The organism is Gilliamella sp. B3022 (assembly GCF_028751545.1).
Classification (GTDB): domain Bacteria; phylum Pseudomonadota; class Gammaproteobacteria; order Enterobacterales; family Orbaceae; genus Gilliamella.
The window spans coordinates 1,153,429-1,211,099 of record NZ_CP071867.1; the positions used below are offsets into that span (position 1 = coordinate 1,153,429).

Consider the following 57,671-nt stretch of genomic DNA (forward strand, 5'->3'; position numbering starts at 1 on the left):
GTGCAGGTGACTTTTTGGGCTAAGTCCAGTCCGGATAATCCTTTAAAATCGATCGCTATTTGTTTAGCGGTATCGGCTTTTTCAAGTAAAGTTTCTCTATCGTTTGCGGTGATAATCACGCCATGCTGAGCCCCTTTTTCACGCAAGATTCGAGTTAAACGACGAGTATCAATATCAGCAATGGCAATAACATTATGCTGTTTTAAATAGCTCGATAGATCGAGCTCATTGCGATAATTGCTGGCTAATAGTGGTAAATCACGAATAATCAGCCCTTTTGCATAAACTTGATTAGATTCAGCATCGGCATTGTTAGTGCCGACATTACCTATATGGGGGTAAGTTAACGTGACCAATTGCTCGCAATAGGAAGGGTCGGTGAGTATTTCTTGATAACCGGTCATTGAGGTATTAAAAACAACCTCACCAACAGTTTCTCCATCAGCACCGATTGATTTACCGATAAATTGTGAACCGTCTTGTAATATAAGGAGGGCATAAGTTTGCATGATTAAAAAGACCTTTTGAATAAGTCGTCATTATTTATGAATAAAAATTCAATTTTACTTGTTTGTGAAGATACAGTAATTGGCATTTTATTACACTTTTTTATACAAAAAAAGCAATATTATAAAAATAATTTTAATGATTAAGTCTAATTTTTGAGATTTTCATAAAGAGAAGATAAAATGTGAGGGTTATTTTAATACTTAACTTGTATTTGCATAATTATTCAAATAGAATCGTGTAAATATTTACGATACTAGGAGCCATATTATGTACGGTTTTTATCAACGTCACTTTTTACGCTTACTTGATTTTACTCCTGATGAAATCAATCAATTAATAAATTTGGCTATTGAACTAAAACAAGCAAAGCAGCAAGGAAATGAAGAAAAATATTTAACGGGTAAAAATATTGTGCTTATTTTTGAAAAAGACTCCACCCGTACTCGCTGTGCATTCGAAGTTGGTGCTTTTGATCAAGGCGCACAAGTCACCTATTTAGGGCCAAGTGGTAGCCAAATTGGACATAAAGAGTCGATTGCCGACACAGCAAGAGTACTGGGTCGCATGTATGACGGGATTGAGTATCGAGGTTATGGGCAAAATATTGTTGAAACTTTAGCAAAATATGCCGGTGTGCCGGTTTGGAATGGTTTAACGACTGAAGCGCATCCAACGCAAATTTTAGCAGATTTTATGACCATGAAAGAGCATATCGGTGAGCGCCCACTTAATAGCGTTAAATTTGCTTATTTAGGCGATGCCCGTAATAACATGGGCAATTCGTTAATGGAAGGCGCAGCCTTGATGGGTATGGAGATCCGACTCGTGGCGCCCAAAGCGTGCCAACCTGAATCAGAGCTTGTTCAAAAGTGCCAAGAGATAGCTAAAACAACAGGCGCTAAAATCGTTTTAACTGAAGATGTCACTGAAGGTGTGAAAGGTGTTGATTTTCTTTATACCGATGTATGGGTTTCCATGGGCGAACCGAAAGAAGTGTGGGATGAGCGAGTGAAATTATTAACCCCATACCAAGTCAATCAAAATGTAGTCAAATTAACAGAGAATCCAAATGTTAAATTTATGCATTGCTTACCGGCTTTCCATGATATGAATACCACAGTAGGTCAACAAATGGCTGCCCAGTACGGTTTGAAAAATGGCTTAGAAGTGACAAATGAAGTCTTTGAATCTAAACATAGCATCGTTTTTGATGAAGCCGAAAACCGCCTGCACACGATCAAAGCAGTAATGGTTGCAACCTTAGCTAAAGACTAATAATATAGCTAAATATTATTAGTGCTAGCTAGAGTTAGCTAAGCAAACTTTTTGCCGACCTCAAGTCGACATAATTTTATCAACCGATTATCATCAGAATGACGAAACAAGCACGCAATAAAGATTTTAAAAAATACCTAAAACTCACAAATCCAATTCATTTTTTAGCGGTCGGATTGGGCAGTGGGCTATCACCCATTATGCCTGGTACTATGGGATCATTAATGGCGATACCACTGTGGCTTTTATTTTGGGGTTTACAACCGGTTTTATATTGGGTTTTTATTTTAGTGACGTTTGTGTTTGGTTGTTATCTTTGCCAAAAAACGTCGGATGATACCCATACTCATGATTCGGGTCATATTGTTTGGGATGAATTTGTCGGTATGTGGATAACGCTGTATTTCATTCCTCAATTTTCAATACTATGGGTGACGATTGCTTTTGTCGCATTTAGATTGTTTGATATGGCAAAACCTTGGCCTATTCGTTGGTTTGATAAGTGTGTGCCGGGCGGTTTTGGTATTATGGTCGATGATGTAATAGCAGCTATCTTTTCATCCATGACAGTTCACGTGATGGCATTGTTAATAAAAATATGATTTGTGGTGCCAATTTTAAAAACTTCTCTAAATAGGATCGCTTTTATATCCTACTTGAGTAGTGAGTGAAAACATTAATTAAAACATTTTTTGTGACCAGCCCAATTTAGTCGAAAGATTATTAAAATAGTCGTAATCTTTAGAGTGAATTAAATTAAATTCATATAAAGAACGGCGGATAATGACATCTTGCGAAGGCTTTACTGGTAAAATAATTTGGCTATCACAAGCAACATTTAAATCCAGAGCAGTAGTTGGAAATTTTAAATGAATAGGATTGTCTCCTTTTATCACTAATGGTCGGACCGCTAATGAATGTGGAAACATCGGCGTAATTATTAAGGCGTCTAGATGTGGTGCTAAAATAGGTCCTCCTGCTGATAGAGAATAAGCAGTAGAGCCCGTAGGTGTTGCTATAATTAACCCATCAGCGCGCTGTGAAAAAGCATTGCGCTCATTAATATATACATCATAATCAATCATATGGGCGACAGTATTAGGGGTGATGACAATCTCATTTACAGCAAAACCCGAGTTAATCATTTTGCCATTATCATAGATAGAGACTTCCAGTAAAAAACGAGGATCATCGTCATACTCACCGGCAATAACAGGGCTTAATTGTTCTATTACTTGTTCGTGAGAAATATCGGTTAAAAAGCCTAAATTGCCACGATTAACGCCAATTACTTTGATTTTATAGTGGGATAAATATCGTGCTGATCGTAACATATTGCCATCACCACCAACCACAATAGCCAAATCAGCTTGTTCACCAATTGTTTCTAATGAGGCATAATGACTCACTGGAAATTGGATATATTCGGCTAATCTATCTTCGACTAATACATGAATACCGAGTTTAATCAGCCAATCATAAAGCACTTGATGAGTTTCAATTGCTTCTAATTTACGTGGAAGTCCAATTAGGCCAATACATTTAAATGGTGTGTCCATAAAATATCCTTGCTTTATTTTTCATAAACACCTGTATTTTTTTCGGTAAAAAATAAAAAAATACATATCAATCTACTCATAAGCTTGTAATAATAAAAATTGTCCCCATAATAACCGTTATTCATTAAGTTTTCGACTACATTTGGAGTACCTTATGACAGAACAAGATAAAAATATGTCAGAAAATGATGCTAACATTGACACACAAACAGAAGAAATAACAGAACAACAAGCGTCAGATCAACCAGATTTTGAAGCGCAATTGAAAGCAAAAGATGTCCGAATTGCCGAGCTTGAACAAGCGTTACAATTAGCTAAAAAAAATGAAAGTGAAGCCATGATTCGTGCACGAGCTGAAATTGATAATGTCCGAAAACGTGTTGAGCAAGATGTCGATAAAGCTCGTAAGTTTGCTTTGGAAAAGTTTTCAAATGAACTATTGCCAGTTATCGATAATTTAGAACGTGCATTATTATCTACAGATAAAAATAATCCGGAACATCAAGCAACAGTTGAAGGATTAGAACTGACATTAAAATCATTCTTAGATACGGTCAAAAAATTCGGTATTGAAGTAGTCAGCACTGAAGATTCGCAATTAAATCCTGATGTTCACCAAGCCATTAGTATGGTTGAATCACCGGAACATCAATCAGGACAAATCGTTAATACTATCCAAAAAGGTTATACTTTAAATGGTCGGTTGATTCGCCCTGCGATGGTTATTGTTGCTAAATAATATCGTTGCTATACATTTGGTAGATGGTTTAACCGCCATTTATGGCGGTTAATTTTATTTATTACGTTGTTCTTCGCGCGTCAGTTTTTTCATCTTTTGTTCAATTCGTTGACGTTTTAATGGTGAAAGGTAATCCACAAATAATTTACCTTTTAAATGATCCATTTCGTGTTGGATACAGATTGCAAGTAGTTCATCGGCATCAATCTCATAAGGATTGCCATTACGATCAAGTGCTTTGATTTTAATTTTCTCCGCTCTTGGTACAAACCCACGACAATCCGGTATTGATAGGCAACCCTCCTCAATTCCTGTTTCTCCTTCTTTACTGATTACTTCAGGATTAATAATCACATAAAGTTGGCTTTTATCTTCAGATACATCAATCACAATAATTTGCTCATGAATATCTACTTGAGTTGATGCAAGGCCAATGCCTTTTTCGGCATACATAGTTTCAATCATATTATCTATGATTGTTTGTAACTCTGGTGAAAATTCGGTGACAGGTTTAGCAACTTTGCGGAGTCGCTCATCAGGGAAACGTAATACCGGTAAAATAGCCATAAATTCTTCGATTTACTCCTCAAAAATTAGGTTTGTTCAGTTTGTTAATCATTGTAAACATTTATCATGTCGTTGAATAGCCCTTGTTGGCTATTAGTAGTATTTATCTTATCGATTCAAAATATTAAATTTATCTAACAAGAGTGCAAAAAGTTATAATGAGTAAATATGAATTCTTATTGCGAATTTCAATGCTTGGACAAGGAAAGCTTGCTATATTAAAAAAAATTAGCCAGCTTTTTGAGTCAGGCTTACCTAATAAAATTAACAATCTTCCATTTTTACTTGAAAAATTAGCATTATCTGAAGCTCAACAAGCCAATTTTTTAGCGACTTCTTATTTACATTTTGAACCAATACTTGAGTGGTTAGATACATCTTATCCTAAAAAGGATTTGATTGCTTATTGTGATTTAGATTATCCAGTACTACTTAAGCAGATCAGTTCACCACCGCTATTTTTATTTGTTATGGGAAACCAGAAGCTATTACATTCCCCACAAATTGCTATGGTAGGTAGCCGTGAGTTTAGTGAATATGGCGCACAATGGGGTCGATATTTTGCTGGTGAATTAGCTATTAACGGCTTAACAGTCACTAGCGGACTAGCTCTGGGTTTGGATGCGATTTGTCATCGCGGTGCACTGGAGGTGTCAGGGCATACTATTGCAGTTTTGGGAAGTGGGCTTGCTCAGATTGCGCCGCGCTCAAATTTAAATTTAGCAAATGATATATTGGCTCAAGATGGTGCAATTGTGTCTGAATTTTTACCGTTTGAAAAAGCAAGAGCAGAATATTTTCCTCGACGTAACCGAATTATTAGTGGACTAAGTTTGGGTACTTTTGTCGTTGAAGCTTCAGAAAAAAGTGGCTCACTAATTACTGCCCGTTATGCACTTGAGCAAAATCGTGATGTATTTGCTTTGCCTGGTGATATTGATAATCAAAACTGTAGTGGAACGCATTATTTAATAAAGCAAGGAGCTTATTTAGTAACTGAGCCAATTGATATTTTAGAGCATTATAGTCGTTATTTATCAACAATTCATCGACAAGAACATAATCATGATGAGCACGATAACAGTATTTTATATCCTGAAATTTTTTCTGTAATTCATCATCAACCTATTGCTGTTGATACGATTGCAGCTTTGGTTGATTTAACGATTCCTGAACTTACTAGTAAATTATTAGATATGGAAATAGCAGGATTGATTATGACTGTAACTGGGGGATATATTCGCAAGCGAACGATCAAATAATGTATAAATTATTGTCAAAAAGTTTGAGGTAATGGGTGCGTTTGAGTATAAAGCCGCCGATATTTATCGGCGGTAAGAATAAATAATTATTCTTCAATTTCTAGTGCAATTTCAGACAAAATAATGCCAGTATTATCGGCATAAATAAAATCACCCGAAAAGAAGGTTACGCCACCAAAGTTAACCCGAATATCCACTTCGCCAATCCCTTGATTTTCAGCACCTACAGGAATTGCGGTAAGCGCTTGAATACCAATTTCAGCTTCTGCCAGATAATCAACTTGACGGACGGCACCATAGACAATAATTCCTTCCCATTGATTTTGTATAGCAATGTCAATTAATTCCGCATCAATTAACGCACGACGTACTGAACCACCGCCATCTATTACCAGAATTTTACCCGTACCGTCAGATTGTAGCGTTTCAAAGAGTAAACCGTTATCCTCAAAACATTTGACTGTCACAATTTGACCAGAAAAAGATGTCACGCCACCAAAATTACTAAATATAGGTTCCACTACGTTAACATCTTCTGGGTAGTAATCGCAAAGAATTGAAGTATCAAACTCCATTGTCAAGTCTCCTTTTGCTGTCGTATTTTAATACTATTAGTATAACGCTAACATCGAGTAAAACGATATTAAATTTAAATAAACGTGAACTAACTCATAATTATTCCCAAACAATAAAGTAAATTAATCAATAAAGCAAGTTTGACCATCTGTAATAGTAAAGGGAAGGCATCTTTTGCTGTTTTAAATTGAAAAACAGCATAAATATGTCTAATCAACCAAGGTAGACTGAACATAAATAGCCACCCCCAATAAGTTTGCAAGTAACTATAAGTGAACAAGCTAAATGAGCATATTGCGATCATCAATAGTAGCAGATGATAAAAGCGTCCAATCTCTTTACCAATTAATACTACTAGTGTTCGTTTATGATTCATTCTGTCGCTATCGATATCACGAAGATTATTGATATTTAATACAGCAACGGATAATAATCCACAGCCTAAAGCTGGTAAAATCATCGGCATTGATAATGCGTTAGTTTGTAAGTAATAGCTTCCTATTACACTAATTAGACCAAAAAAGATAAGTACAGATAGGTCTCCAAGACCTATATAACCATAAGGTTTTTTACCTACTGTATAAGTTATTGCTGCAATAATAGATAATAATCCTAATAATATAAAACAGAATAATTCATAAATATTATTACAAGCAAAAATAATTAAAATTAGTCCAAATAAAATACATAAAAAAATATTAATCCATAATGCTTTTTTTAATTGATTAAGCGTAATTAAACCTAGCTGTAAACCTCGTTTATGTCCAGCTAAATTCTGTTTATCACTGCCTTTAATGACATCGCCATAATCATTGGCTAGATTCGATAAAATTTGCAGTAACGATGCGGTAATCATCGATAATAACATAACCAATGGATCAAAAGATCCTTGCCAATATGCAAGTGCATTGCCCATCAAAATAGCGCAAAGTGATAAAACTAATGTTTTTGGGCGTAAACTAATAATCCATGGATAATATTTATTGGGCATACGACATATTACTTATTTTAAAAATTAAGCATTTATCATATCAGTAATCGATAATATATTCACGTTTTAGCATTAACTAATTGACAGTTTATTATTAACTTTTTAGTTTTTGTGGCGTAAAAAATTCTTCAGCTTTTTTAAATATCCTCTGACTTTTCCTTCTCGTAGTGCCGCAATAAAAAAGCCAAGTGAACCATACATTACACCGAGAAAGAGAATCATAAATATATTAGATACATTATCTAGCAGACCTAAACCCATCTGATTTACACCTGCAATCATATTCGTTGCCCATGTTGATGGTAGCATTCTCGATACTGTTTGAACCCATAAAGGCATAGCATCAAGTGGCCATATGGTACCAGATAAGTAAAATACTGGTGTTGTTAAAAATGCTAAAGTTAAATAGATCATCTCAGTTCGACGCAAACATTCAGTGAGCAATTTGCTTAAACCCAAAATTCCTAATAATAGAGGAAATGTCATGATAATGATTTCAGGTATGCTTGCTAATTGTCGATAGCCAAGTAGCCATGGCCATAATCCAAATAAGACGATAGACAAAAATAACCATATTGGAATAATCCCACATAAACTTCCGAATATAACAATCCTTGGTGGCTTGCCTTGTGGCAAGGAGTGTAAAGTGATATTGGTTCTCGTTGAGGCAATTAAAAAGGAGTGTTGCAGCAACATGACTAATAGTCCAGGAAAGGTTATCGCCGCAAAACTGATACCTGCATTATAAAGCGGCATCGTTTGCCCTTTTATTGGCGATAAAATGATATTAATCTGCGGATCAGAAAAACCACCATTACGCATTACCCGAGTATTATATTCGGTTAATATTTGTTGATATATTCCCTTAATATCGACTTGTATCAGACCATTAGCTAAACGGCTAGAGGCATCACCATAAGCAGGAATTGTTACCTCTTCACCGTTTAAAAGACGTTTTTCAAAATTTCTTGGAATGGTAAATACCGCAAATAATTTACGACTGTTAATATCATCATAAGCTTCTAATGAATTTTCATAAGTAACTACATCGATTTTAGAACTGGTATTCAAAGAACGAATTAAACTTCGACTCGTAGCAGTATGATCTTGATCGACTATGGCAACGGGTAAATTAGTGATAGTACCATTAAGATAAACTAAACTCATTAACGAGACAGACAATAACATCAATAACCACATTGGTCGCATTAGCATATAGAAAAACATTTTTACAGCTGAAGAAAAAAATAGCTTAAGCATCCAAATATTGCCTCTTACTGTGAATGTAAACGCTTGACTAAACGTTTCCTAACTAACACTGTAATTATTATTGGATAGATCATCAAAATACTACAGGTTTTTAATACGGATAGATAACTTGAATGCCGTAAAAAGAGATCAAACAATTTATTGAGTGCATAGGTTAAAGGCTCAAGTGACGAAATAAATCTTGCTATCCAAGGCATCGACAATTCAGGCACCACGACACCTGAATAAGTTAATGCAAGTCCCACCAATACCCCAATATAGGTATAGGCATCTAATACTGTTTTGGTAAATGTATAAAGTAAAATACCAATACTTTGTGCTGCAATCACATAAAAGAAAACCACCATCATCATAGCGAATGGCGAACCAGATACGCGCGCATCAGAAAATAAAACCAGCATTGCTATTTCAAACATCAATAACATGGTATACCAGATGGTATAAGGAGCGAGTTTACCTAATACAAATGGATAATTAGGTCGAGTTCGTTTAGGTAATTGCGATAGAATATGAATTGTTGTAGTAACCACAAATAATTGTAATAGATGCACTACCGCAGAGAACTGCTGGAAGTACATAGAGTTACCACTGGCATTAAATAACCCATCATAATTGAAATTAACTTGTGCAAGTTTGGGCACAGGCAAACCAATACTGGTTGCCATGGTGGTTCGATATTGGGTATTTAATGATGCAATTAATCCCGAATAATCCATTATTGAATATAAACCTGCACTATAATATAGTGCATTATAATAAAGCATTGGTGTTGGTTGGCGACCAGCTAACACATCGGCTTCAAAATTAGGTGGTATATAAAGAACGGCATAAATCTTGGCTTTCTCTAAATCATGCTCAGCCATTTTTAGCTGATTATCATAATTAATCAGATTTGCATGTGCACCAGCGTTCAGATCCCGTACTATTTCACGAGATAAAGTACTTTTATCTTGATCAACATAGCCTACAGGTAGATCAAATAGTACACCTTTATGAAAGATACTACTAATTAAAACAAAAATAATTAGCGGTAAAATCCACATTAACCAATGGAAAGTAAATCGCTTAAATATAACTGGTATTTCATCGTTAAAAGCATTTTTAAAGCGATGCCAGAAGTCTAAAATTAGTTGTCTATTTTCCATAATGTACTCATACCTGCGCGTAAGCCTTCTACAGGTTTAGTTGGATAAAGTCTAATTTCAAACGTTTTTAAATCAAAATCACCTGTCGCACGAGTTGCACGTTTTGTTGCATAATCACCCATTGGTGAAATAAAACGAACTTCCGCTTCCACTTCTTTATTACCAAGAGCTGGAACTTCCAACTTAATATGATCACCCTTGTGAATATTAGGCATAATATTTTCACGAATATTAAACACAAAATAAGCTTGTGGTAATCGAATAACGGTTAATAGTGGGCTATTAGCATTGAATAATTCTCCCACTTCAGCTGGAATCGAACCTATCTCTCCATCTACTGGAGCTTTAACTTGTAAGTCATCAAATTGGATCTGTAATTGCTTAAGTTGTTCTTCAGCTTCTTTCAATTTGGCATCATAGATTTGTCGTTGTTCAACACGGTCACCATTTCGAGCTTGATCTAAATTGGCTTGGGCTGACAAAACTTGTTGATAAGCTGCATCACGAGTTTTCAGCGCACTATCTAATATTGATTGTGATACAAAACCTTTTGCCGAAATGGCTTTATTACGATTGTACTCTTTTGAAGCATTGTCATAAGCTACTTTAGCTTGTTCCAATAACGCTTCATAATATCGGATACTTTCTTCACGTGTACCATGCTCAGATAGTGCTACTTGTGCTTGTGCTTGATCTCGTGCTGCTTCTGCCGCTCGAACTTGTGCTAAAAGCTCCGGACTATCAAGCGTAATTAAGACATCATTTTGTTTGACATCATCGCCACGATTGACATGAATAACTTGCACTCGCCCCTTTGCTTTTGAGGAAATGCTGACATTAGGCGCATCAACTTCGCCTTGCAAAAGAAGCTCTCTATTATGAGCACGGATTAAGATCGTCATCGAAATTAATATAACAATCAATGCTATAACAATAAAAATTTTTTTATTCATAAATTTGTTTTGAGTGACAATTGTAAGATAAGGCCTAAAGAACTAGGATAATTGTATGCAATAAAGAATTAACATACGTCATCAATGATATACTATATCATACGATATAGTATTTTATTCAAACAATCAAAGCTAAATTTTTATTCCAAAATAAAGATTACATGGAATAATTTACAACTATATTGGTCTACATTCTATTTCACCCTTAAATAAATTTCAATAATTCTAAACCACCATTTTAATAGATTTTATTTATGAATGTTATCAGTCAAAAGAAATAGATAAAAACCTACTTATTTAGTATGATATTATGTAATTGAAATAATAAGGCTTGATATATGCAAAAAATAATTATTATTGGTGGTGGTGCCGGCGGTTTAGAACTCGCTACTGACCTAGGTGATAAGTTAGGCAAAACGGACAAAGCTCAAATTACCTTAATTGATAAAAACAGTTATCATTTATGGAAACCATTATTACATGAAGTAGCAACGGGTGTACTTGATGAGCAAGTTGATAATATTTATTATGCATCTCAAGGACAACAGCATAATTTTGAATTTATCCAAGGTACCTTTACTGACCTTAATCGGGACCAAAAACAAATCACGATTATCAATCATCTAGATGAATCATTAGCTATTGATTATGACATTTTAGTGATTGCCATTGGTAGTACTTCTAACGATTTTGGTACACCTGGTGTTAAAGAACACTGTATCTTCTTAGACGATCAAAATGCAGCGATTCGCTTGCGAGAAACCTTAATTAATAAATTTACCAGTTTTTGTTCAATCATCGATAATGATCAAAGCACGGATGAAGACAAAATTCGGATTGCTATCGTTGGTGGTGGTGCAACTGGCGTTGAGTTAGCTTCTGAACTACCACATATGGTGCAAGCCTTTGGTGCCTGCGGTCGTAATAAGATGTGTTCCGATCTTCTAGATGTATCGGTTATTGAAGCAACAGATCGTATTTTACCAGCCCTCCCAGAAAAGACCGCGGCAAGTATTACTAAAACACTTGAAAAACAAGGTATCCATGTATTAACCAAGACCATGATTACTAAGGCTGAAAGTGATGGATTTTATCCAAAAGAAGGTGATACTATCAAAGCCGATATTATGATCTGGACTGCGGGTGTAAAAGCACCTGATTATTTGAAAGAAATTGCTGGGTTAGAGTCAAGTCGTTCAAATCAATTGGTGGTAAAACCAACATTGCAAACCTCTCGTGATGACAATATTTTTGTTATCGGCGATTGTGCTTACGCTATGCAAGACAATGGTCATGCTTCACCACCTACTGCTCAAGCCGCACATCAAATGGCAAAAATTTGTTACGAGAACATTATCAACATGCTCGATAATACACCATTAAAATCATTTAAATATACCGATAATGGCACAATCATTTCTTTACATGATACCGCGCAAGGTGTAGTTAAAATAGCCGGAAAAAGTGAAATGAGTGTTAAAGGATGGTTTGCGCTAATTATTCATCGAATGTTATATCGAATGCATCAAGCAAGTTTGTTAGGTATTTTCAAAACGATTCGTTTTGCTCGAGCCAGTAAATTTATGTACAAAACAAAATCGACATCCATTTTCTGCAATCGGGATTAGTTATTCAAAATACGATTTACAGCCTCTAAAACTTTTTAAGTGGCTGTTTTAGATTATATTAATATCGTAATCGATTAAATTTTATAGGTAGCAATTGAAGCGTTTTATTTTTGGTTTATCATTCGCTACCTACACTTCTTTAACAAATGATCAATCACCAAATTGGTTATATTATTTTTCAATTATCTCAATCAAACCAAACCAAAGCCTGAGCAAGCAACCAACTCACCTTATAACTATATGGAGATCATTTTTATTAAAAATGGTAAACTTCATGTTTTAAAGCAGCAAGTAAAGTTATTTAGATACAAGTTAGATAATTGGATAAATCTTTTAAAAAATCATACTTCATCACAGTAAGAGATCATTAATTTAAAAACGACTCACCCAAAAATTTGAAAACAAACCATACAATATTTGATTTGATGGGACTATAGTTATATTTACTTTTCAGAATTAGTTTAGAAAATTTATAATAAAGTATTTAAATTTAAAATTGTTTAAGTATAAACAATTAAAAATTTTTAACTTTTTATCACTATTTTAAAAAAATTAAAAGAGTACTATGGTAATAAAGAACCTATCAAGAATCGTAATTTCACTCTTAATTCACCATTATTAATCACTGTTGATAAGCGATAAGCACTAATAATTGATTTTAGCATTGCAGTAATTTTTTTATTGGTGCAAAGCTTTTACGATATAAATGGTTAACGCCATATTGTTCAATTGCGCTTAAATGGTCTTTTGTTGGATAACCCTTATGCTTGGCTAAACCATACTGCGGGTATAATCTATCAAGTTCGACCATTTCACGATCCCGAGTAACTTTAGCTAAAATTGATGCAGCACTGATTTCAGCAACTAATAGATCACCTTTAACGACTGATTGAGTTTGAATACCAAATTTAGGGCAACGATTACCATCGACTAAAACATAATTGGGTTTGATTTTTAAGCCAGACACCGCTCGCTGCATAGCCAGCATAGTGGCATGTAAAATATTTAATTGATCGATTTCAGCCACAGATGCTCTGGCAACACACCAAGCTAATGCATTGTCTTTTATTACTTCAAATAACTGTTCACGTTTTTTTTCAGTAAGTTTTTTTGAGTCTGTTAAACCAACGATAGGTTTAGTTGGATCTAAAATAACTGCTGCAGTAACAACATCGCCACATAACGGTCCTCTTCCAACTTCATCGACACCAGCTATTAACGTGGTATCAGGGTAAGTAAATTCCAATAACAATATAAATCCTCTAGCAGAGTTATTTTCAAACATTAATTCTTTAAAACATCTAATACTGCTTGTGCAGCTTGTTCATCAGCATTACAACGAATTTGTTTATGCAATGTGAGAAATGCATTTTTAACTTCTGTATTATCCCCTTCTAAAAAAGGGATAATATGATTGGCGATATTTTCTGGTGTGCAGTTATGCTGTAATAATTCAGGTACAAGCTCTTTACCCGCTAAAATATTAGGTAAAGAAACATAAGGCGTTTTGATTATTTTGTTAGCTAACCAAAAAGTGAAAGCTTTCATTTTATAACCTACCACCATTGGGCATTTGGCTAACATACATTCTAATGCTGCTGTTCCTGATGCCAATATAGCGGCATTACTTGAAATCATTGCTTCACGCGCTTGACCGTCTAATAGTTGTACTTTAAGATTGGGGGCGATTTTGGCTTTGATTTCTTCAAACTCTTTACGCCTTTTGGCATTTACTAAAGGTACCACAATGTGCAAATTAGGATAACGCTGGCGTAATAATTGTGCCGCTTTTAGAAATGGTTCTGAAAGCAAAGAGACCTCAGCATGACGACTTCCTGGCAATAAAGCTAAACAAAGACAATCGAGAGGAATGCCTAATTGCTGACGCATTATTTTTTGATCTGGATTTAGTGGGATATCATCAGCCATTTTATGACCAATAAAACGGCACGGAACATCAAACTTATCATAAAACGCTTTTTCAAACGGCAAGAAAGCTAAGATAAGGTTAGTATTACGTTTTATTTTAAAAACTCGTTTTTGCTTCCACGCCCAAACCGAAGGACTTACATAATGAATGGTTTTAATGCCAGCTTGTTTAAGTTTTCCTTCTAATGAAAGATTAAAATCAGGGGCATCAATACCGATAAAAATATCAGGTTTTAGCTCAATAAGTCGTTTAGTGATATCGCGACGAATAGCTAAAATACGACGTAGTCGACCTAATACTTCAATGACCCCCATAACCGAGAGTTCATCCATTTCGTACCAAGCTTTACATCCTTCAGCCTGCATTTGTGGTCCAGCAATTCCAATAAATTCAATATTGGGATAGTATTTTTTGAGTGCACGAATTAAACCAGCACCCAGAATGTCGCCAGAGGTTTCCCCAGCGACTAATGCAATTGTTAATGGTTTATTTATCATTAACGGATAATGCCACGAGTTGAACGTGAAAAGAAATCAATAAATAATTGAGCTTCAGGATTTTGTTTCGCTATGGTTTCAATTTCTACTTTGGCATCGTCTAATGTTAAGCCATTTCGATAAAGAACTTTATAACTATTACGAATCGCTTGCAAAGCCTCTTTACTAAATCCTCGGCGTTTTAAACCTTCATAATTTACGCCGTGTGGGCTTGCATGATTACCTTGGGCAATAATATAAGGTGGCACATCTTGAGCAACACCAGAGCATCCACCAACCATAACATGTGAACCAATAACACAAAATTGATGTACAGCAGTCATACCACCTATAATTACATAATCATCTAATTGGACATGCCCACCAAGCGTTGCATTATTGGCTAAAATACAATTATTACCAATAACACAATCATGAGCAACATGTGCATTAATCATAAATAAATTATCATTGCCAATACGCGTTAATTCACCACCTTGTAAAGTGCCACGGTGAATGGTTACACTTTCGCGAATCATGTTGCGATCACCAATTTCAGTGCGCGTTGGTTCACCACGATATTTTAAATCTTGGTTAACTTCGCCTATTGAAGTAAATTGATAAATTTGATTTTCTTTACCAATTTTAGTGTGACCATTGATGACTACATGTGATTTTAAAAAAGTCCCATCACCAATTTCAACATTCTCACCAACAAAGCAAAAAGGCCCAATTTTAACATTATTGCCAATATTAGCCCCTTTTTCTATTACTGAACTTGGATGTATTTCCGTTGCCATAGCCTTTCCTTAATACTGTTTCTGGGATATTTAAAATCAATATTATTTACGAGCACACATCATTTCGGCTTCGCAAACTAAATTACCATCAACAGTGGCAACACCATGGAATAAAGCAATGCCTCGACGTTCTTTGATATATTCAACGTCTAATACGAGTTGATCGCCTGGCACAACAGGGCGTTTAAAACGCGCTTTATCAATTGAAGCAAAGTAATAAAGCTGTCCGGGAGACAGTTCTTCAATACTTTTGAAGGCCAAAATACCAGTTGCTTGCGCCATCGCTTCTAAAATTAATACACCGGGTAAAATAGGTTTAGTGGGAAAATGACCCTGAAAAAATGGTTCATTTACAGTAACATTTTTTATCGCTTTTAATGTTTTACCTTTTTCATAATTGATTACACGGTCAACCATTAAAAATGGATAACGATGAGGTAATAAACTGATAATTTCTTCAATATCAAGGGTATTAAGTTCGGTAGTCAAAATAGCTATCCTTTTACATTATTTGCTATAAATTGTACTCATTATAACTGAGGATGCGGCTTTCACTCAAGAATGATTTGAATAGTGCTTTTCTTTTATACGAATCTGCTTATGCTATGTTATTATAATTTATTTACATAAATGATTTGTAAATACTATATTATCTTACATTAAATCATTTATAATAATTTGAATAATAAATTGAGATATAAAAGTTTCTAACTCGGAGAAGTAGTATGAAATCATTGATTAAAATGACATTAGTAAGTAGTGCAATCGTATTAGCATTGGTTGGGTGTGATGATAAAAAAAATACAACTGATAACAATGCTAGCACCAATAAAGTGACCATTTCAACTGATGCACAAAAAGAGGCTTATGCATTAGGTTCTTCATTTGCTTCATACATGGCGACAAATTTAGAGCAAAATGAAATTAATCCAGATAAAGAATATTTAATTAGTGGTTTTAATGAAACTTTCCGCGGTGCTTCTCAACTTTCAAAAGATGAAGTTAAAGATGTTTTAGAAGCATTTGGTAAACGTATTCAAGAAGAAAGCAAAGCTCGTTTTGAAAAAGAAAAAACGGAAAACACCGCTGCTGGTGATAAATTCCGTGAAGAATTTGCTAAACAAAAAGATGTTAAACAAACTAAATCAGGATTACTTTATCAAGTTATTAAAGAAGGTTCGAATCGCCATCCAAAAGCTGATGATACTGTTATTGTTCATTATACCGGTACTTTGACAGATGGTCGTAAATTCGATAGTTCTTATGACCGAGGTGAAACTGCAACTTTCCCTCTTAATGCCGTAATTAAAGGTTGGACTGAAGGAATTCAATTAATTGGTGTTGGTGGTAAAATCAAACTTGTTGTACCACCAGATTTAGCTTATGGAGATCAAAGCTTTCCGGGTCAAGATGATAAAGTTGGGATTCAACCAGCATCAACATTAGTGTTTGAAGTTGAATTACTTGGTATTGACGGCGATAACAATGATAAAGCTGAACAATCAAAACCCGATCAAAATAAAGTCAATGATAACGCAAAATAAAATTTAACTGATTGATTTTGAAAGATTCATTAAGTTATACACTTGTTATTATGGGTCCTGCATATGGGACCCAATCTGCTTATTGTGCCTATCAATTTGCACAAACTTTGCTATCTAGAACTTCCCATACGATTAAAAATATCTTTTTTTATGCAGATGGTATTTATAATGGTAATCGGTTTACCGATCCTGCTAGTGATGAATTTGATTTAGTTACGGCATGGCAAACGCTAGCCAAAGAATATTCTTTAACGTTAACTATTTGTGTTGCCGCCGCTCAAAGACGAGGAATTATTGAAAAAAATCTTGCGGATAATTTCCAGTTAACAGGTCTTGGTGAATTAAGTGTATCTATTGCCGAAACAGATCGAACTATTCAATTTTAGTACTAAGGCTATCAAATGAAAAAAGTTGCAATTATTATTAGTTCTCCACCTCATGGTAATGCTAAAGGTCGAGAAGCGTTGGATATTGCGTTGGCTGCATCGGCAATTAATCATATTTCTGTCTTTTTTGTTGATGATGGTGTATTTCATCTGTTACCTAACCAATCTCCAGAACAAATTTTAATGCGTGATTATATTGCGACATTAAATATGCTTGAACTTTATGATATTGAAGATGTGTATGTCTGCAAATCTTCACTTAATGCGAGAAACCTTGCTAAGGTAACACATAATATTGCTTGTAAAGTTATTAATAACCAATCATTAAACCAATTATTAACTATTCAAGAAGTAATTTTAACATTCTAATTTTTATACTTAAACATATACATAACCTGAAATTTTTTTACATATAAGATTTATAAATAGTGATATTCAATGGATTAGGGTTAATGTTATTTTTATGAGATTGAAAAGGAATGAAATAAAAAATCCACGTATTTTTGACTATATAAAAACGTGGATTTTTTTATCAATATAATTTTATTAATTTTTTACTATACTAATTTTTTCATATGATCGGCGATGTTTTCAGCTTGCTGACCAACTACAATTTGTACACCTGTTTTCCCTAATTTAATTACTGCCATAGCACCAAGGGCTTTTGCTGATTCTTCATCAACGAGATCTGTGTCTTTCACACTTAAACGTAATCGTGTAATACAAGAATCAATATTCGTTAGGTTTTCTTTACCACCAACAATGACTAAATATTGTTCTGCAAGTGCCGATACATCACCAACCGCTTCTTTAGGTGAGGTGTTTTCAGTTGATGGATTAGTTTCCACATCGTCTTCACGACCCGGTGTTTTTAAATTGAATTTGACAATCACAAAACGGAAAACTACATAGTAAACAACAAAGAACACTAGACCTTGAAGAATTAGCATATACCAATGTACAGCTAATGGATTACGTGATTGCAGTAACATATCAAGTAAACCTGCGCTAAATGCAAAACCTGAAATCCATTGTAAACTAGCAGCAATAAACAAAGAAATACCCGTTAAAATAGCATGTATTACATAAAGTACTGGAGCTACAAACATAAAGGCAAATTCTAACGGTTCAGTAATACCTGTAAAAAAAGCTGCGAAAGAAGCAGCTAACATAATCGAAGCCGTTTTTTCTTTATTTCCTTTTTTTGCTGTATGGTACATAGCTAATGCTGCTCCTGGTAAACCAAACATCATAATTGGGAAGAAGCCAGCTTGATAACGACCAGTAATGCCTGCAATTGCTTTACCGCTATCAATGGCATTTTGTCCAGCTAAGAAGTTAGGGATATCATTAATATCAGCAACGTTAAACCAGAATACTGAATTAAGTGCATGATGCAAACCAATAGGAATAAGTAGACGATTAAAAAAGCCATAGATACCTGCACCAATTGCTCCTAATCCTTTAATTTCATTACCAAATGCAACTAAGGCTTGATAAATATTTGGCCAAATGTAAAGCATTACAAAAGCAACAAATAGCATTACAAATGAAACAAGGATAGGTACCAGACGTTTACCACTAAAAAATGCAAGCGCTCTATGTAACTCAATATTACTAAAACGGTTATATATTTCAGAAGAAATTACACCGACTAAAATACCAATAAATTGGTTTTGATTAATTTTATTAAAAGCTTTAGAAACGTTATCAATTGGTGTGTTAGTTAATAATGATACTGAATCTGGAGATAGTAATGTTGTGATGACTAAAAAACCAACTAAGCCACTTAGTGCAGCAGCGCCATCTTTATCTTTAGACATGCCATATGCGATACCAATGGCAAATAGTATCGCCATATTATCGATAATTGCACCACCAGATTTAATTAAAAAAGCAGCAACAATACTATTTTGTCCCCATCCTTGAGGATCAATCCAGTATCCAATGCCGAGTAGTATTGCAGCCGCAGGTAAAACTGCTACAGGCACCATAAGCGAGCGCCCGATACGTTGCAAATAAGCTAAAATTCCCATAAGTTTACCTCATATAATTTTGGGGGAAATCTTAAAGATGATATTATCATCTTTAAGTGAATATAAATGATTCAGTACTATTTCACTCTATATTATTTTACTTCGCAAATTAATTATGTGTTTAATGTGACTTATGTCACGATTTTTTTTGATTAATTTAGTTAATATAGTAAAATACTATTAACATATTTTACTTATAAAAAAAAGAAGTTATTTTATTATATCAAAAGAGGTATTATCTCATGAGGCTTATTCCTTTACAAAATGCACAAGAAGTTGGTGCTTGGGTGGCACAGCGCATTGTGAACAAAATTAATGATTTCAAACCGACAGCGGATCGTCCGTTTGTTTTAGGATTACCAACAGGAAGCTCACCGTTGGTCATGTATCAACAACTTATTAAACAATATAAAGCAGGTAAGGTAAGTTTTAAACATGTGGTTACGTTTAATATGGATGAATACGTAGGACTTCCTGAAGATCATCCAGAAAGTTATCACACATTTATGTATGAAAATTTCTTTAACCATATTGATATTGATAAAAACAACATCCATATATTAAATGGTAATGCAGTAGATATTGACGAAGAATGCCGTCAGTATGAAGAGAAAATTAAAACTTATGGTAAAATCAATGTGTTCGTTGGTGGCGTTGGTCAAGATGGACATATTGCTTTTAACGAACCAGGTTCTTCACTTTGCTCTCGTACTCGAATTAAAACATTAACCGAAGATACACGAATTGCTAACTCTCGTTTTTTTGATAATGATGTTAATCAAGTGCCAAAACATGCACTGACTATTGGCGTTGCAACGTTAATGGATGCACAAGAAGTGATTTTATTAGTTTGTGGTCATAACAAGAGTTTAGCACTGCAGGCTGGAGTTGAAGGATCAGTTAATCACCTTTGGACTGTCACTGCGTTACAAATGCATCCAGCATCCCTTATTGTTTGTGATGAGCCAAGTACTGATGATCTTAAAGTAAAAACCTTAAAATATTTTAAACAAATGGAAGCTGATAATCTAAAAGTGACCGTTTTATAAAGGATAAATCAATGTACGCATTAACAAATTGTCGTATCTATACAGGTTATGAAATTCTTGAAAATCACGCCGTTATTATCGACGGCGATAAGATTACCAAAATCTGTAAACAAGACGAACTATCTGCAAGTATCACTATTGAAGATTTACAAAATGCTATTGTTGCGCCTGGGTTTATTGATATTCAAGTCAATGGTTGTGGTGGCGTGCAATTTAATGAAACACTCGATGCATTAAGTATTGAAACATTAGAAAAAATGCAAGCGACTAATCTTGCTTATGGATGTACGAGCTATTTACCGACTTTAATTACATCGACGGATGAATTCATGATAAAAGCGGTAAATGTGATGCGTGAATATTTAATTAAACACCCTAATCAAGCACTTGGTTTACATCTTGAAGGACCCTATATTAATCCTGAAAAGAAAGGTATCCATGATGAAAATATCATCCGTCAACCATCGCAAGAAATGATCGACTTTCTTTGTGATAATGCTGATGTTATTAAAATTATTACTCTAGCACCAGAAAAAGTTGAAAATAATTTTATTAAACAACTGGTTAACGCAGGAATTCATGTATCGGTAGGTCATTCCAATGGTCATTATGATGATTGTCGACGAGGTTTTAATGCTGGTATTCGTCTAGGCACGCATTTATTCAATGCTATGCCTTATATCACTGGGCGAGAACCCGGTGTAGTGGGTGCAATTTATGATGAATCTGATGTTTATGTTGGCATTATTGCCGATGGGCAACATGTTAGCTGGGCAAATATTCGAAATAGTCATAAAATCAAACAAGATCACTTGATTTTAATTACTGATGCTATGTTATTAGCTGGTTCGAATTTATCCTCAGGAGTATTTGCAGGCAAAACCATTTATTATAAAGACGGTCGTTGTGTTGATGAAAAAGGTACATTAGGGGGATCAGCTTTAACGATGATTGATGCAGTGAAAAATGCAGTCGAACATGTTGGTATTGCATTGGATGAGGCATTAAGAATGGCAACGCTTTATCCTGCTAAAGCAATCGGTGTTGATAAAACTCTTGGTAGCGTTAGCGAAGGTAAAATAGCCAACTTAGTTGTTTTTGACCGTAACTTTACTATTATTAAAACGGTTGTTAATGGAGAGATCAACAGCTAAAATATAAGATAATTAATGAAATATTGAGATATCATATGACCTTTAATTATCTAAACTTAGTTGGAAATGCTGATCTTATCAAACAGCTAAATTATGCCATGATTTATCGTTTGATTGTTCAGCATGCTCCTATTTCTCGTATTCAATTGGCTGAAATTAGCCATTTAGCGCCAGCCAGCATTACTAAAATTACTCGCCAATTGATTAAGAAAAAACTGATTAGAGAGGTTGATGCACAACAATCAACGGGAGGTCGTCCTGCCGTTTCAATTGAAGCTAAATTCAACTATTATCAGACTATTGCTGTTCAGCTCAGCCGTTCACATGTAACAATTGAGCTTTATGATATTGGTGGTAATTGTTTAGCATCGAGTGTATGTCCATTAACGCACTTCACTCAGGAATTTACGCAAAAATATTTGATTGGATTAATTGAGCAATTTATCCAAGATAACAGTAAAAGAATTAAAAATCTTATAGCAATATCCGTAGTTCTTCCTGGATTGATTGATTCTGTACATGGTATTGTTCGTTATACTCCTCATATTCAAGTTAAAGAATGGTCATTAGCTGAAGAACTACAAAAACAATTCAATGTTTCAATCTTTTTAGGGAATGATATTCAAAGTTTAGCTTTAGCTGAAAGTTATTTTGGTACGACACAAAATGTGGATGATTCTATTCTCATTCGTGTCCATCGGGGGGTCGGATCAGGTGTTATTGTTAATCAACAATTACTGACAAATCATAATCAAAGTGGTTGTGAAGTTGGTCATATTCAAGTTGATGCGTTAGGTGATCGATGCCACTGTGGTAATTTTGGTTGCTTAGAAAATCGTGTAGTCAATGATGCTATTGAACATCGTGCAAAACAGATGATTGAACAAGGCTACCCAACCAGATTATCTCGGGACGAATGTAATATAGCTAATATTTGTCATTATGCAAATCAAGGTGATGAACTGGCAATAAAGTTAGTCAAAGATGCTGGTGAGAATCTTGGTCGTGCGGTTGCAATGATGGTAAATATTTTTAATCCGCAACGAATTGTGTTAGCGGGTGAATTAACTAAATCACCAGAAGTATTGTTAAATGCGGTAAACAGCGCATTAAATGCACAAAGTTTAGAGGAATTAAGAAAAAATCTTACTATCAATTGTTCATCACTTGATGACCGATCCGCAATTGGTGCATTTGCATTAGTACAACAAGCATTATTCAACGGTTCGCTCCTGATGTTGTTGTTAGAAAACACTGTGACAATCTAGTACATGTTTAATATAAAAAAGCCCATTAATTGGGCTTTTTTGTTAATTAAGCTAAAATACGAAGCATTCTTCTTAATGGTTCAGCCGCACCCCATAATAATTGATCACCAACAGTAAAGGCTGATAAATAATCTTTACCCATATTAAGTTTACGTAAACGCCCAACAGGTGTAGTTAATGTACCTGTAACAGCAGCAGGAGTCAGCTCACGCATTGAAAGATCTCGATCGTTTGGAATAACTTTAACCCAATCATTATGCGCAGCAAGTAATTTTTCAACTTCTGGAACACTGATGTCTTTTTTAAGCTTAATCGTAAACGATTGACTATGACAACGTAATGCACCAATACGAACACAAAGACCGTCAACTGGAATAATCTGGCTAGTATTTAAAATTTTATTGGTTTCAGCTTGGCCTTTCCATTCTTCTTTACTTTGACCATTGTCTAAAGCTTTATCAATCCAAGGAATTAAACTACCGGCTAATGGGACCCCAAAATTATCGGTTGGTAGGCTGCCATCTCGCATTTTTTGGGTAACTTTGCGTTCAATATCTAAAATAGATGAGCGAGGATCTTGAAGCTCTTTAGCTACTTCAGCATTAAGCATTCCCATTTGTGTTAATAACTCCCGCATATGGCGAGCTCCACCGCCAGAAGCGGCTTGGTAAGTCGAAACGGATATCCAATCAACTAAATTTTCAGCAAACAGCCCACCTAATGACATTAACATCAAACTTACCGTACAGTTCCCACCAACAAAGGTTTTGATACCTCTATCTAACGCTTTATGAATATTAGCTTTATTGACTGGATCAAGAACAATAATAGCCTCATCTTCCATTCGTAGAGTTGAAGCTGCATCAATCCAATAACCTTGCCAGCCCGTTGCACGCAATTTTTTATAAATTTCAGAAGTATAATCACCACCTTGGCAAGTCACAATCATATCTAATGATTTTAATGCATCAATATTATCTGCGCTTTGTAATGTTCCTGTTTTACCGTTAAAAGTAGGTGCAGCTTGACCAGCTTGTGATGTAGAAAAGAAAACAGGATTGATATAATCAAAATCATGTTCTTCAACCATACGTTGCATAAGAACAGAACCAACCATTCCACGCCAACCAACAAAACCAACATTTTTCATAGTTTATTTCCAATAAGTAGATGTTATATAGGTAAAGATTATCTACTATTAAAACAAAATATTGCCATAAAACAAGTAAGATAAGAATTATTTTTATAGGCACTGATAGGATAACGTGGTGTTATATACGTTAAGTTTAATTTAAATTGATTTATTCATGAATAAAGGCAAATCATATTTTTATTGCTTATAAAAAATTGATCTGCCTTTTCACAACAAGTTTTATGCTTTACTGTCAAATAGAATGTTTAAAAGTCCTCATCTTGGATATTATTGTTCATTATTGAAGCAATATTATACCGCTCAATGCCTTGTACCGATGCTTCAATGATTTCTGATAATAAGTCATTTAGACTAATTTCATCAGTTCTTAGCATAAAAGTTGTTAACAACATTGGTATATTAACACCAGTTATTACCTCTAAATTTTGGTGATCAGCCATTTGCTTAACCAATGTATTAAATGGTGTGCCACCTTTTAAATCAACTAAGCATAAAATTTGTGGACATTGCTGCGATAACAGCTTAATTTGATGCTCAATTTGCTGTTGAAAGTCATCTAATGATTGTCCCATTGAGAACGATACAGCTTCACATAGAGTTTGTTTACCACAGATCATTTCTGCTGATTCAACTAGGCTTTTAGCTGATGAACCATGGGTACTTACTAATACAGCAATCATTGTTAAGGTACTCCTTTAGTAATCAAGGCAACGATAATAACGACGAATCGTCATAGGATGACGATTTAAATATTCAACATAAGCATCAATACGATTATTAATGGTACGGAAGACAAACGGTGAAAGATTTCCACGATATTTTTCTGATATACCAGGTAATTCATAGTCTTTAGTATCGATTATGGTGTAATTACCACAGATTTGAGGTAGGAATTTAGCTACTCTTTCACTTAATGAGCGCTGTGTATCTTCACCAACATAAACAGTGACTGCTGTATCACGATCAATGACTTCTAACGTACCATGGAAAAATTCTGCTGATTCAATGGATTTTGAGCGTAACCAATGTTGTTCCTCCCAATAACACATAGCATGAGAATACGTTGCTCCCCATTGATTACCCGCACCAACAAAATAGTGCATAGTGTCGTTATGGTGTTTTTCAGCAACTTCTCGCCCAAATTTATCGGCTTTTTTGGCAACAGCAACAATATTTTTAGCAAAATGTTGATCCATTTCTTGATAAAACTCATCATAGTCAGGGAACTCACCGGCTAAATACATTAAACGATCAGCTGTCATAAAGAATTTTAATTGTTCATTCATTGGGTAAGTAATAACATGATGTGCCATTTTCCCTAATGGGGTATCGGCTTTATCCATAAAAGCTAATACGGTTGACCCAACTTCTTTTTGAATTTTTTCAATAGCTGCAACGACTTCCTGTGTGGTACCCGTGACAGATGAAATAATGATCAATGTGTCTTTAGTGATACGTTTGTTTCCTGTTACTAGATATTCAGCCGCATGTTGAACAAACGTTTCAATGGCTGTTTTTTCTTTCATATGAACAACTGCTTGCATTGATGATGCATACGTACCACCAATACCTAACCAGCAAACATTACTATAACCACGATCGTGGATTTTATCAATAAATTCATTAATTTGTGGTCTTAATGCTAAAGCACCATTCATGCTGTCTAATTCTTTCTTTTCGTCATATTTTCTCATTTTTAAATCCTCTTAATTTTAGAACTAGTTATTTCATCAAATTCTGGATAGGCCGATTTTTCAAGATTATGACCTTTTAATCTTGAAACTTGGTAACTTAATAGATGAATAGGAACAGTCATAAATAATGATGCGTATAGTTCATCTATATCAACATTAAGGCACAAGTCCTCTTCTTTAAGATTGTTACTACTATTGGCGTAAATGGTTGAAATATTTTTAACATGTTTATTTAAAAAGACTTTTAATAATTTCGCTCTCTGATCTAACTGACCATGGGGTTCAAGAAACACAATATGATCATCTTCATGTAATCCTAAATATGGACCATGCATGTATTCTTCGAGTTCTTTACCAAAAGCTGTATTGCGTACTGTTTCCGTAAATTTTGTTTCCGCTTCTCTAGCAACTCCATAAGTTGCACCATAACCAATAAATATCACTCTTTTAGCATGATAAAATTGATGTTGGCATTGATTAACCCATACTTGGGATTGTTCAATGACTTTAGGAAGTAAATGAGTAACTTTCTGAAATTGCTCTATATAGTGGTTAAATTGAACATCACTAACACTGTCATTTTTTTGAGCAATTACTAGAGAGATCAATATTAAATCTAGAATGGTTACGCTATAACCAGCACTGACATAAGGCATCTCCTCAACTGGAATTCCCATAGATAAGACATGATGACTAATTTTATACAGTGGGCTATTGGAATTGCTGGTAAGCGTATAGATGGTTTGGTTGTTTTTTATAAATTGTTCTACTAAATGAATGATTGAATAACTTTCTCCACCTTGCGAAACAGCAATATACAAAGTATTAGGATCACGGTAATGTAAATAATTAGCAGCGATAGAAGGATCTTCAATATAAACAGGTATCTTTAAGATTTTACTCATTAAAGGTCTTGCACCATAAGCTGCGTTGGAACTTGAACCTGTTGCAAATATAACAATTGAGCTAAGTTGTTTAATTTTACTCAGGTCAATATTTTGGGTGAATAGTGCTTGATAATTATCTAAAATGTTCTGATAATATTCAGGCTCTAAGGCAACATAATCAGCGATACTTTTCATTTTTTCTCCTTATTATCCTAATAATCCACTCCAAGCTCCAAAAATACCGATACTCGCTATAAGTAATAAAATCCAATGCGCTTTAAGCCCTTTTTTGTCTAATAAAAAGATGAATAAGGTAAATAACAGAGGTAATATTTGTGGCACAATACCATTAAAAATATCCTGTAATGATGTTGCATCGTCGCCTGATCCTATTGTTAGTGGCATATTTAATGTCACCATCGTTGCTACCATGGCACCAACAACAGATAGCCCCAAGATAGAAGCACCATACGATAATTTATCCATTAAACCAGTCTTTTGAACCTTTTCAATAAAAGAGGCACCAATGTTATAACCAATGAATAGACCAAAATAGCGAGCTAAAACAGCAGGAATATTGAAAATTAATAGAAACAAAAGTGGACCTAAAATATTACCTTGTATTGCTAATGAAGTACCAATACCAGTGGCTATAACCCGTAAGGTTCCCCAGAAAAATGAATCGCCCAAACCACTTAGTGGTCCCATTAATGCAACTTTAACATCATTAATTGAACTTTCATCAAAATCGTTATTCAAGGCATTTTGCTCTTCCATTGCAATAGAAATACCTAACGGAAAGGTAACTAACCAAGGTGTAACGTTATAAAACTCTAGATGTCTTTGATAAGCTTTGGTTAATTGTTCTGGTTTTTGACTATAGATTTTTTCTAAAGCAGGGCGGATTGCAAAAGAATAACCTAAATTCATTTGTCGCTCATAATTCCATGACCATTCGGCGGTAAAAGAACGCCAAAAGGTTCGCATTAAATCGTTTCTAGTTAATCGTTTAGAATTCTTCATTTTCATAGTTGATCTCCTGTCCTACTAAAGCACTGCCTGAAAGATTATTAACTTCTTGATTGTCTGAGGTTATTGATTTTTTGCCGGTAAAGGAAGAATAACCAGTAAGAATCAATGCCATACACGCACCAAAAATGGCAACACCAGTAACAGGTACTTTCATATATACTGCTACAGCAAAACCAAGAATAAAGAATGTTGCATTGGTTTTTTTTATCATAATTTTCATTAGCATAGCAAAACCAAATGCAGGTAATAAGCCAGTTGCGATGCCTAAACCATTAATAACAAACTCAGGAATAACTTCAAGCAAGTTTTTAATTGCTTCACTACCAAATAGATAAGAAAGCCCGACCACTAATCCAATTGGTAGGTTAATGGAAAAGAAACCACCCAAGATATTCATCCGATCAACGCCTTTACCATTTCCTTCACTAGCATACTTATCTGCTTTATGAACAAAGTAAGGTAAAATAAACAAGAAACATAAATTCTTAACTACTAGTACCAGAGAAGCAATTGGAATTCCCAAAGTTAGGGCAACAGCCGTACTTTTACCTGCACCAATAGCGAAAGCTGTTCCTAGAACACTACCTGATATAATTTCTGGCGGGATAGATGCCCCAATGGAAAATGAACCAACAAAGGCTAATTCTAACGTTGCTCCTATAATAATACCTTGGGTGATATCTCCCATTACTAGTCCCGCTAAAGTACAGGTAACTAAAGGTCTCGATAACATTGATGAACCTAAAAAGTATTCACCATTAGCTAACATAGCAATCAAGGCCAAAATAATTGCTGTAATAACAATACTCATTTTGTATTCCTTTTTGTCTATTTTTCGAATTTCTGCTTAGATTCATTTGGTATTTGTTGTATATATACTTCAACACCATCTCGTTGTAATTTAGCTAATAGATCTGCTTCTAAATTGGTTAAATTTATTGTTTTAGAGTAATTCTTCGTTCCGTCACGGGGTTTAGTTCCTCCTAAATTAAGACTAGTTATTTTTCCTTGAATGCCTCGGATTAATTTTTCAGCATCAGCCACGGACTCAACTACAATTAACATTTGATATTTATCCGTTACGCCAGAGTTAATCGCCTCAATACTGTCATCAACAGACTTCATTACTAATTTTGCGTTGTCAGGCTTAGCTAAACGAATTGCTGATTTACGCAGTTCATCACCCGCAACAGCATCATTGGCAACTAAAATTGTATTAGCGCCAACATTTTCAAACCATGAAACAACGACCTGACCGTGAACTAAACGGTGATCAACACGTAATAATTTAATCATTGGGTTACCTCCTAAGTGAAATCGACCACATATTTAGTATTACTAGCAAACTTATATTCAATAGCTATCGGTTCTCTATTAATATCAAAATAGTGATTAGAAATTTTAAATAATGGATCGTTAATGTTGCATCGTAACTGTTTTGCCAATTCAGCATTTGCCGCAATAAGCTGCAAATCCTGCTCTAATTTATCGACCTTTTTTTTGCCAGAATTAGTGATTTCGAGGGCTGATAAAACTTTGATGATAGATATTTGGAAATCGGGAAAATTATTAAGAGGTAAGAGAAAAATTTCTTTAACTGCACTGTTTTTTGCAATTTCTAAAAAACTAACGTAATAGATGAGCTCGGAGGGTTTTATTTTTAATAACAGACTATAGTAACTTCCTGCTTGTCTTAAATAGGTATCTTTAATAATTTTTTTATGATTTTGGTAAACAAAGGGTTTAATAATTCCAGTCATTTCTAAAATATTTTGGGTAGATAAGGTTGGTGCAACAAATAAACCAACTCCTTTTTTCCTAACCACCATATTTTTATCAACCAGCAGATCAATTGCTTTTCGAACAGTTGTTCTACTGACATTATAATCCTTTTGCAATTGCCCTTCAGGGGGTAATTTAGATCCAACTCTATAATGTCCAGTATTTATCTTATCCATAAAATGAGTGGCTATTTTTTCAAATAACTTCATTGATGCGTTACCTCATAATTGAAGATATTTTTAGCCGATAAATGATACCGAAATCGATTGCCAACTAAATACTGATCGGTGTGTTCAAATGGTTCGAAATGATTATCAAAACTATAGCTTGATACTTTATAAATTGGTGTACCTTCAGCAACTTGTAAATGTTTTGCTTTATCATCAGTTGCTGCTTCATAAGTAATCTCTTCTCTACCGTGGTTTGGGGTAAAATGGTAATGTTCTTTTAAAAATTGATAAAGAGAAATACCATTTAAATCTATCTGATTTAAATCTTTAAATTTTAGCGATGATAAATATGTAATTTCATAAGAAAGGGGATCTTGGTTTAAAAAGCGTTGTCGAATAATTCTAATTAACGGATCATTTGAACCAAAGAATGCTCTTAATTCAGCAGGCATTTTAATTATTTGGTTGGAAAGTACTTTTATTTTGATTTGTATATCATCATGTTTTTGGACCTCTTCACTAAATGAAGACATCTTCAGCATATTAATTTCAAAAATTTTATGGCATGGTAAGTTTTTATCATTTTGAAAAACATATCCTTCTATCGCTAAATCATTCAATGCGTTGCGTACAGTAGTTCGACTGACACCAAAGTATTTGGCAAGTCCTCTTTCTGTCGATTGATCGCTAATTATGTTGAGATTGGCTCGAATTTTTTCTTCAACATCTGTTTTTGCCGCAATATCACGATATTCCAAAGGTCACACTCCATTTGTGGGCTTTTTTATCCATCAGATATATCTTAATCCATATAAGATTGTTTAAAAAATATTAAAAAAAATACATGTTGTCAATTTTGAGTACCAAAATTGATATAGAGATCACATTTTTTATCGTAATCTAATAAAATTATTCAGATAAAGTGAATTGCGCTAATTAATCTATTTAATTCAGAGGATTAATTTTAATTAATGAAAAGCGATTATGTATAAATGAGGGAATAAAACGATAAACAGATAATAAAAAAGCCTACTCAATTGAGCAGGCTTTTTTTTAAATTGGTCGGCGAGAGAGGATTCGAACCTCCGACCCACTGGTCCCAAACCAGTTGCGCTACCAAGCTGCGCTACTCGCCGTTAGATTTTTTCTATAAAATGGGGTGGCTAATGGGATTCGAACCCACGACAACTGGAATCACAATCCAGGGCTCTACCAACTGAGCTATAGCCACCATAGAAGTAGGACGAGATATTACGCATAAAAAATAACATTGTCCAGTATAATTTTTCAAAAATGTTCTGACTGCTTATATTAAAAGCGTTAAAAGCTTAATATTTTATCATTACTGATGTAATTAAGCTTTATGTGACATAATATTAATGATTTGTGTGTCGGTTGCTTTCATACTATTGCTAACAATGGCTCCAAGATTATCAATTGAAGCCTCGACGCTATCACAAACTATCCCTTCTTTACCTGTCACTCGAATACGATTTAATGCCATTAAAACAGCTTTAAAACTCGAAGATACCGAAGTTGACACTTTCATTGCACAACTATTGGAGGCTCCATCACAAATAATACCAGATAAATCACCAATCATACTACAAATAGCCATATCTACTGGTTCATATTGTCCTTTACCAAGTAACCATGCCATACCAGCGGCAGAGCCCATTGCTGCGGTTGATGCAGCACAAAGTGCCGATAAAGGCGGGAATTTACTATGAATATAAATTGCAATGGTATGAGATAAAATGAGTGCTCTAGCCAATTGTTCTGTTGTTGCTTTTAAATAATCGGCAACCACCACCACGGGCATAGTTGCGGTAATACCTTGATTTCCAGAACCAGAATTGCTCATCGCAGGTAAAGTTGCACCACCCATTCGAGCATCGGATGCTGCAGTTGTGCGAATAATCACTTTAGATAACAGGTCATCAGCCAACAAGCCAGTTTTTGTTTGTTCATTTAGTGTAGCGGCAATACTTAAGCCATAATCTCGCCTTAATCCTTCTTGAGATAATGCATCGTTTAATTCAGCAGAATGTAAAATAAATTCGATATCATCAAAATTACAGCGTGTTGCAAATTCATATATCTGTTTGACTGACATCTGAGTTATGATTGAATCTTTTTTAGACTCGTCTTGTGTTTTATTCTCTGCTTTGAAAATGATTTCACCATTTTTTTCTATTAACACTATGTTTGTGTGTGATTTTTCGATACATACTCTAACATGATCGGTCTTAGTGTAAATATTGGCTTCAGAATAAATAGCTGCATTATTATTAGCAATGTGTACAGTGACTTTTTGCTCTTTAAGTAGCGTTTTAGCTTGGTTAATTTGTTTCGGTGTAATTTTTTTTAGTACTTCAAGACCTGCTTTGGCATCACCACCTATTGCGCCAATAGCTGCTGCAATAGGTAACCCAACCATCCCTGTACCAGGCACTGTCACTGCCATACCATTTTTCATTAAATTTGGTGAAACATAAGCATCAATGTGACGGATACTGTTTTTATCAATATATTTAGTAGCAACCGCTGATGCCAAAGCAAGAGATATGGGCTCTGTACAACCTAATGCAGGTAAAACTTCATGTTTCACTAATTGAATTAATTTTTTCCACACTACTTGTTGTTCCATTTTTTATCTCCATATCATTGCACTATGATAAATAGTGCTAGATGGTAAAACATTTTATAAAAGATAAATATAATAGTTAGTTTAAATTTTAATGTTAAGATTGCAAAGTAAATAATTAAATATGTTGCACTGGAATAAATAAAGTTTATTATTTAAATTATTTTTAGCAAAAAATTATGTTAATCTTTTTAAAAAAATATGTTGCAATTTTAGCATGAATCTAAACTTTTATTTGGTTAAACAGTGAATTAAATAATCAAGAATTGTTCAAAATATGTAATATTTTAGTAAAATTACCTGACTTTTTTTTTATTATTGTAATAATGTAACTACATAAAATTAAATAATAATGGCGATATATGATAAATATTTTGTTAATTGATGATGATGTCGAATTATCACAGATGCTTAGTGAATATCTAACCAATGAAGGTTTTAATATCAAAAGTGTTTATTTGGGTAAAGATGCTATTGATGAAGCATTATCGGGGAAATATCGTGCTGCAATTCTAGATGTTATGTTGCCTGATATTAATGGTATTGACGTTCTTAAAAGTATACGTCAACAGTGTAATATGCCCGTTATCATGTTAACAGCTAAAGGCGACAATATTGATCGTGTGTTAGGTTTAGAATTAGGCGCAGACGATTATATCCCTAAGCCGTGTTATCCTCGTGAACTACTAGCCAGATTACGCGCAGTATTGCGTCGTTTTGATGAACGAACAGTTGAGTTAGTGGATGATAAAAAATACCATTTTAATGGCTTGACATTAGATTTACCTCAACGATTATGTACATGGAATGGACAAGTTATTGACTTAACATCGACTGAATTTAATTTATTAGTTTTACTCGTAAAAAATAGTGAACGAGTTGTGACTAAAGAAGAATTATCTGAAGTTGGACTTGGTCGCGCTAGAGAGCTTTATGATCGTAGTGTTGATGTCCATATCAGTAATATTCGTCAAAAATTATATCAAGTTGCCCAAAATGACGTGACAATTGAAACCATCAGAGCTGTAGGTTATCGTATTCGTTAATGACAGTAGGTTTGCTATGAATCGTCGATTATTTTGGAAAATACTTGTTATATTTTGTGTGATGTTTTTTCTTACCTTTCAGTTAACATGGATTGCTTTTTCGCTCTATGTAGAAGACAAAAATAGACAAGTTCTCAATCATATGCCGACTAAAGTCGATATGATTGCGCAATTATTGCATGTGGCTGGTGAAGAAGATACACTTAATTTTATTGCACATTTACCCGAACGAGAGCGAGTATTGCTGTCAATAAAATTGGTTTCTCCTCAAAATGATCAAGTTAATATCCTAAATGATGAATTAGAATCTCCGAATTATATGTACCAACGTTCGGCCGTTGCTCCTGATGGAACACTGTATTCTGTTTCGTTTAAAAAAGAAGAAATAAATACTCAGTTCCAAAAAATACTGTTTAATATGCCAATGCCTATTACACTAACGGGAGTTTTAGTTGGACTCACGTTAAGTCTTACTTTAGCCTGGAATTTAACTAAACCAATGCGGTTATTAAGACAGGGTTTTTTTCGAGTATCACAAGGTGATCTTTCGGTTCGATTATTTGATAAATTAGAATATCGGCATGATGAGATAAGCGAAGTAGGTAAAGATTTTGATATGATGGTTGAACAACTCAATATCTTAATCTCAGATCGTCAAGCATTGTTGCATGATGTATCGCACGAACTTAGAACGCCGCTGGCGCGTTTGCAGTTAGCTATTGGGCTTGCTCAGCAGAATAAACAAAATATCGATACTTGTTTAGCAAGAATTGAGCTGGAATCCGAACGATTAGATCAGTTAATTGGCGAAATATTAAAATATTCCCGTTCCGAAATGAACAATCGTAATGATGAATATTTTGACTTGAAAGATTTATTAAGTGTAGTGATCAATGACGCTAACTATGAAGCAAATCATCAATCAATTGATGTGCATTTTATCCCTTCAACCATTAATCATTCGATAGTCAAAGGCAATTCAGAACAGATACGTCGCGCGATTGAAAATATTATTCGTAATGCGATTCGCTTTTCACAATCTGGGCAAGCTATTGAGGTCTCGTTAAAAGAAACGAACAAATATTTACAAATAGAAGTTAAAGATCGCGGACCAGGTGTTGAATGGAATAAATTATCCAGTATTTTTGAACCATTTGTTCGTATTCAGTCACCACAACTTGGTAAGGGTTATGGATTGGGATTAGCTATTGCTCGAAAAACCGTCGTTATGCACAACGGTACTATTAAAGCAGCTAATCGAGAAGGAGGTGGACTTGTTGTGACTATATATTTACCGTATTGGCGTAAATTACAAACAATTGCACCTAGTAACACTCGCTATTAACGGACAATACGTATTCTTTAATTAAGTCCCGTAATTTAATTTTATCATGCCCTGTAAAGGTCAGGGTTTGGATAATTTTATTCGGTTCACTGTCTAATATCTGTTTATACTGAGCAATATATTGACTGGCAATAGGTTGGTATGACCAATGCCACTCTTCAGGAAGATAGCCACCTTTACGACCTTCGTTAAAGGCTTGGCAAAAACCGTACTTAGGCATATTTTCTTGCAACCATTTATAGAGAATAATGCCTTTTTTATCCTGCCTAAAAAAATCGGATGACACACTAGTGATATCAATGTCTGTACCCCAATGGTGTCTCGAAGTACCAGGCATTGATGAAAATTTTAAAATTTCCGTTGCAATGTTTTGTGGATCATTGATTTTTTTTAACAATGCATCCCATTTACGTTGCCAAATGCCATTTTGATACGTGTAATTACGAGTTGCACTTACCACAATAAAAGGAATATCTGGATGTCTCTTCTTAAAATCATTATAAGCTTTGATTAGTTGCTCTGTAGGCTCTTTTTGTAGATACATTCCGTTTTTGTTAACAGGTAAAACGGTTGAATCTAATGATATAAAATCTCTGTCTTTTTTTTCGTCAAATTGCCCTGTAAGTTTATTTAATGGAATTGAATGTGCCATAGTGATTGTCAAATCTAAAAATAGAGTTAATATCAATATAATATTGAGAATTAATTTTAATTTTATTGTTTTTATTATCATTTTGAGTTTCTATAATATTCTATTAGCCAGATAAGGTGAAAACCAGTATAATCCTTTCCCTAAAAATTGAAATAGCCATAATGTGTAAAAACGAGGCCTTATGTTAAAATCTGCTACATCTAACACGTCTGTAATTAATTCAGATGCTGCTAATACAATTAATGTTCATTCAACACAAGAAAAAATAAATCTACTCAATTTTACGCGTCAGCAATTGCGTGATTTTTTTATATCGCTTGGGGAAAAGCCCTTTAGAGCTGATCAAGTGATGAAATGGATCTATCATTTTGGGATAGATGATTTTGATCTGATGACCGACATCAACAAAAAGCTCCGTGAACAACTAAAAAAATTAGCTGAAATTAAAGCGCCTAAAATTGCTCTTGAACAGCGATCATCGGATGGTACCATTAAATGGGCATTAGATGTGGGTAATAATCAGATGATTGAATCGGTTTATATCCCTGAACGTGATCGAGCAACTTTGTGCGTATCATCACAAGTGGGCTGTGCGCTGGAATGCAAATTTTGTTCAACTGCTCAGCAAGGTTTTAATCGCAATTTAACCGTTTCTGAAATTATTGGTCAGGTTTGGCGAGCATCAAATGCGATTGGTGTCACAGGCAAATTAGCCGATCGGCCGATCACGAATGTTGTTATGATGGGTATGGGTGAACCTTTACTTAATTTATCTAATGTTGCACCAGCCATGGAAATCATGTTAGATGATTTTGGTTATGGTTTATCAAAAAGACGCGTCACACTTTCAACCTCTGGTGTAGTACCGGCATTAGATAAATTGGCAGGAATGATTGATGTTGCCTTAGCGATTTCACTTCATGCACCAAATGATGAAATCCGCAGTGAAATTATGCCAATCAACCAAAAATATAATATGGCCATGCTGCGTGATTCAATTTTACGTTATCTATCAACATCAAATGCTAATCACGGTAAGGTGACAATCGAATACGTTTTACTCAATCAAATCAATGATAGTGTTGAACATGCGCATGAGCTGGCAAAGTTCTTAAAAAATGTGCCAAGTAAAATCAATTTAATTCCATGGAATCCATTCCCTGGCGCACCTTATTCTCGTTGTTCAAATACCCGAATTGATCGCTTTATGAAAACATTAATGGGGTATGGATTTACGGTTATTGTTCGCAAAACCCGCGGTGATGATATTGATGCCGCTTGCGGGCAGCTTGCTGGTGAAGTGGTTGATCGAACTAAACGAACCTTGTATAAAAAGCAAAACCTTGTTCAGAAAACAGCATAAATCTTCTAATATAAAAAAGGAAGTGTAAATGAAAAGATCGTTAATAGTGTTCAGCTGTTTTTCTATGCTAATGCTTGCAGGTTGTCAAACTAATAATAGAGAAGAGTTTGACCCAGAAACTGCTGCATTAGCAAGAATGCGATTAGGGTTAGGTTATTTAGCTAAAGCCAATGAATCCGAAGATAATATTAAGGCTGCACATTATAATCTAAAATTAGCTTCCCAGTATTCGCCCAATAATCCACAAGTGATGCTAGCAATGGCAATGTTTGATCAGCATGTTGGCGAGTATAACGAAGCAGAAATGATCTACAAACGTATTACATTAATGCAACCTGGTAATGGTTTATATCATGTTCATTATGGTTCTTTTTTATGTGGTAGAGATCGTTATCAAGAAGCCCAAAAACAATTTAAACAAAGCCTAGATCTCGACAAACATCATTGGAAAGCTGATGCCTACGAGCAGTATGGTTATTGTGCGATTCAAAATGGCGATACAAAAACAGCAGATCTTATGTTCAAGCAACTTTTTGAATATGATTCAAGTCGCCGAAGTAGTGTAATAAAAACAGCGGAAATTTATAAAAACAAAGGCGATGAAAGTGTCTCTAACTATCTGTTATTAATATCCAAAAAAATAAATTACAAGAATTAGAATAAATATCATTAGAAGCAAGAGTAACAATCATGAGTTTTTGGGCTATTTTATTACTAGCATTAGCCATGTCGACGGATGCATTTGCGGTAGCGATTTGTCGTGGCGTATCGCTCAAATCAACACCGTTTTTAGGGGCATTAAAAGTGGGGATCTTATTTGGCATTGTTGAAGCCATTACCCCAATACTAGGCTGGTTAATTGGCTATATTGCCTTGCAATATATCGAAAAATGGGATCATTGGGTAGTGTTTATTATCATGTTATTTTTAGGTATAAACATGATTTATAACAGCCTAACATCATTAGATGAAAACGATCAGGAAGAAGAACTAGTATCAGCAAATAATAAAAAATCTTTTTTTATGTTAATCTTTACCGCTATATCAACTAGCATTGATGCATTTGCCGTTGGGGTCGGTTTAGCAATGGCGAATGTTAATATCTATTTTACGGCATCAATGATTGGGTTAGCAACGTGTGTGATGGTGACAACAGGTCTATTACTAGGAAAAAAATTAGGCTGTGTTGTAGGCAAAAACGCGGAGCTTTTAGGCGGATTAGTGCTGATTACAATTGGTATAATTACACTTTATCAACATTTAACAACCTAATTTTAATATGTTATAAAAAATTTCTTTAGGTATAAAAAAACCACTCACATATCGGAGTGGTTTTTATTAGGAGAAACAGCAGAATTACATCATTCCGCCCATTCCACCCATGCCGCCCATACCTGCAGCAGCACCTAAATCAGCTTTATCATCTTTAGGTAAATCAGTAACCATACATTCAGTTGTGATCATAAGACCCGCAACAGATGCCGCATATTGTAATGCGCTACGCGTTACTTTAGTTGGATCTAAGATACCCATTGCGATCATATCGCCGTACTCTTCAGTTGAAGCATTGTAACCATAGTTACCTTTGCCACCTTTAACTGCGTTAACCACAACCGATGCTTCTTCACCACAGTTAGTCACGATTTGACGTAATGGCGCTTCCATTGCACGAAGGGCAACTTTAATACCAACGTTTTGATCTTCGTTTGCACCTTTAAGGTCTAAAATTGCAGATGCAGCACGAACTAACGCAACACCACCACCGGCAACCACACCTTCTTCAACCGCTGCGCGAGTAGCATGTAATGCATCTTCAACACGTGCTTTTTTCTCTTTCATTTCAACTTCAGTTGCTGCACCAACTTTAATTACTGCAACACCACCAGCTAATTTAGCTACACGTTCTTGAAGTTTTTCTTTATCGTAATCAGAAGTTGATTCTTCGATTTGTTTACGAATTTGTTCAACACGTGCACTGATTAAAGACTCTTCACCCACACCATCGATGATAGTGGTATTGTCTTTATTGATAACAACACGTTTAGCTTGACCTAGGTCTTCTAAAGTAGCTTTTTCAAGCTCTAAACCGATTTCTTCTGAAATTACCGTACCAGCTGTTAAAATCGCGATGTCTTGTAACATAGCTTTACGACGATCACCAAAGCCAGGTGCTTTAACTGCGGCAACTTTAACAATACCACGCATAGTATTCACAACTAAAGTGGCTAATGCTTCGCCTTCAACATCTTCAGCAATGATTAGTAGTGATTTACCTGCTTTAGCCACTGCTTCTAATACTGGTAATAATTCACGGATGTTAGAGATTTTTTTATCCGCTAATAAAATGTATGGGCTATCTAATTCAACAGTAGCTGTTTCTGGTTTATTGATGAAATATGGTGATAAATAACCACGATCAAATTGCATACCTTCAACAACATCAAGCTCGTCTTGTAAACCAGTACCATCTTCAACAGTGATAACACCTTCTTTACCCACTTTTTCCATTGCTTGAGCAATTAAAGTACCCACAGTTTCATCTGAGTTAGCAGAGATTGTACCTACTTGAGCAATCGCTTTAGAGTCTGCACAAGGTGAAGATAATTTTTTAAGCTCTTCAACTGCTGCAACAACTGCTTTATCGATACCACGTTTTAAATCCATTGGATTCATGCCAGCCGCAACCGCTTTTAAACCTTCGTTAACAATTGCTTGCGCAAGGACTGTTGCGGTAGTTGTACCGTCACCAGCGGCATCGTTTGCTTTTGAAGCCACTTCTTTAACCATTTGTGCACCCATGTTTTCGAATTTGTCTTCTAATTCGATTTCACGAGCAACTGACACACCATCTTTAGTAATAGTTGGTGCACCAAATGATTTATCTAATACTACATTACGTCCTTTTGGACCTAAAGTGACTTTAACTGCATCAGCTAATACATTCACACCCTTAAGCATTTTAGTACGGGCATCATTACCAAATTTTACATCTTTAGCTGCCATTTTGTATTTCTCCTAAATTCTGTCTATAAATTAAATTATTTGCCAATTACGCTTGAACAATGGCTAAAATATCGCTTTCAGATAAGATAAGTACTTCTTCATTATCAATTTTTTCTGTTTTAACGCCATATCCTTCATTGAAAATTACGATATCACCAACTTTAACATCGAGTGGTTGAACTTGACCATTTTCCAAAATGCGACCATTACCAACCGCTAAAACTTCACCACGTGTTGATTTACCCGCAGCTGAGCCTGTTAAAACAATACCGCCAGCTGATTTTGATTCTACTTCTTTGCGTTTAATGATCACACGATCATGCAATGGACGAATTTTCATTAGTTATCTCCTAGCACTAATTTAAATTAAATAATTATTAACAATAAATCATAAAATTATGATCTATATAATATAGTGAACATTACATGGGGTTTATTTTAAATTCTTCAAGATAATAAAATTAAAAAATTTTCTAATTGATTAATTATTAATCATCTTTACGCTCAAATTCCCCCTCAATTACATCATTAAGTTGCACATTGCTGCTAGAAGAAAATGAGCGAACTTTGAAAGGAAATTTTTTAACAATAAAGCGAACAATATAATCTTGAATGCGTGGAATTAACAAAATCGCGCCAAGCATATCGGTTAAAAAACCCGGAATTAGCAATAAAAAACCCGCAAAGAGTAAGGACACGCTCTTAATAATTTCATCTTTAGGGCTTTGATGATTAGCAATTTTTTGTTGCATAATACTTAGGTTATTTAAACCCTGCTTTTTAATTAAAGAAAACCCAATAATCGAAGTGGCAATAATGCCAATTAAAGCAAGAAAAACACCTATTGAATCTGCAACGTTTATAAAGAAACTGAGTTCAAAATAAGCATAGATAAAAAAAATAATAAATCCAAAGACTCGCATATAAAATTCCTCTAAATATAGAGTGATATTATGTCATAATAAGTTATTAATATAGTGATAACTAGTTAAATTTCAACCAAACAGTAGAGTTTTTTTAAAATATCTTATAAAAAGGATTGACGGATAATCGGGAATCGTGTTTAATACACCTCCATTGTTGCCCGGATAGCTCAGTCGGTAGAGCAGGGGATTGAAAATCCCCGTGTCCGTGGTTCGATTCCGCGTCCGGGCACCAATTACGAAAAAGGAACACCAGCGAAAGCTGGTTTTTTTGTGTCTGATGTTTATCAATTCTGATTCTATTAATAATTACTTGCCGATATTCTTTTACACTTCTATTTTTAAATACAATTTAATTATCATTTTTTTTAAATCTGTTTATTGAACGGTTTAATACTTTGTGAGCTATCTCACAAAATTAATGTAATATTTGTCATAATATCCAATCTTTTGCATTCAGTTTATGGAATGATGGATATCAAACATTTACAACAAAAAATCAGCGATCTCTCTATTTGGAAAAAAGGCGATCAAAGAGCTCCGCATAAACCTTTGTTACTATTTTACGTTTTATCTCAATATAAGTAGGGGCATGAGCGTTTGTTTAATGATAGTACTGAAATTGAAAAGCCATTGTTAGATTTATTGATGAGATTTGGTCAAGCAAGATCGCATTATTATCCGAATATGCCTTTTTGGCGTTTACAAAGCGATGGGGTTTGGCAATTAACTAATATTGAAGGCAGTTTAAAAATGAAAATATCAAGTGGCGTTAATGGTCATTAAAGGGTTGAAAAATTGTTCTGGGATTTTGAAGTTAAAAATATCTTACTACCAGGTATAAAAGAAGATTATTTGCATGATCGGTTTGTTGAATGGCATTTATGGGAAGTGTTTAGGAAGTAGTCACTATAAGTAACAAATTAGCCTATTATTTTTAATAATGGATAAAAAATTTATAAATCTGATAAAATTAACAACAATGTTAATCATTAATTGATGAGATTCTGCTACATGGAACAAAATTCTAGCACACTTTATAACGCGCTTTGGGCGTCAGCCGATATTTTACGCTCCAAGATGGATGCCAATGAATACAAAAACTATTTGTTGGGTATTATTTTTTATAAATACCTATCGGATAATATGTTGGATTATGCGGTTGATCAGTTAGAAGAGAAAGCTGATGATTTAAAACAAGCACAAGCAATCTATACTAAGGCTTATGCTAATCCAGAATTACAGCAAGATCTTAAAGAGGTGCTCAATACTCAGTTTTCTTATGTAATAGAGCCACAATATACTTTTACTCAATTGTTGAATGATATTAATAACAGCACTTTCCAATTAGAAACCTTAGCACAAGGTTTTCGTAATATTGAACAAGCGCATGAGATTTTTGCCAACCTATTTCAGGATATTGACCTTTATTCGCGTAAGCTTGGGGCCTCACCACAAAAGCAAAATGAAACTATTTCGGCTGTAATGAAAAAATTGGCAGAGGTTGATTTAGATGGTTATGTCGGCGATATCTTGGGCGATGCTTATGAATATATGATCAGTGAATTTGCCTCTGAATCAGGAAAAAAAGCGGGGGAATTTTATACACCACATGGTGTGGCAAAATTAATGACTAAAATTGTGATGCATGGCAAGCACAAACAAAAAGGTTTTAGTATTTATGATCCAACTATGGGTTCGGGTTCATTGATGCTTAATATTAAAAAAGAGAGTCAAGAACCAGGAACCGTGCTCTATTTTGGTCAGGAAATTAATACTTCAACCTATAATCTAGCCCGTATGAACTTAATGTTGCACCAAGTGCCGATTGCAAATCAATATTTAAGCAATGCCGATACACTAAGTGATGACTGGCCAACAGATGAACCAACCAATTTTGATGGTGTATTAATGAATCCACCGTATTCCGCGCACTGGAGTGCAGTAAAAGGCTTTTTAGATGATGCTCGTTTTGCACCTTATGGGGTGTTGGCGCCCAAATCGCGTGCTGATTTTGCCTTTTTACTGCATGGCTTCTACCATTTAAAATCAAAGGGCACTATGGCGATTGTGCTGCCACATGGGGTATTGTTTAGAGGCAGCAGCGAGGAGAAAATACGCCGCACATTACTTGAAAACGGTCATATTTATGCTGTGATAGGTTTACCTGCGAATATTTTTTATAATACTGGTATTCCAACCACAATTATTGTCTTACGTAAAGATTACAATCAACGTGATGTGCTGTTTATTGATGCCCAAGAATTATTTGAAAAAGCGCGAACCAAAAACGTCTTAACTGATGAACATGTTGAAACCATTTTTAAAGCTTATGTAGAACGCAAAACTATCGACAAATTCAGCTATTTGGCGAGTTTTAACGAAATTGAAGCGAATGATTTTAACCTTAATATTCCCCGCTATGTTGATACCTTTGAAGCTGAACCAGAGATTCCTCTAGCTGATTTATCCACCGCGATGATGCAGACACAACAAGAACTAAAAACCGCAGAAAATGAACTGATTGCGATGTTAGATGAACTAACGGGCACGACACCAGAAGCGGAAAAAGAGTTAGCAGACTTTAAAGCGGCATTACAAGGAGTCGGTAATGGCAAGTGTTAAGAGTAAAGTCCCTAAACTGAGGTTTAAGGGATTTAGTGAGGAGTGGCAATCATTATCATTTGCGAGAGCACTGCATGAAGTTAAGCGTCCGATCAAGATGCAGAATGATACAGACTACCAATTAATTACAGTAAAAAGGCGTAATGAAGGTATTGTTAGTCGAGGTATTTTTAAAGGTAAAGACGTATTAGTTAAATCCCAGTTTGAAGTTAAAAAAGGCGATTACATTATTTCTAAACGACAAGTTGTGCATGGTGCTAATGGGATTTTACCTGAAACACTTGATGGTTCTATTGTTTCCAATGAGTATTTAGTTGCCAAAGGAACAGATAAGATGGATATTCAATTTTTTTCCATTTTATCCAGTTTACCTATTATGTATAAGCAGTTTTTTCTTAGTTCATACGGTATTGATATTGAAAAATTATTTTTTGATGTTAATGACTGGAAGAAAAGAACGGTTAATGTACCAATATTAAAAGAACAAACTCAAATAGGTCATTTTTTCCAAAAACTAGATCAAGTGATTGAAATACAACAAAACGCCTTAACTCAAGCTCAAAACTATAAAAAAGCCATGCTGCAAAAAATGTTTCCACAAAATGGTGAAAAAAGACCAAAGAGACGTTTTAAGGGGTTTAGTGGGGATTGGGTTAAAGTAAAGTTTAGAGATATATTTATTTATGAAAGACCTGATAATTATTTAGTATCGAATACAGAATATTTAGATCAAGGAATTCCTGTATTAACAGCAAATAAATCTTTCATTCTTGGTTTTACTGATGAAAAAAATATTTATGATAAAGGTGCTTGTATAATTTTTGATGACTTTACTTTAGATTCTAAGTATGTAGACTTTGCCTATATGGTTAAATCTTCAGCAATAAAAATACTCACGCCAACAAAAGGGTTCGATCTCAAGTTTGCATTTGAACGGTTGAATACTGAAAAAATTATTAATGATGGTCATGCTCGACATTACATTTCTATTGTACAGCCAACAATCACATTAGTTCCATCTTTAAAAGAACAAACCCAAATCGGTAACTTTTTCCAACAATTGGATAAACAAATTACTGAACAACAAAATAAGTTAACCCATTATCAAACACTTAAAAAAGCGATGTTACAGCGATTATTTATTTAGTGGATCATTATAAAAAGGACAGCCTGTGGCGATTCAATTTACTAAAGAACGAGAGTTAGAAATCAACCTGATTAATCAACTGATTCAAGGTGAATCTCAATGGCACTATCGGGATGATTTAACCAATGAAGCAGCTTTATGGCAAAACTTACGCAACATTCTTGAAGCGAATAATCGTGCAATATTACGCGGCGTCGCTTTAACGGAGCAAGAGTTTATGCAGGTTAAAACACAGCTGACTTTTATTAGTTTTTATGAAGCGGCTAAATGGCTTGCTGGTGAAAATGGTATCGCTAAAGTACAAGTACAGCGTGAAGATGCCAGCCTTGGTACAATTCGTTTGAATGTGATTAATCGCGCCGATGTAGCTGGTGGCAGCACGAGTTATGAAGTAATTAATCAGTTTACCAGCGGTAAGCAGCAAGCAAATGATCGTAACCGTATTTTTGATGTGACATTGCTGATCAACGGTTTGCCAATGATTCATATTGAACTAAAAAATCGCCAGCACCCTTATATGGATGGCTTCCGTCAGATCAAAAAATACCTAAAAGAAGGGAAGTTTAAAGGTATTTTTTCTTCAGTTCAGATGTTTGTTGTGAGTAATGGCACCGATACCCGTTATATTGCTTCAGCACTATATTCTCAATTAAATGAACGCTTTTTATGTAAATGGGTGGATACCAGTAATAAACCTATCACCGACTATTTGGCTTTTGCTAAAGCTGTGCTATCTATTCCACAGGCACATAAAATTGTCACTCAATATTCAATTACCGACAAAGATAATGAAGCGTTAATTTTATTACGACCCTATCAGATCCATGCTATTGAAGCGGTTAAGCAGGCTTCGGCACGACAGCAATCTGGTTATGTATGGCACACTACCGGTTCGGGAAAAACCTTAACCTCTTATAAAGTGGCGTGTAATCTGTTACAGATACCAGCGATTGATAAAACCCTATTTATTGTTGATCGCGTCGATCTTGATCAGCAAACGACCAGTTCTTTTACTTCTTATGCTGAATTTGATCCTGTATCAATTGATGAAACTGATAATGTCAATGATTTAGTACAGCGACTGGCAAGTGAAGATCGTGGTGTGGTTATTACCACTATTCAAAAACTTAATCATTTAATGAAGCGCATGGCAGAAACGAATATTAGCGAACGCAAACAAAAACGCTACGATAAAATAAAATCCCTTAAAGTGGCGTTTATTGTTGATGAGTGTCACCGCGCTGTCACACCACGAAAAAAACAGGAGCTTGATCGCTGTTTTCAGTATGCGCTATGGTATGGTTTTACTGGTACGCCAATCTTTGCCGAAAATCCACGCGCTGAGTTAGGTGATTTAGCAAGAACGACTGAACAGCAGTATGGTAAGCGTTTACATGAATACACGGTAAAAGAGGCAATTAACGATCAAGCAGTACTTGGCTTTCAAGTGGAATATAAGAGTACTCTTGAAGAAGATGAAATTGATAAAATTATTTGCCATTATCATGCTAACAAAGAGCTGAACCAGTTAAGTACGAAAGAGAAAGAAAAGCTCATTCCTAGTGAGGTATATGACGATAATAGGCATCGCTTAAAAGTCATTGACTCGATTATCAATAAATCAAAAAGCAAACTTGGTTTTACGACGGAAAATGGTGAAGGCAAAGCTTATGGTACAATTTTAACGGTACCAAGTATCGCCATTGCACAGGAATATTATGATTTGTTTAAACGTGTGATAGCCGGACTTGAAACCGTCAAAATTAGTGAGCACACACGAAGTATATTGCCAGATTTTCCTAAAGTCGCGATGACATATTCACTCTCTGAAAATGAAGAATCATCAATTCGCAATCAAGAAAAAATGAAAGAAGTGTTAGTTGATTATAATCAGTGCTATGATACGAACTTTACTCTTGAAACAATTCGTGCCTATAATCAAAATATCAATGCCAGACTGGCTAGAAAACAAAGCCGGTATCATAGACGAGCTGAACAGATTGATATTATTATTGTGGTCGATAGACTATTAACCGGCTTTGATGCTCCTTGCATTTCGACTTTATTCATCGACCGGCCTCCAATGCGGCCACATGATATTATTCAGGCGTTTTCACGTACTAATCGATTATTTGATCAGGGCAAAACCTTTGGTCAAATTGTCACTTTTCAAACACCCCTTCTCTATCAAGACGCTGTTGAACAAGCTTTATTTCTTTACTCTAATGGTGGTGAAAATCATGTTCTTGCCCCAACCTGGCAAGAAGCGAAAGCCCGTTTACAACGAGCGATAAAAGCGTTACGCAATCTAGTGCCTACACCTGAAGCGACTCATCATCTCACACTAGGTGAAAAACGGCAATTTGCAAAGCTATACCAGCGTTTTGATAAAGCATTTAACGCGGCATCAGTCTATTTTGATTTTGATATTACTAAGCTCGAAGAAGATTTCTCTATTACAGAAAGTGAGATAGAAGGCTATCATGGTTTTTATGTTAATGTGCTTGAAGAGCTGCGCGATAATCGTGATGATGATGAAGTAGAGCCGTTAGATATTGAATATGTTCTGCTTACACACCGGATGGAAGAAATTAACTATCGTTATATTCTATCTCTTATTCAGCGTGTTGTACCTAATGCAGAAACAGCATCAGGCTTACATTTAGAGGATGACACGCAATATCAAGAAGTCGATAACTATATTCAAACGCTGAGTGAAGAAAATTCAAAACTTGCGAGCCTAATGGATACGCTTTGGCAAAATATTAAGCGTGATCCGGAATCTTACCGTGGTAAAAATATTACTGAGTTGCTGGAACAGATGATCAGTGAAACCATTCAACATTTAGTCACAAAATTTGCTGAGATTTGGGCGGTTGAGGTGGATAAACTGCGTTTTGTGGTGGATAACTATAATCCAAATCGTAGCAAACAAAATGGTGAGGATGAATTACGAAATACTAGCCATTATGATGTGTATAAGACAAGCACTGAAAACCCTGTACCTAAGTTACGTTATTGGCGCAGCATTAAAGAAGCCTATATGGAAATGATGCAAAACAACATTTTACCACTACGTTTAAGGCATTAAACCGAGTTCATTGATTCAATTAAATGGATTATAGGATATTTTGTAACAAAAAAAGACAAAGTTGTAGCCGAGTTGTCAAAATAAAAATTAGGATAAGCTATGTTTATCATCGATCGTCAAACTAACCGAATTAGTCCGGTAAATGTAAAGTGTTTTAGTGAATTAGGATTTACTGAGCGTAAACATTTACAAGAGTGGCTCACCTATCAGTCCGATGCATTAGGTGAAGAGTTACTGATTATTCAAAAGGAGTTTGATGGTTTTGATGATACCCGTGAATGTTTGGATCTATTAGCACTTGATAAAGATGGTAATTTAGTGATTATTGAAAACAAGCTAGATGACAGTGGTCGTGATGTTGTCAAGCAAGTGATCAAATATGCATCTTATTGTGCCAGTTTAACAAAAAGGAAAATTGTTGATATTTATCAGCAATTAAAAGGATTTTAACATGAGCTCCGCACAGCTTTTTATTAAGCTTGGTTAGAGGTTATTAGTAGTAATAATAAAGAGCTCAATAAGCAAGAACATTTAGATTGCATGACTGATGCTGTGTTAGAAGATTATGCATTATAAAAATGCTTTATATTTTTATAATGCTTCATGTTATTAAAGGAATTTATTCTGCTAGTAACTTTTTAAATTGTGTAGTCTTAGCATCAAGCACAACACAACTATTTCCTTTAACTTTCAAATTATTAATAAGTACGTCATGTTTTGGTTCATCAAAATCGTAAATCGAACTATTTATAAGATCCTGATATGTTCCAGGGGGGCAAAATAGGACATTTGAAGATATATTAAATAATTTTTCTCCCTTTAAATGATAGATATTTGGGTCATCAGATGATTTTTGAGGCTCCCATTCGTTATTACTAAATATATCTTTAGGATAAATATTTTTGTTTATGATTGCATTATATTGGTTACTATTAATAATTAATGCTTTTTCTAACCCTTTAATAAATAAATTACTAGGGAAGGCAAAGGAAACGCCTATTGTGAAACTAAACATAATACATATTAATGCCAGAGAACTTTTTAAGGATTTATTAATGTTATAGTAGATCAATGCTGGAATATAAGAGACAAAAATCAGGCAACTACATAAACAAAAAATTAGAAACCAAGATGTAAAATAATTTCCTCCTTTTATACTAGAGAGAATTAATAAAACTGGTGACAATGATGTAAATGACAAAATAAAGATAAAAATTAGAAAATAAAGTTTTCGCTTTAAAAAGAAAAAAAAGATTCTTCCATCTTTACTTAAATAAGTCTTAGTTTTATGTGATTTTTGTATTTTGTTAATGACCTTTTGATAGTCTATTAGTTTTATTGTTTCTTTAAATTTTACGAATGATATAAATAAAAAAATAAAATAAAGAAAAAATATCAAATTAAATGAAAAATCAAATTTTATTTTAAAAGCATAAAATGAGAATGAAAAGATCAAAAATAAAAAAAACAGTGATCCCAAAAGACTTCGTTTTATCAATTGTTTTTTCGGGACGGATATGGCATTCTCATCCATTTCAAATGCCCATGAAAATAGGATGAAGATAAAACTAGGAATAAATAAAGCAGATCCAATAGCTAGCACAAAAAGAATAAATACAAGAAAAATAAAAATTAATCCTTGTGTACTAAATACTATTTCTTGAAGAATGTCAGTTCTATTAATAAGTAATAAGAATCGCCATACTAAAATAAAACCACTTATAATTGGTAAAAAATACAAAATTTTAGATAGTTGTTTATTACTAACTTCATTAATAAGTTGTTTGTTTTGATCTTGTATTAAATCTAATTTTTTATTCATTTTTAAACCTATTGAGCTTGTCATATATTTCATATTAATCAATGAAATATTTGCTTTTCCTTTTGTGGCAAGCAGAGGTAATTACAGCTATTTATTAAGTTTATCTTTGATGGATTTTTAGTGATTCACCTGTATGATTATACATAAAATAGGTTAATGTTACAGTGTATGATGTTAAATTGAAATAATGAGTTAACAAAACAGTTCACTAAAATGATATTAACGTATTGATGAATAAACAAAAAGGAATAATATGAGCTATCAGGCTGAATTCACAGGGTGGAGATCTTTAACCATAGAAGATCTCCTCATCGCATATAGAAAGGCCAAAGCTGACTGCTTCTTTGAGAATACCTTCCCAACTGCTATCAAGTTCACTGAATATGAGCAAAACTTATTAGCTAACCTGAATGGGTTGTTAGGGCAATTAAAAACCGATAAAGGTTTTAAAAATAATAATAAACTAATGGGAAGTTTTAGATTACTACCGAAGAAACTTTCTACAACCAAAAAATCAGATACTACTGAAAACGATCACGTTCATTTTTCTAAACCAGAAAAGGCTGTAGAAAATCTATTCAATAATTACGATATCGTTCCTGAATTTAGAATTGTGGGAGATTTTCCAGTAGAAACTCACATTATTTCTGCGCTGTGGATTAATATGATTGGGCATAGGTTTGACGGCAAACTTGACGATAGCTGCTACGGCGCGAGGTTAAAACGTATCCATAATGATGAGCTATTTGCAGATAATGATGAAAAACCATTCCATATCAGTTCAATTGGCTCGTTTGTCCCTTATTTTCAGCCTTATCAAAAGTGGCGTAATGATGATCTTACATCTATAAGAGATGAACTAAAGAAAGATCGTGATGTTATTGCGGTTTCGCTAGATCTGAAAAGTTATTATCACTTTATTGATCCACTAGCAATTTCTAAAGTCGCTTTGCATAAAGCTCTTAATCTTGAACTGACCAATAAAGAAAAATCCTTCAATAAACAACTCGCACAGTTTCTCAATAATTGGGCTGAAAGCGCAACAGAATTCGGTCAAACCATTGGAGGAAAAGACTCAATACAATCGTTGTATCGTAATACAATGGCACATCGAAGATCTGCTCAAAGAATATCTGCTTGAACTGTTTTTTTATATCCAAAACCTCGACACTCTCATCTCTCTTCACACCTATATATCTATTTTTGTTATAACTAAATGCAAAATAATCGTTTTCGCATCTCACCATAATTTGGTCTAATTATTTCATATTTTTATCATTACTAATCCAATACATTAGTAGCGTAGCGTGAGGTGTCGAGTGAAAAATTTACCTCTTTTTCAAAAATTATATAGGCATGGAATCAGCTTAATCTTATTGGCAATTTGCACTTTTATGCATCAAGCGCAAGCAATTGAATTACTCAATGTCTCTTATGATCCCACGCGAGAACTTTATAAAGCATATAATCAGGCTTTTATCGAGTATTGGCAGCAGCAAACCGGTGAACGGTTGACGATAAATAATTCGCATGGTGGGTCTGGTAAACAGGCGCGTTCGGTCATTGATGGTTTGCAGGCCGATGTGGTTACGCTTGCTTTAGCGAGTGATATTGATGCGTTAAATCGTTATCAAACTAACATATCACCTGATTGGCAAGCTAGGTTGCCAAATAATAGTGCGCCTTACCATTCAACTATTGTTTTTTTAGTGCGTAAAGGTAACCCAAAACAGATTTATGATTGGGGTGATCTCATAAAAGATGATGTTGAGGTAATAACACCCAATCCCAAAACCTCGGGTGGGGCTCGTTGGAATTTTTTGGCGGCTTGGGCTTATGCTAAAAGTACCTATGGTAACGATGAACAAGCTCAAGACTTTGTCACCAAATTATATCAACATGTTCCAGTTTTAGACACTGGTGCCAGAGGCGCAACCATTAGCTTTGTACAGCGAGGCTTAGGTGATGTTTTAATTTCTTGGGAAAATGAGGCTTATTTGGCGTTAAGAGAGCAAGGTGGCGATCAATTAGAAATTATTATGCCCTCATTATCCATTTTAGCTGAGCCGACTGTGGCTTTAGTCGATAAAGTTGTTGATAGCAAAGGTACACGTAAGCAAGCGCAAGCTTATTTGGAATACTTATATAGCGATCCGGCACAACACATTATAGCCAAGCATTTTTACCGTCCTGTTAATCCTGATGTCCTTAAACAATATGCTGATCAGTTTCCTACTATTAAGTTAGTTACGGTTGATAACGATTTTGGTGGATGGCAAACAGTGCAAAAAAAATTTTTTAGTGATGGGGCCATCTTTGATGCAATTTATGCTGAGATAAACTAATTACTGCTTATTCTGGCGATGTTAAGTGTGTGCTCACTTAGCTTTGCGGTATAAAGGTGAATGTTATGAAAGTTGCAAGCATTAAACAACAACGGATCATCCCAGGTTTTAACTTAACGTTAGGTTATACTTTAACCTTTCTTAGTTTGATTGTGCTTATTCCGTTATTAGGTTTGTTTCTTTATTCAACAAAGCTGTCTTTTGAGGAGTGGCATCGGTTATTAGTCAGCAAACAGTTTTTATTGGCATTAACTCTTTCATTAAGTACCGCATTTATCAGCGCCGGTTTAAACAGCTTTATTGGTTTATTATTGGCTTGGGTACTGGTACGTTATCGATTTCCAGGACGTAAGATAATGGATATCTGTATTGATATCCCGTTTGCCTTACCAACAGCCGTTGCTGGCATTGCGTTAACCGCAATTTATGCCAAAAACGGGCCAATTGGGCAATGGTTTAGTTTTAAAATTGCTTATACCCCCATTGGCATTACCTTAGCGCTGTTATTTGTTACATTGCCGTTTGTTGTGCGCACTTTACAACCGGTTATGGCTGATTTACCACGTGAACAAGAAGAAGCGGCGAGTTTGCTTGGTGCATCGCCTAGGCAAATTTTTATGCATATTATTTTACCTGCCATTTTACCTGCTTGGCTAACGGGGTTTACTCTCGCTTTTGCTCGTGCAATTGGCGAATATGGTTCAGTGGTCTTTATTGCCGGTAATATTCCATTTAAGACCGAAATATTACCGTTATTAATTGTCTCAAAACTTGACCAATATGCTTATGATGCCGCTGCCGCGATTGGTGTAACGATGTTACTGATTGCTTTTGTATTGTTATTAATTATGAACAGTTTACAGCGAAAACTTAACCGTAAGATTAATAAAAACCATTAATATAAGATTATGCAGATATTACAATCAATAACAGAAAAAAAGAGAGTAACCCGTTTACAGCTATTGCTAATCTTATTGGCGGTATTGCTGTTTTTCGGACTTTTGGTGTTGCCGCTGGTTGTGGTGCTCGCGCAGGGGCTCGCTAATGGTGTAAATGCATTTTGGCAAGTGATTATTGAGCCAGATACCTTATCCGCTTTTAAATTAACACTGATTGCCGTTGGTGTAGCGGTACCATTAAATGTGATATTTGGTGTATGTGCAGCTTGGGTCATAACTAAATATCAGTTCAAAGGCAAACAAATATTAGTCACATTAATTGATTTACCGTTCTCGATTTCCCCGATTGTGGCAGGTTTAATCTATGTATTGCTATTTGGCGCACAAAGTGCGTTGTATCCGTTTTTGCAGGCGTGGAATATTCAAATTGTCTATGCGATTCCAGGAATTATTTTAGCAACGATTTTTGTATCCGTTCCTTTTGTGGCAAGAGAACTCATTCCGATAATGGCGTTACAAGGTACTCATGAAGAAGAGGCCGCCAGCGTCCTTGGTGCGAATGGCTGGCAAATTTTTTTCCACATTACTTTACCCAATATTAAATGGGCCTTAATGCATGGTGTTGTTCTTTGCACCGCTCGCTCACTCGGTGAGTTTGGCGCGGTATCGGTTGTTTCTGGGCATATTCGTGGTTACACCAATACCTTACCGCTTCATGTTGAGATTTTATACAATGAATACAATATTGTTGCTGCATTCTGTGTCGCTATTTTGCTATTAATGATGTCGCTTGCGTTACTCTTGATTCGTCAATGGATTGAAAGGCGCTTAGCCAATGAATGTCATTACGGGAACTAAGAGGTAGATATGAGTATTACACTACACAATATCAATAAAAGTTTTGAACACGTTAATGTCTTAGAAAATATCAATTTCAGCATAAAACAAGGTGAATTAGTTGCACTATTAGGCCCATCTGGTTGTGGAAAAACAACTTTACTGCGCATTATAGCCGGTTTAGAAACAGCCAGTTCAGGACAAATCTATTTTGCTGATAGGGAAGTAACAAAGCTGAGCGCCAAGCAACGAGATATTGGTTTTGTCTTTCAAAATTACGCGTTATTTCGGCATATGAATGTAGCTGAAAATGTGGCATTTGGACTAAAAATGAAACCAAGATCAGTACGATTAAATAAAACAGCAATTGATGAACGCGTTAATCAATTACTCGAATTAGTGCAACTTGACCATTTTGCCAAACGTTATCCAGACCAACTGTCAGGTGGTCAGCGTCAGCGAGTTGCGTTAGCGCGTGCGTTGGCTTCGAAACCTAATGTGTTGTTGCTTGATGAACCCTTTAGTGCTTTAGATGCTAAAGTCCGTAAAGATTTAAGACGTTGGTTACGTGATTTTCATCATGAACTCAATGTTACCAGCATCTTTGTTACCCATGATCAAGAAGAAGCACTGGAAGTTGCTGATAGAATAATTTTAATGAATCAAGGTCACATCGAGCAAATAGGTACCCCTGCCGAAGTCTATAAGCAACCCAAAACCGCCTTTGTTGCGCATTTTCTAGGGGATGTTAACCTTTTATATGGTTACATTGAAAATAATACATTAATCATTGGTGATTTTCACAAAGATATGAGGGAACAAGGTACCTGGTCTGATCAGTCTGCTCTTGCTTATGTTCGACCTCACGAAATCAGTATTGCTAAAATGGCCCGAAAAAATGATATCCAAGGAGAAGTTGTACGTATACATACGGCTGGTCCAACCGTCTTTCTGGAAATTGCTGTAGCCGGACAACCAAAGCATATTGATGTATCTATTAGCTATCGACAATATGAACAACAGCAAGTTGAAATTGGTGATACTGTCTACTGGCAACCCTCACTCGTTAATATTTTTATGCAAGATGAGCTATTAGAGTTTATGATTTAACGAGAATGATTCCTATAAATTAAATCTGATAATCAAGTATTTTAGAGTGTGATTGCTCAAATAATGCATGGCTTTTGATGTCTTCCAGTGATAGTTCTTGATTGCATAATTGGATAAAGCGCCAAATATAATTGCGTTGTAATTTATGTCGCTTTAATCCGAGCCATGTAATATGTGACTCAAACAGATGTTTCGCATCCAATTCAACTAAATTGATATCATGATCAGGGTTATACATTTTATTGCCTAAAATACCAATCCCTAATCCTAACTCAACATAGGTTTTAATAACATCAGGCTCTTGAACATTGAGCGAGATATTGGGCGTTAATCCAGTAGCTGAAAAGGCTTTATCGATACTGTTACGAGGAAAGATTCCTTGACGATAAGTGATGATAGGTAACGGTTGCAACATATCTAATGTCACTTTATCGGCTTTAGTCAAAGGGTGATCTTTGGGGGTAACTATCGAGTAATGCCAGCGATAAAAAGGGTAGGTAGCAAGTGAACTGTTATCCACTCTTTCATTATCAATACCGATATCCGCTTCGCCAGAAAGAAGCTGAGAGATAATTTCACTGGATGAACCCTGATTGATAATGATATGGACTTTAGGAAAAAGCATTCTAAAAGATTTTATAATGTTCGGAAGAATATAACGAGCCTGCGAATGAGTGGTCGCTATCACTAATGAACCTTCATCAGTATTAGAAAAAATGGTTGATAACCGCTGAATATTATTAATTTCATTTAAAATGCGCTCGGCAATAACCACCAATTCCAAACCAGGTTCAGTCATATTAATCAGCCGTTTACCTTGACGAATAAAAAGATCAATATTCAGCTCCTCTTCGAGCTCTTTGATATGACGGCTTACTCCTGACTGAGATGTATATAAAGAATTTGCGACTTCGGTTAAATTATAATTACAACGCGCAGCTTCCCGAATAATCCTTAATTGTTGTAAGTTCATAGCGATCTTTCCAGTAAAAATTACTTTATTTTCATTGATATAGTTTTATTATTTATGTGTAATTTGCTGTATATAATTAATAACGCGTATTAAAAAGTAAATTATTTAAAAATTTCAGACCGCCAGCGAACATAAGCAATATCCTAAAATAGGTTATAGGTATTTTATCTCATTTATAAATTATGTTTATTCCTAATTTTATTAATAAAATTACGTGTTTCGATAAGTAATTTCAGTATAAAAGAACGTATAAAAAAGACAAATATGATAAAGTAATAACCATATGAATTATGGCTATATATGCCTACTTACTAGTCAATAATCCCAGTTTAAGATTACCTGCTAATAACTTTTACATTCGCTTCAATTCGCCTCCTGATAAAAATCAATTGCTGAATTGAGTACCGGTTTCACAATCTCATGACGAATAACAAAATCACCAAATCCTTCTTCTTTATTACGATGAATGGACCATGCGGCAATAAGTGGTTCGAGTGCTAATAAAATCTCTTCTACATTCACGTTTTCTTTGTATAACCGCGGAATTCGTGTGCCTTCTCGATTACCGCCGAGATATAAATTGTAGCGCCCCGGTGCTTTACCCACCATGCCCACTTCCGCCAACATGGCTCTGGCGCAACCGTTAGGGCAACCGGTTACACGCAAAATAATATAATCATCGGATAAGTGATGCTGAGTTAACATCTGTTCTATTTTAGTTACAAACGTCGGTAAAAACCGTTCTGCTTCAGCCATAGCAAGTGGGCAAGTTGGGTAAGACACACAGGCCATGGAATTTTTACGCTGTAATGTGACCGTATCGTCAAGCAGTCCATATTGTCGAGCAATCTGTTCAATGGCTGCTTTTTGTTCTGCTGGCACGTTAGCAATAATTAAGTTTTGATTGGCGGTTATACGCAGATCACCTTGATGAATTTTGGCAATTTCTGCAACGCCGGTTTTTAATGGTTTATTGGGATAATCAAGTAACCGACCATTTTCAATAAATAACGTTAAATGCCAGTTATCATCAATACCTTTATACCAACCAAATTGATCACCACGTTGACTGAATTTATAAGGTTTACTACTTAGAAATTGACTGCCGGCACGTAGTTCGACCTCTTTTTTGAAGTTTTCCACGCCAACGCGTTCAAGCGTATATTTGGTTTTGGCATTTTTGCGATTATGGCGGTTGCCCCAGTCACGTTGGGTGGTCACAACGGCCTCAGCAAACGTCAGTACTTTTTCGACAGGAATAAAACCAAAATCGTCGGCTTTGCGTGGGTAAGTTGTTTTATCACCATGCGTCATTGCCAAACCACCACCAACTAATACATTAAAGCCGATCAGTTCGCCTTTTTCTGCGATCGCCACAAAGCTAAGATCATTAGCATGAACATCCACATCATTAATCGGGGGGATGACAACGGCAGTTTTAAATTTACGCGGTAAATAAGTCGAACTTAAAATTGGCTCACTATCGGGGGTAGAAAGCTTTTCACCATCCAGCCATATTTCAACGTAAGCACGGGTTTTCGGTAAAAGATGTTCTGAGATTTTACTTGCCCAATGATAAGCTTGTTGATGAACTTTTGATTCCACAGGATTTGAAGTACATAAAACGTTACGATTCACATCACCGGCCGTGGCGATCGAATCCAGTCCTATCTTATGCAACAGCTGATGAGCAGATTTAAGGCTGCGTTTAAACAGTCCGTGAAATTGGAAAGTTTGTCGAGTCGTGAGTCGAATACTGCCATATTTTGTTGCTTCAGTAGCAAATTTATCGATAGTCAGCCACTGTTTCGGGGTGATGATACCACCGGGCAGGCGGCAACGTAACATCATGGAGATCAGTGGCTCGAGTTTTTGTTCTGTGCGTTCTTTACGAATATCGCGATCATCTTGCTGATACATGCCATGTAAGCGAATTAGCTGAGAATTATCGCTGTTAAAGCCACCCGTTAAACCGTTATTAAGATCATCAACGATAGTGCCTCGCAAA

53 protein-coding genes, 3 tRNA genes and 3 pseudogenes (2 of these 59 only partly in view) are annotated in these 57,671 nt (G+C 35.0%); 27 read left to right on the forward strand and 32 right to left on the reverse strand.

The features are described 5' to 3' along the window. A protein-coding gene (carA, locus tag J4T76_RS05185; protein WP_267355941.1) for a glutamine-hydrolyzing carbamoyl-phosphate synthase small subunit crosses the window boundary here: on the reverse strand, nucleotides 1-509 show its start. Its footprint begins 646 nt before the window's first position; only the first 509 of its 1,155 coding nucleotides appear in the window; its start codon is at nucleotides 507-509; its stop codon lies off the left edge, out of view. A 268-nt stretch (nucleotides 510-777) separates the two neighbouring features. Between carA and argF the strand changes: the two genes are divergently transcribed. Then, entirely contained in the window at nucleotides 778-1,785 is a 1,008-nt protein-coding gene (argF, locus tag J4T76_RS05190) for an ornithine carbamoyltransferase (protein ID WP_267345827.1), read from the forward strand. 98 nt (nucleotides 1,786-1,883) lie between these two features. Then, entirely contained in the window at nucleotides 1,884-2,387 is a 504-nt protein-coding gene (locus J4T76_RS05195) for a phosphatidylglycerophosphatase A family protein (protein ID WP_267355944.1), read from the forward strand. A gap of 78 nt (nucleotides 2,388-2,465) precedes the next feature. Here J4T76_RS05195 and nadK read toward each other — a convergent pair whose 3' ends face one another. Then, a complete protein-coding gene (gene nadK / locus J4T76_RS05200) occupies nucleotides 2,466-3,344 on the reverse strand; it encodes an NAD(+) kinase (protein ID WP_267341082.1) in 879 nt (292 codons plus the stop codon). Nucleotides 3,345-3,498: 154 nt separating this feature from the next. Between nadK and grpE the strand changes: the two genes are divergently transcribed. Continuing rightward, nucleotides 3,499-4,083 carry a nucleotide exchange factor GrpE gene (grpE, locus tag J4T76_RS05205; protein WP_267341083.1) on the forward strand — a complete coding sequence of 195 codons (585 nt, stop codon included), beginning with the start codon at nucleotides 3,499-3,501 and terminating at the stop codon, nucleotides 4,081-4,083. A 54-nt stretch (nucleotides 4,084-4,137) separates the two neighbouring features. Here the strand turns inward: grpE and def are convergent, their stop codons facing one another. Continuing rightward, nucleotides 4,138-4,650 (reverse strand): peptide deformylase, encoded by a 513-nt coding sequence (def, locus tag J4T76_RS05210; RefSeq protein WP_267341084.1) that lies wholly within the window; start codon nucleotides 4,648-4,650, stop codon nucleotides 4,138-4,140. 158 nt (nucleotides 4,651-4,808) lie between these two features. On the opposite strand from def, the gene dprA reads away from it, so the two are divergent. Then, nucleotides 4,809-5,912, forward strand: coding sequence for a DNA-processing protein DprA (gene dprA / locus J4T76_RS05215; protein WP_267341085.1), 1,104 nt, complete (start codon nucleotides 4,809-4,811; stop codon nucleotides 5,910-5,912). Between the two features lie 86 nt (nucleotides 5,913-5,998). Here the strand turns inward: dprA and rraA are convergent, their stop codons facing one another. The 5 genes from rraA to J4T76_RS05240 all read right to left on the reverse strand — a co-directional run bounded on the left by rraA (nucleotide 5,999) and on the right by J4T76_RS05240 (nucleotide 10,846). After that, nucleotides 5,999-6,487, reverse strand: a complete 489-nt coding sequence (rraA, locus tag J4T76_RS05220) for a ribonuclease E activity regulator RraA (protein ID WP_267341087.1) — start codon at nucleotides 6,485-6,487, stop codon at nucleotides 5,999-6,001. A gap of 89 nt (nucleotides 6,488-6,576) precedes the next feature. After that, nucleotides 6,577-7,479, reverse strand: coding sequence for a 1,4-dihydroxy-2-naphthoate polyprenyltransferase (locus J4T76_RS05225; protein WP_267354785.1), 903 nt, complete (start codon nucleotides 7,477-7,479; stop codon nucleotides 6,577-6,579). A gap of 102 nt (nucleotides 7,480-7,581) precedes the next feature. Beyond that, complete coding sequence (locus tag J4T76_RS05230) at nucleotides 7,582-8,739, reverse strand: ABC transporter permease (RefSeq protein WP_267341090.1); 1,158 nt, start codon at nucleotides 8,737-8,739, stop codon at nucleotides 7,582-7,584. A 14-nt stretch (nucleotides 8,740-8,753) separates the two neighbouring features. Beyond that, complete coding sequence (locus tag J4T76_RS05235; protein WP_267341091.1) at nucleotides 8,754-9,893, reverse strand: ABC transporter permease; 1,140 nt, start codon at nucleotides 9,891-9,893, stop codon at nucleotides 8,754-8,756. After that, entirely contained in the window at nucleotides 9,875-10,846 is a 972-nt protein-coding gene (locus tag J4T76_RS05240) for an HlyD family secretion protein (RefSeq protein WP_267341092.1), read from the reverse strand. Before J4T76_RS05240 ends, J4T76_RS05235 begins: the two co-directional genes overlap by 19 nt. A 338-nt stretch (nucleotides 10,847-11,184) precedes the next feature. Between J4T76_RS05240 and J4T76_RS05245 the strand changes: the two genes are divergently transcribed. Continuing rightward, nucleotides 11,185-12,474, forward strand: a complete 1,290-nt coding sequence (locus tag J4T76_RS05245; protein WP_267354781.1) for an NAD(P)/FAD-dependent oxidoreductase — start codon at nucleotides 11,185-11,187, stop codon at nucleotides 12,472-12,474. A gap of 658 nt (nucleotides 12,475-13,132) precedes the next feature. On the opposite strand, the gene rnhB is transcribed toward J4T76_RS05245, so the two are convergent. The 4 genes from rnhB to fabZ are packed head-to-tail and all read right to left on the reverse strand — an operon-like array spanning nucleotide 13,133 to nucleotide 16,169. Next, nucleotides 13,133-13,720, reverse strand: coding sequence for a ribonuclease HII (rnhB, locus tag J4T76_RS05250; protein WP_416380263.1), 588 nt, complete (start codon nucleotides 13,718-13,720; stop codon nucleotides 13,133-13,135). A gap of 38 nt (nucleotides 13,721-13,758) precedes the next feature. Continuing rightward, on the reverse strand, nucleotides 13,759-14,901 hold the full coding sequence (lpxB, locus tag J4T76_RS05255) for a lipid-A-disaccharide synthase (RefSeq protein WP_267355945.1): 1,143 nt from the start codon (nucleotides 14,899-14,901) through the stop codon (nucleotides 13,759-13,761). After that, nucleotides 14,901-15,680, reverse strand: a complete 780-nt coding sequence (gene lpxA, locus J4T76_RS05260; protein ID WP_267355947.1) for an acyl-ACP--UDP-N-acetylglucosamine O-acyltransferase — start codon at nucleotides 15,678-15,680, stop codon at nucleotides 14,901-14,903. Before lpxA ends, lpxB begins: the two co-directional genes overlap by 1 nt. A gap of 42 nt (nucleotides 15,681-15,722) precedes the next feature. Next, nucleotides 15,723-16,169, reverse strand: a complete 447-nt coding sequence (gene fabZ / locus J4T76_RS05265; protein WP_267341098.1) for a 3-hydroxyacyl-ACP dehydratase FabZ — start codon at nucleotides 16,167-16,169, stop codon at nucleotides 15,723-15,725. Between the two features lie 236 nt (nucleotides 16,170-16,405). Between fabZ and fkpA the strand changes: the two genes are divergently transcribed. The 3 genes from fkpA to tusC are packed head-to-tail and all read left to right on the forward strand — an operon-like array spanning nucleotide 16,406 to nucleotide 17,979. Beyond that, the gene (fkpA, locus tag J4T76_RS05270; protein WP_267341099.1) at nucleotides 16,406-17,224 is read left to right on the forward strand and encodes an FKBP-type peptidyl-prolyl cis-trans isomerase; all 819 of its coding nucleotides are present in this window, start codon (nucleotides 16,406-16,408) and stop codon (nucleotides 17,222-17,224) included. 17 nt (nucleotides 17,225-17,241) lie between these two features. After that, on the forward strand, nucleotides 17,242-17,610 hold the full coding sequence (tusD, locus tag J4T76_RS05275) for a sulfurtransferase complex subunit TusD (protein WP_267341101.1): 369 nt from the start codon (nucleotides 17,242-17,244) through the stop codon (nucleotides 17,608-17,610). Between the two features lie 15 nt (nucleotides 17,611-17,625). Next, nucleotides 17,626-17,979, forward strand: coding sequence for a sulfurtransferase complex subunit TusC (gene tusC / locus J4T76_RS05280; RefSeq protein WP_267341103.1), 354 nt, complete (start codon nucleotides 17,626-17,628; stop codon nucleotides 17,977-17,979). Between the two features lie 188 nt (nucleotides 17,980-18,167). Here the strand turns inward: tusC and nagE are convergent, their stop codons facing one another. Continuing rightward, nucleotides 18,168-19,646 (reverse strand): N-acetylglucosamine-specific PTS transporter subunit IIBC, encoded by a 1,479-nt coding sequence (gene nagE / locus J4T76_RS05285; protein ID WP_267341104.1) that lies wholly within the window; start codon nucleotides 19,644-19,646, stop codon nucleotides 18,168-18,170. A 242-nt stretch (nucleotides 19,647-19,888) separates the two neighbouring features. On the opposite strand from nagE, the gene nagB reads away from it, so the two are divergent. From nagB to J4T76_RS05300, 3 genes are read left to right on the forward strand one after another with little or no spacing between them, the layout of a single operon-like run. Next, complete coding sequence (gene nagB / locus J4T76_RS05290) at nucleotides 19,889-20,695, forward strand: glucosamine-6-phosphate deaminase (RefSeq protein ID WP_267341105.1); 807 nt, start codon at nucleotides 19,889-19,891, stop codon at nucleotides 20,693-20,695. Between the two features lie 11 nt (nucleotides 20,696-20,706). Further along, on the forward strand, nucleotides 20,707-21,849 hold the full coding sequence (gene nagA, locus J4T76_RS05295; protein ID WP_267341106.1) for an N-acetylglucosamine-6-phosphate deacetylase: 1,143 nt from the start codon (nucleotides 20,707-20,709) through the stop codon (nucleotides 21,847-21,849). A gap of 35 nt (nucleotides 21,850-21,884) precedes the next feature. Further along, entirely contained in the window at nucleotides 21,885-23,117 is a 1,233-nt protein-coding gene (locus tag J4T76_RS05300; protein WP_267341108.1) for an ROK family protein, read from the forward strand. A gap of 46 nt (nucleotides 23,118-23,163) precedes the next feature. Here J4T76_RS05300 and asd read toward each other — a convergent pair whose 3' ends face one another. The 12 genes from asd to J4T76_RS05360 all read right to left on the reverse strand — a co-directional run bounded on the left by asd (nucleotide 23,164) and on the right by J4T76_RS05360 (nucleotide 32,485). Beyond that, nucleotides 23,164-24,267 carry an aspartate-semialdehyde dehydrogenase gene (asd, locus tag J4T76_RS05305; RefSeq protein ID WP_267341109.1) on the reverse strand — a complete coding sequence of 368 codons (1,104 nt, stop codon included), beginning with the start codon at nucleotides 24,265-24,267 and terminating at the stop codon, nucleotides 23,164-23,166. A 248-nt stretch (nucleotides 24,268-24,515) separates the two neighbouring features. Beyond that, nucleotides 24,516-24,950, reverse strand: coding sequence for a PTS sugar transporter subunit IIA (locus J4T76_RS05310; RefSeq protein WP_267345841.1), 435 nt, complete (start codon nucleotides 24,948-24,950; stop codon nucleotides 24,516-24,518). Between the two features lie 15 nt (nucleotides 24,951-24,965). Further along, nucleotides 24,966-25,964 carry an SIS domain-containing protein gene (locus tag J4T76_RS05315; protein WP_267341112.1) on the reverse strand — a complete coding sequence of 333 codons (999 nt, stop codon included), beginning with the start codon at nucleotides 25,962-25,964 and terminating at the stop codon, nucleotides 24,966-24,968. A gap of 2 nt (nucleotides 25,965-25,966) precedes the next feature. Continuing rightward, nucleotides 25,967-27,046 carry an SIS domain-containing protein gene (locus tag J4T76_RS05320; protein ID WP_267341114.1) on the reverse strand — a complete coding sequence of 360 codons (1,080 nt, stop codon included), beginning with the start codon at nucleotides 27,044-27,046 and terminating at the stop codon, nucleotides 25,967-25,969. A gap of 12 nt (nucleotides 27,047-27,058) precedes the next feature. Next, on the reverse strand, nucleotides 27,059-27,880 hold the full coding sequence (locus J4T76_RS05325) for a PTS system mannose/fructose/sorbose family transporter subunit IID (protein WP_274460536.1): 822 nt from the start codon (nucleotides 27,878-27,880) through the stop codon (nucleotides 27,059-27,061). Next, nucleotides 27,861-28,694 carry a PTS mannose/fructose/sorbose/N-acetylgalactosamine transporter subunit IIC gene (locus J4T76_RS05330; RefSeq protein WP_267341118.1) on the reverse strand — a complete coding sequence of 278 codons (834 nt, stop codon included), beginning with the start codon at nucleotides 28,692-28,694 and terminating at the stop codon, nucleotides 27,861-27,863. Before J4T76_RS05330 ends, J4T76_RS05325 begins: the two co-directional genes overlap by 20 nt. A 17-nt stretch (nucleotides 28,695-28,711) precedes the next feature. Continuing rightward, nucleotides 28,712-29,179 carry a PTS sugar transporter subunit IIB gene (locus J4T76_RS05335; RefSeq protein WP_267341119.1) on the reverse strand — a complete coding sequence of 156 codons (468 nt, stop codon included), beginning with the start codon at nucleotides 29,177-29,179 and terminating at the stop codon, nucleotides 28,712-28,714. 11 nt (nucleotides 29,180-29,190) lie between these two features. Continuing rightward, complete coding sequence (locus J4T76_RS05340) at nucleotides 29,191-29,874, reverse strand: GntR family transcriptional regulator (RefSeq protein ID WP_267341120.1); 684 nt, start codon at nucleotides 29,872-29,874, stop codon at nucleotides 29,191-29,193. After that, entirely contained in the window at nucleotides 29,871-30,593 is a 723-nt protein-coding gene (locus J4T76_RS05345; protein ID WP_267341122.1) for a GntR family transcriptional regulator, read from the reverse strand. Before J4T76_RS05345 ends, J4T76_RS05340 begins: the two co-directional genes overlap by 4 nt. Nucleotides 30,594-30,894: 301 nt before the next feature. After that, nucleotides 30,895-30,971 (reverse strand) — tRNA-Pro (locus J4T76_RS05350). A 19-nt stretch (nucleotides 30,972-30,990) separates the two neighbouring features. Continuing rightward, nucleotides 30,991-31,066: transfer RNA gene (locus J4T76_RS05355), tRNA-His, on the reverse strand. Between the two features lie 123 nt (nucleotides 31,067-31,189). Continuing rightward, complete coding sequence (locus tag J4T76_RS05360; protein WP_267341123.1) at nucleotides 31,190-32,485, reverse strand: L-cysteine desulfidase family protein; 1,296 nt, start codon at nucleotides 32,483-32,485, stop codon at nucleotides 31,190-31,192. A gap of 362 nt (nucleotides 32,486-32,847) precedes the next feature. Here J4T76_RS05360 and J4T76_RS05365 point away from each other — a divergent pair, with 362 nt between their 5' ends. Together J4T76_RS05365 and J4T76_RS05370 are read left to right on the forward strand one after the other, a co-directional pair. Further along, entirely contained in the window at nucleotides 32,848-33,528 is a 681-nt protein-coding gene (locus J4T76_RS05365) for a response regulator transcription factor (RefSeq protein WP_416380266.1), read from the forward strand. A gap of 16 nt (nucleotides 33,529-33,544) precedes the next feature. Further along, entirely contained in the window at nucleotides 33,545-34,873 is a 1,329-nt protein-coding gene (locus tag J4T76_RS05370) for an ATP-binding protein (protein ID WP_267341126.1), read from the forward strand. Here J4T76_RS05370 and J4T76_RS05375 read toward each other — a convergent pair. Then, on the reverse strand, nucleotides 34,854-35,525 hold the full coding sequence (locus J4T76_RS05375) for a M15 family metallopeptidase (RefSeq protein WP_267341128.1): 672 nt from the start codon (nucleotides 35,523-35,525) through the stop codon (nucleotides 34,854-34,856). The genes J4T76_RS05370 and J4T76_RS05375 overlap by 20 nt on opposite strands. Before the next feature lie 181 nt (nucleotides 35,526-35,706). Between J4T76_RS05375 and J4T76_RS05380 the strand changes: the two genes are divergently transcribed. From J4T76_RS05380 to J4T76_RS05390, 3 genes are read left to right on the forward strand one after another with little or no spacing between them, the layout of a single operon-like run. Then, nucleotides 35,707-36,888 carry a bifunctional tRNA (adenosine(37)-C2)-methyltransferase TrmG/ribosomal RNA large subunit methyltransferase RlmN gene (locus tag J4T76_RS05380; protein ID WP_267341129.1) on the forward strand — a complete coding sequence of 394 codons (1,182 nt, stop codon included), beginning with the start codon at nucleotides 35,707-35,709 and terminating at the stop codon, nucleotides 36,886-36,888. 28 nt (nucleotides 36,889-36,916) lie between these two features. Next, complete coding sequence (locus J4T76_RS05385) at nucleotides 36,917-37,546, forward strand: hypothetical protein (RefSeq protein ID WP_267341130.1); 630 nt, start codon at nucleotides 36,917-36,919, stop codon at nucleotides 37,544-37,546. Between the two features lie 32 nt (nucleotides 37,547-37,578). Continuing rightward, nucleotides 37,579-38,160: a manganese efflux pump MntP gene (locus J4T76_RS05390; protein WP_267341131.1), complete on the forward strand. Its 582-nt coding sequence runs from the start codon at nucleotides 37,579-37,581 to the stop codon at nucleotides 38,158-38,160. An 84-nt stretch (nucleotides 38,161-38,244) separates the two neighbouring features. Here the strand turns inward: J4T76_RS05390 and groL are convergent, their stop codons facing one another. From groL to J4T76_RS05405, 3 genes are all read right to left on the reverse strand, one after another. Beyond that, nucleotides 38,245-39,891, reverse strand: a complete 1,647-nt coding sequence (gene groL / locus J4T76_RS05395) for a chaperonin GroEL (protein WP_267341132.1) — start codon at nucleotides 39,889-39,891, stop codon at nucleotides 38,245-38,247. Between the two features lie 46 nt (nucleotides 39,892-39,937). Then, complete coding sequence (locus J4T76_RS05400) at nucleotides 39,938-40,231, reverse strand: co-chaperone GroES (protein WP_034915350.1); 294 nt, start codon at nucleotides 40,229-40,231, stop codon at nucleotides 39,938-39,940. Between the two features lie 148 nt (nucleotides 40,232-40,379). Beyond that, the gene (locus J4T76_RS05405) at nucleotides 40,380-40,814 is read right to left on the reverse strand and encodes an FxsA family protein (RefSeq protein WP_267341133.1); all 435 of its coding nucleotides are present in this window, start codon (nucleotides 40,812-40,814) and stop codon (nucleotides 40,380-40,382) included. A gap of 159 nt (nucleotides 40,815-40,973) precedes the next feature. Between J4T76_RS05405 and J4T76_RS05410 the strand changes: the two genes are divergently transcribed. The 6 genes and pseudogenes from J4T76_RS05410 to J4T76_RS05435 form a co-directional block, all read left to right on the forward strand. Then, nucleotides 40,974-41,049, forward strand: a tRNA-Phe gene (locus J4T76_RS05410). A gap of 233 nt (nucleotides 41,050-41,282) precedes the next feature. After that, nucleotides 41,283-41,555 (forward strand): annotated as a pseudogene (locus J4T76_RS11855) (phosphorothioated DNA-binding restriction endonuclease); the annotation flags it as partial. Nucleotides 41,556-41,828: 273 nt separating this feature from the next. After that, the gene (locus J4T76_RS05420; RefSeq protein ID WP_267355951.1) at nucleotides 41,829-43,439 is read left to right on the forward strand and encodes a type I restriction-modification system subunit M; all 1,611 of its coding nucleotides are present in this window, start codon (nucleotides 41,829-41,831) and stop codon (nucleotides 43,437-43,439) included. Next, nucleotides 43,426-44,586, forward strand: a complete 1,161-nt coding sequence (locus J4T76_RS05425) for a restriction endonuclease subunit S (RefSeq protein WP_267355953.1) — start codon at nucleotides 43,426-43,428, stop codon at nucleotides 44,584-44,586. The genes J4T76_RS05420 and J4T76_RS05425 overlap by 14 nt, the downstream gene beginning before the upstream one ends. Nucleotides 44,587-44,611: 25 nt before the next feature. After that, complete coding sequence (locus tag J4T76_RS05430; protein WP_267355955.1) at nucleotides 44,612-47,677, forward strand: type I restriction endonuclease subunit R; 3,066 nt, start codon at nucleotides 44,612-44,614, stop codon at nucleotides 47,675-47,677. Between the two features lie 99 nt (nucleotides 47,678-47,776). Next, nucleotides 47,777-48,112: pseudogene (locus tag J4T76_RS05435) on the forward strand (DUF4268 domain-containing protein); the annotation flags it as partial. A 184-nt stretch (nucleotides 48,113-48,296) separates the two neighbouring features. Here the strand turns inward: J4T76_RS05435 and J4T76_RS05440 are convergent. Beyond that, entirely contained in the window at nucleotides 48,297-49,499 is a 1,203-nt protein-coding gene (locus tag J4T76_RS05440) for a hypothetical protein (RefSeq protein ID WP_267355958.1), read from the reverse strand. Between the two features lie 253 nt (nucleotides 49,500-49,752). Between J4T76_RS05440 and J4T76_RS05445 the strand changes: the two are divergent. From J4T76_RS05445 to J4T76_RS05465, 5 genes and pseudogenes are all read left to right on the forward strand, one after another. After that, nucleotides 49,753-50,571 (forward strand): annotated as a pseudogene (locus J4T76_RS05445) (hypothetical protein); the annotation flags it as partial. A 322-nt stretch (nucleotides 50,572-50,893) separates the two neighbouring features. Beyond that, on the forward strand, nucleotides 50,894-51,844 hold the full coding sequence (locus J4T76_RS05450; protein WP_416379906.1) for a sulfate ABC transporter substrate-binding protein: 951 nt from the start codon (nucleotides 50,894-50,896) through the stop codon (nucleotides 51,842-51,844). An 80-nt stretch (nucleotides 51,845-51,924) separates the two neighbouring features. Beyond that, nucleotides 51,925-52,743, forward strand: coding sequence for a sulfate ABC transporter permease subunit CysT (cysT, locus tag J4T76_RS05455; RefSeq protein ID WP_370632644.1), 819 nt, complete (start codon nucleotides 51,925-51,927; stop codon nucleotides 52,741-52,743). Nucleotides 52,744-52,752: 9 nt separating this feature from the next. Further along, the gene (gene cysW / locus J4T76_RS05460; protein WP_267355962.1) at nucleotides 52,753-53,601 is read left to right on the forward strand and encodes a sulfate ABC transporter permease subunit CysW; all 849 of its coding nucleotides are present in this window, start codon (nucleotides 52,753-52,755) and stop codon (nucleotides 53,599-53,601) included. 9 nt (nucleotides 53,602-53,610) lie between these two features. After that, nucleotides 53,611-54,690 carry a sulfate/molybdate ABC transporter ATP-binding protein gene (locus tag J4T76_RS05465; RefSeq protein WP_267341135.1) on the forward strand — a complete coding sequence of 360 codons (1,080 nt, stop codon included), beginning with the start codon at nucleotides 53,611-53,613 and terminating at the stop codon, nucleotides 54,688-54,690. Nucleotides 54,691-54,709: 19 nt separating this feature from the next. Here the strand turns inward: J4T76_RS05465 and J4T76_RS05470 are convergent, their stop codons facing one another. Further along, nucleotides 54,710-55,663, reverse strand: coding sequence for a LysR substrate-binding domain-containing protein (locus J4T76_RS05470; RefSeq protein WP_267355964.1), 954 nt, complete (start codon nucleotides 55,661-55,663; stop codon nucleotides 54,710-54,712). Between the two features lie 363 nt (nucleotides 55,664-56,026). After that, nucleotides 56,027-57,671, reverse strand: the 3' portion of a protein-coding gene (gene cysI / locus J4T76_RS05475; RefSeq protein WP_267355966.1) for an assimilatory sulfite reductase (NADPH) hemoprotein subunit. Its footprint extends 122 nt past the window's final position; 1,645 of the gene's 1,767 nt are visible here — the last part of the coding sequence; the start codon falls outside the window, past its right edge — the gene reads right to left on this strand; its stop codon occupies nucleotides 56,027-56,029.

Coding starts and splice junctions, on each gene's coding strand:
- fkpA (WP_267341099.1), top strand. CDS start 16,406: ATGAAATCATTGATTAAAATGACATTAGTAAGTAGTGCAATCGTATTA.
- J4T76_RS05360 (WP_267341123.1), bottom strand. CDS start 32,485: ATGGAACAACAAGTAGTGTGGAAAAAATTAATTCAATTAGTGAAACAT.
- J4T76_RS05225 (WP_267354785.1), bottom strand. CDS start 7,479: ATGCCCAATAAATATTATCCATGGATTATTAGTTTACGCCCAAAAACA.
- grpE (WP_267341083.1), top strand. CDS start 3,499: ATGACAGAACAAGATAAAAATATGTCAGAAAATGATGCTAACATTGAC.
- J4T76_RS05370 (WP_267341126.1), top strand. CDS start 33,545: ATGAATCGTCGATTATTTTGGAAAATACTTGTTATATTTTGTGTGATG.
- asd (WP_267341109.1), bottom strand. CDS start 24,267: ATGAAAAATGTTGGTTTTGTTGGTTGGCGTGGAATGGTTGGTTCTGTT.
- J4T76_RS05380 (WP_267341129.1), top strand. CDS start 35,707: ATGTTAAAATCTGCTACATCTAACACGTCTGTAATTAATTCAGATGCT.
- J4T76_RS05320 (WP_267341114.1), bottom strand. CDS start 27,046: ATGAAAAGTATCGCTGATTATGTTGCCTTAGAGCCTGAATATTATCAG.
- cysW (WP_267355962.1), top strand. CDS start 52,753: ATGCAGATATTACAATCAATAACAGAAAAAAAGAGAGTAACCCGTTTA.
- J4T76_RS05335 (WP_267341119.1), bottom strand. CDS start 29,179: ATGATTAAATTATTACGTGTTGATCACCGTTTAGTTCACGGTCAGGTC.
- J4T76_RS05235 (WP_267341091.1), bottom strand. CDS start 9,893: ATGGAAAATAGACAACTAATTTTAGACTTCTGGCATCGCTTTAAAAAT.
- J4T76_RS05340 (WP_267341120.1), bottom strand. CDS start 29,874: ATGAAGTTATTTGAAAAAATAGCCACTCATTTTATGGATAAGATAAAT.
- J4T76_RS05230 (WP_267341090.1), bottom strand. CDS start 8,739: ATGCTTAAGCTATTTTTTTCTTCAGCTGTAAAAATGTTTTTCTATATG.
- J4T76_RS05325 (WP_274460536.1), bottom strand. CDS start 27,880: ATGAAAATGAAGAATTCTAAACGATTAACTAGAAACGATTTAATGCGA.
- rraA (WP_267341087.1), bottom strand. CDS start 6,487: ATGGAGTTTGATACTTCAATTCTTTGCGATTACTACCCAGAAGATGTT.
- J4T76_RS05245 (WP_267354781.1), top strand. CDS start 11,185: ATGCAAAAAATAATTATTATTGGTGGTGGTGCCGGCGGTTTAGAACTC.
- J4T76_RS05385 (WP_267341130.1), top strand. CDS start 36,917: ATGAAAAGATCGTTAATAGTGTTCAGCTGTTTTTCTATGCTAATGCTT.
- J4T76_RS05400 (WP_034915350.1), bottom strand. CDS start 40,231: ATGAAAATTCGTCCATTGCATGATCGTGTGATCATTAAACGCAAAGAA.
- nadK (WP_267341082.1), bottom strand. CDS start 3,344: ATGGACACACCATTTAAATGTATTGGCCTAATTGGACTTCCACGTAAA.
- argF (WP_267345827.1), top strand. CDS start 778: ATGTACGGTTTTTATCAACGTCACTTTTTACGCTTACTTGATTTTACT.
- dprA (WP_267341085.1), top strand. CDS start 4,809: ATGAGTAAATATGAATTCTTATTGCGAATTTCAATGCTTGGACAAGGA.
- J4T76_RS05390 (WP_267341131.1), top strand. CDS start 37,579: ATGAGTTTTTGGGCTATTTTATTACTAGCATTAGCCATGTCGACGGAT.
- J4T76_RS05330 (WP_267341118.1), bottom strand. CDS start 28,694: ATGAGTATTGTTATTACAGCAATTATTTTGGCCTTGATTGCTATGTTA.
- J4T76_RS05440 (WP_267355958.1), bottom strand. CDS start 49,499: ATGAATAAAAAATTAGATTTAATACAAGATCAAAACAAACAACTTATT.
- groL (WP_267341132.1), bottom strand. CDS start 39,891: ATGGCAGCTAAAGATGTAAAATTTGGTAATGATGCCCGTACTAAAATG.
- J4T76_RS05425 (WP_267355953.1), top strand. CDS start 43,426: ATGGCAAGTGTTAAGAGTAAAGTCCCTAAACTGAGGTTTAAGGGATTT.
- lpxA (WP_267355947.1), bottom strand. CDS start 15,680: ATGGCAACGGAAATACATCCAAGTTCAGTAATAGAAAAAGGGGCTAAT.
- J4T76_RS05315 (WP_267341112.1), bottom strand. CDS start 25,964: ATGAGAAAATATGACGAAAAGAAAGAATTAGACAGCATGAATGGTGCT.
- J4T76_RS05240 (WP_267341092.1), bottom strand. CDS start 10,846: ATGAATAAAAAAATTTTTATTGTTATAGCATTGATTGTTATATTAATT.
- J4T76_RS05375 (WP_267341128.1), bottom strand. CDS start 35,525: ATGGCACATTCAATTCCATTAAATAAACTTACAGGGCAATTTGACGAA.
- J4T76_RS05450 (WP_416379906.1), top strand. CDS start 50,894: ATGCATCAAGCGCAAGCAATTGAATTACTCAATGTCTCTTATGATCCC.
- J4T76_RS05470 (WP_267355964.1), bottom strand. CDS start 55,663: ATGAACTTACAACAATTAAGGATTATTCGGGAAGCTGCGCGTTGTAAT.
- J4T76_RS05405 (WP_267341133.1), bottom strand. CDS start 40,814: ATGCGAGTCTTTGGATTTATTATTTTTTTTATCTATGCTTATTTTGAA.
- J4T76_RS05420 (WP_267355951.1), top strand. CDS start 41,829: ATGGAACAAAATTCTAGCACACTTTATAACGCGCTTTGGGCGTCAGCC.
- nagA (WP_267341106.1), top strand. CDS start 20,707: ATGTACGCATTAACAAATTGTCGTATCTATACAGGTTATGAAATTCTT.
- J4T76_RS05195 (WP_267355944.1), top strand. CDS start 1,884: ATGACGAAACAAGCACGCAATAAAGATTTTAAAAAATACCTAAAACTC.
- J4T76_RS05300 (WP_267341108.1), top strand. CDS start 21,885: ATGACCTTTAATTATCTAAACTTAGTTGGAAATGCTGATCTTATCAAA.
- lpxB (WP_267355945.1), bottom strand. CDS start 14,901: ATGATAAATAAACCATTAACAATTGCATTAGTCGCTGGGGAAACCTCT.
- nagE (WP_267341104.1), bottom strand. CDS start 19,646: ATGGGAATTTTAGCTTATTTGCAACGTATCGGGCGCTCGCTTATGGTG.
- J4T76_RS05310 (WP_267345841.1), bottom strand. CDS start 24,950: ATGATTGCTGTATTAGTAAGTACCCATGGTTCATCAGCTAAAAGCCTA.
- def (WP_267341084.1), bottom strand. CDS start 4,650: ATGGCTATTTTACCGGTATTACGTTTCCCTGATGAGCGACTCCGCAAA.
- tusC (WP_267341103.1), top strand. CDS start 17,626: ATGAAAAAAGTTGCAATTATTATTAGTTCTCCACCTCATGGTAATGCT.
- nagB (WP_267341105.1), top strand. CDS start 19,889: ATGAGGCTTATTCCTTTACAAAATGCACAAGAAGTTGGTGCTTGGGTG.
- J4T76_RS05465 (WP_267341135.1), top strand. CDS start 53,611: ATGAGTATTACACTACACAATATCAATAAAAGTTTTGAACACGTTAAT.